The sequence below is a fragment of the Paenibacillus sp. YAE3 genome, assembly GCF_057546105.1.
On sequence record NZ_BAAIYF010000005.1, the window covers coordinates 1 to 57,671 of the forward strand.

Annotated in this window: 49 protein-coding genes (1 of these 49 running past the window's edge); 20 read left to right on the forward strand and 29 right to left on the reverse strand. The window is 53.9% G+C overall.

Going from position 1 to position 57,671, the window contains the following annotated elements; all coding sequences use genetic code 11:
* Positions 1 to 110: 110 nt before the first annotated feature.
* Positions 111 to 293: a MerR family DNA-binding transcriptional regulator gene (locus AC27KL_RS11025; RefSeq protein ID WP_487169686.1), complete on the reverse strand. Its 183-nt coding sequence runs from the start codon at positions 291 to 293 to the stop codon at positions 111 to 113.
* 280 nt (positions 294 to 573) lie between these two features.
* Between AC27KL_RS11025 and AC27KL_RS11030 the strand changes: the two genes are divergently transcribed.
* The 8 genes from AC27KL_RS11030 to AC27KL_RS11065 all read left to right on the forward strand — a co-directional run bounded on the left by AC27KL_RS11030 (position 574) and on the right by AC27KL_RS11065 (position 6,964).
* Positions 574 to 1,170: a TetR/AcrR family transcriptional regulator gene (locus tag AC27KL_RS11030; protein ID WP_487169687.1), complete on the forward strand. Its 597-nt coding sequence runs from the start codon at positions 574 to 576 to the stop codon at positions 1,168 to 1,170.
* A 22-nt stretch (positions 1,171 to 1,192) separates the two neighbouring features.
* Positions 1,193 to 1,654 carry a DUF2269 family protein gene (locus AC27KL_RS11035; RefSeq protein ID WP_487169688.1) on the forward strand — a complete coding sequence of 154 codons (462 nt, stop codon included), beginning with the start codon at positions 1,193 to 1,195 and terminating at the stop codon, positions 1,652 to 1,654.
* Positions 1,655 to 1,690: 36 nt separating this feature from the next.
* On the forward strand, positions 1,691 to 2,125 hold the full coding sequence (locus AC27KL_RS11040; protein WP_487169689.1) for a DoxX family protein: 435 nt from the start codon (positions 1,691 to 1,693) through the stop codon (positions 2,123 to 2,125).
* A 93-nt stretch (positions 2,126 to 2,218) separates the two neighbouring features.
* The gene (locus AC27KL_RS11045) at positions 2,219 to 2,806 is read left to right on the forward strand and encodes a TetR/AcrR family transcriptional regulator (RefSeq protein WP_487169690.1); all 588 of its coding nucleotides are present in this window, start codon (positions 2,219 to 2,221) and stop codon (positions 2,804 to 2,806) included.
* A 67-nt stretch (positions 2,807 to 2,873) separates the two neighbouring features.
* Positions 2,874 to 3,752, forward strand: a complete 879-nt coding sequence (locus AC27KL_RS11050) for an alpha/beta fold hydrolase (protein ID WP_487169691.1) — start codon at positions 2,874 to 2,876, stop codon at positions 3,750 to 3,752.
* Between the two features lie 347 nt (positions 3,753 to 4,099).
* A complete protein-coding gene (locus AC27KL_RS11055) occupies positions 4,100 to 4,798 on the forward strand; it encodes a response regulator transcription factor (RefSeq protein WP_036715464.1) in 699 nt (232 codons plus the stop codon).
* On the forward strand, positions 4,795 to 6,183 hold the full coding sequence (locus tag AC27KL_RS11060) for a sensor histidine kinase (protein ID WP_487169692.1): 1,389 nt from the start codon (positions 4,795 to 4,797) through the stop codon (positions 6,181 to 6,183). The genes AC27KL_RS11055 and AC27KL_RS11060 overlap by 4 nt, the downstream gene beginning before the upstream one ends.
* A gap of 55 nt (positions 6,184 to 6,238) precedes the next feature.
* Positions 6,239 to 6,964, forward strand: a complete 726-nt coding sequence (locus AC27KL_RS11065) for a hypothetical protein (RefSeq protein WP_487169693.1) — start codon at positions 6,239 to 6,241, stop codon at positions 6,962 to 6,964.
* A gap of 120 nt (positions 6,965 to 7,084) precedes the next feature.
* On the opposite strand, the gene AC27KL_RS11070 is transcribed toward AC27KL_RS11065, so the two are convergent.
* The 10 genes from AC27KL_RS11070 to AC27KL_RS11115 all read right to left on the reverse strand — a co-directional run bounded on the left by AC27KL_RS11070 (position 7,085) and on the right by AC27KL_RS11115 (position 22,533).
* On the reverse strand, positions 7,085 to 8,446 hold the full coding sequence (locus AC27KL_RS11070) for an ABC transporter substrate-binding protein (RefSeq protein WP_487169694.1): 1,362 nt from the start codon (positions 8,444 to 8,446) through the stop codon (positions 7,085 to 7,087).
* 50 nt (positions 8,447 to 8,496) lie between these two features.
* Positions 8,497 to 9,855 carry an ABC transporter substrate-binding protein gene (locus AC27KL_RS11075; RefSeq protein WP_487169695.1) on the reverse strand — a complete coding sequence of 453 codons (1,359 nt, stop codon included), beginning with the start codon at positions 9,853 to 9,855 and terminating at the stop codon, positions 8,497 to 8,499.
* A 176-nt stretch (positions 9,856 to 10,031) separates the two neighbouring features.
* Positions 10,032 to 11,009 carry a carbohydrate ABC transporter permease gene (locus AC27KL_RS11080; RefSeq protein WP_339320950.1) on the reverse strand — a complete coding sequence of 326 codons (978 nt, stop codon included), beginning with the start codon at positions 11,007 to 11,009 and terminating at the stop codon, positions 10,032 to 10,034.
* Between the two features lie 30 nt (positions 11,010 to 11,039).
* Complete coding sequence (locus AC27KL_RS11085) at positions 11,040 to 11,903, reverse strand: carbohydrate ABC transporter permease (RefSeq protein WP_487169696.1); 864 nt, start codon at positions 11,901 to 11,903, stop codon at positions 11,040 to 11,042.
* Positions 11,900 to 14,356, reverse strand: a complete 2,457-nt coding sequence (locus AC27KL_RS11090; protein WP_487169931.1) for a DUF5696 domain-containing protein — start codon at positions 14,354 to 14,356, stop codon at positions 11,900 to 11,902. Before AC27KL_RS11090 ends, AC27KL_RS11085 begins: the two co-directional genes overlap by 4 nt.
* Positions 14,356 to 16,509, reverse strand: a complete 2,154-nt coding sequence (locus AC27KL_RS11095) for a YIP1 family protein (protein ID WP_487169697.1) — start codon at positions 16,507 to 16,509, stop codon at positions 14,356 to 14,358. Before AC27KL_RS11095 ends, AC27KL_RS11090 begins: the two co-directional genes overlap by 1 nt.
* Before the next feature lie 18 nt (positions 16,510 to 16,527).
* Complete coding sequence (locus AC27KL_RS11100; RefSeq protein ID WP_339320953.1) at positions 16,528 to 17,436, reverse strand: carbohydrate ABC transporter permease; 909 nt, start codon at positions 17,434 to 17,436, stop codon at positions 16,528 to 16,530.
* Position 17,437: 1 nt separating this feature from the next.
* Complete coding sequence (locus AC27KL_RS11105; protein ID WP_487169932.1) at positions 17,438 to 18,349, reverse strand: carbohydrate ABC transporter permease; 912 nt, start codon at positions 18,347 to 18,349, stop codon at positions 17,438 to 17,440.
* A 67-nt stretch (positions 18,350 to 18,416) separates the two neighbouring features.
* A complete protein-coding gene (locus AC27KL_RS11110) occupies positions 18,417 to 21,401 on the reverse strand; it encodes an extracellular solute-binding protein (protein ID WP_487169698.1) in 2,985 nt (994 codons plus the stop codon).
* Positions 21,402 to 21,414: 13 nt separating this feature from the next.
* Positions 21,415 to 22,533: an ABC transporter ATP-binding protein gene (locus AC27KL_RS11115; protein ID WP_487169699.1), complete on the reverse strand. Its 1,119-nt coding sequence runs from the start codon at positions 22,531 to 22,533 to the stop codon at positions 21,415 to 21,417.
* A gap of 405 nt (positions 22,534 to 22,938) precedes the next feature.
* Between AC27KL_RS11115 and AC27KL_RS11120 the strand changes: the two genes are divergently transcribed.
* The 3 genes from AC27KL_RS11120 to AC27KL_RS11130 all read left to right on the forward strand — a co-directional run bounded on the left by AC27KL_RS11120 (position 22,939) and on the right by AC27KL_RS11130 (position 25,369).
* Positions 22,939 to 23,673 carry an MORN repeat-containing protein gene (locus AC27KL_RS11120; RefSeq protein WP_487169700.1) on the forward strand — a complete coding sequence of 245 codons (735 nt, stop codon included), beginning with the start codon at positions 22,939 to 22,941 and terminating at the stop codon, positions 23,671 to 23,673.
* Between the two features lie 220 nt (positions 23,674 to 23,893).
* Positions 23,894 to 24,244: a DUF2512 family protein gene (locus AC27KL_RS11125; RefSeq protein ID WP_339320958.1), complete on the forward strand. Its 351-nt coding sequence runs from the start codon at positions 23,894 to 23,896 to the stop codon at positions 24,242 to 24,244.
* 270 nt (positions 24,245 to 24,514) lie between these two features.
* The gene (locus AC27KL_RS11130; protein ID WP_339320959.1) at positions 24,515 to 25,369 is read left to right on the forward strand and encodes a manganese catalase family protein; all 855 of its coding nucleotides are present in this window, start codon (positions 24,515 to 24,517) and stop codon (positions 25,367 to 25,369) included.
* A gap of 170 nt (positions 25,370 to 25,539) precedes the next feature.
* Here the strand turns inward: AC27KL_RS11130 and AC27KL_RS11135 are convergent, their stop codons facing one another.
* The 7 genes from AC27KL_RS11135 to AC27KL_RS11165 form a co-directional block, all read right to left on the reverse strand.
* Complete coding sequence (locus AC27KL_RS11135) at positions 25,540 to 26,244, reverse strand: DUF4274 domain-containing protein (protein WP_487169701.1); 705 nt, start codon at positions 26,242 to 26,244, stop codon at positions 25,540 to 25,542.
* Between the two features lie 100 nt (positions 26,245 to 26,344).
* Entirely contained in the window at positions 26,345 to 28,009 is a 1,665-nt protein-coding gene (locus tag AC27KL_RS11140; RefSeq protein WP_487169702.1) for a DUF6138 family protein, read from the reverse strand.
* Positions 28,010 to 28,204: 195 nt separating this feature from the next.
* Positions 28,205 to 29,266, reverse strand: coding sequence for a suppressor of fused domain protein (locus tag AC27KL_RS11145; RefSeq protein ID WP_487169703.1), 1,062 nt, complete (start codon positions 29,264 to 29,266; stop codon positions 28,205 to 28,207).
* A gap of 55 nt (positions 29,267 to 29,321) precedes the next feature.
* Positions 29,322 to 30,569 (reverse strand): MFS transporter, encoded by a 1,248-nt coding sequence (locus AC27KL_RS11150; protein WP_487169704.1) that lies wholly within the window; start codon positions 30,567 to 30,569, stop codon positions 29,322 to 29,324.
* Positions 30,570 to 31,489: 920 nt separating this feature from the next.
* Complete coding sequence (locus AC27KL_RS11155) at positions 31,490 to 32,128, reverse strand: RNA ligase family protein (RefSeq protein ID WP_339320964.1); 639 nt, start codon at positions 32,126 to 32,128, stop codon at positions 31,490 to 31,492.
* A gap of 62 nt (positions 32,129 to 32,190) precedes the next feature.
* Positions 32,191 to 33,150 carry an AAA family ATPase gene (locus tag AC27KL_RS11160; RefSeq protein WP_487169705.1) on the reverse strand — a complete coding sequence of 320 codons (960 nt, stop codon included), beginning with the start codon at positions 33,148 to 33,150 and terminating at the stop codon, positions 32,191 to 32,193.
* Between the two features lie 235 nt (positions 33,151 to 33,385).
* Positions 33,386 to 35,929 (reverse strand): LamG-like jellyroll fold domain-containing protein, encoded by a 2,544-nt coding sequence (locus tag AC27KL_RS11165; RefSeq protein ID WP_487169706.1) that lies wholly within the window; start codon positions 35,927 to 35,929, stop codon positions 33,386 to 33,388.
* A gap of 485 nt (positions 35,930 to 36,414) precedes the next feature.
* On the opposite strand from AC27KL_RS11165, the gene AC27KL_RS11170 reads away from it, so the two are divergent.
* Both AC27KL_RS11170 and AC27KL_RS11175 read left to right on the forward strand, forming a co-directional pair.
* Positions 36,415 to 36,753 carry a PadR family transcriptional regulator gene (locus AC27KL_RS11170; protein WP_487169707.1) on the forward strand — a complete coding sequence of 113 codons (339 nt, stop codon included), beginning with the start codon at positions 36,415 to 36,417 and terminating at the stop codon, positions 36,751 to 36,753.
* 7 nt (positions 36,754 to 36,760) lie between these two features.
* Positions 36,761 to 37,306, forward strand: a complete 546-nt coding sequence (locus AC27KL_RS11175; protein ID WP_487169708.1) for a DUF2812 domain-containing protein — start codon at positions 36,761 to 36,763, stop codon at positions 37,304 to 37,306.
* A 155-nt stretch (positions 37,307 to 37,461) separates the two neighbouring features.
* On the opposite strand, the gene AC27KL_RS11180 is transcribed toward AC27KL_RS11175, so the two are convergent.
* Positions 37,462 to 39,030 carry a catalase gene (locus AC27KL_RS11180; protein WP_487169933.1) on the reverse strand — a complete coding sequence of 523 codons (1,569 nt, stop codon included), beginning with the start codon at positions 39,028 to 39,030 and terminating at the stop codon, positions 37,462 to 37,464.
* Positions 39,031 to 39,332: 302 nt separating this feature from the next.
* On the opposite strand from AC27KL_RS11180, the gene AC27KL_RS11185 reads away from it, so the two are divergent.
* From AC27KL_RS11185 to AC27KL_RS11200, 4 genes are all read left to right on the forward strand, one after another.
* The gene (locus tag AC27KL_RS11185) at positions 39,333 to 39,782 is read left to right on the forward strand and encodes a MarR family winged helix-turn-helix transcriptional regulator (protein ID WP_487169709.1); all 450 of its coding nucleotides are present in this window, start codon (positions 39,333 to 39,335) and stop codon (positions 39,780 to 39,782) included.
* Positions 39,783 to 39,846: 64 nt separating this feature from the next.
* Positions 39,847 to 40,335, forward strand: coding sequence for a VOC family protein (locus AC27KL_RS11190; RefSeq protein WP_487169710.1), 489 nt, complete (start codon positions 39,847 to 39,849; stop codon positions 40,333 to 40,335).
* A gap of 1 nt (position 40,336) precedes the next feature.
* On the forward strand, positions 40,337 to 40,723 hold the full coding sequence (locus AC27KL_RS11195; protein ID WP_487169711.1) for a VOC family protein: 387 nt from the start codon (positions 40,337 to 40,339) through the stop codon (positions 40,721 to 40,723).
* A 381-nt stretch (positions 40,724 to 41,104) separates the two neighbouring features.
* Entirely contained in the window at positions 41,105 to 46,114 is a 5,010-nt protein-coding gene (locus AC27KL_RS11200) for a rhamnogalacturonan lyase family protein (RefSeq protein WP_487169712.1), read from the forward strand.
* A gap of 91 nt (positions 46,115 to 46,205) precedes the next feature.
* Here the strand turns inward: AC27KL_RS11200 and AC27KL_RS11205 are convergent, their stop codons facing one another.
* The 5 genes from AC27KL_RS11205 to dapA form a co-directional block, all read right to left on the reverse strand.
* Positions 46,206 to 46,673: a DinB family protein gene (locus AC27KL_RS11205; protein ID WP_487169713.1), complete on the reverse strand. Its 468-nt coding sequence runs from the start codon at positions 46,671 to 46,673 to the stop codon at positions 46,206 to 46,208.
* 269 nt (positions 46,674 to 46,942) lie between these two features.
* Positions 46,943 to 47,767, reverse strand: a complete 825-nt coding sequence (locus tag AC27KL_RS11210) for a phosphoenolpyruvate hydrolase family protein (RefSeq protein WP_487169714.1) — start codon at positions 47,765 to 47,767, stop codon at positions 46,943 to 46,945.
* A gap of 31 nt (positions 47,768 to 47,798) precedes the next feature.
* Positions 47,799 to 49,025, reverse strand: coding sequence for a Tm-1-like ATP-binding domain-containing protein (locus AC27KL_RS11215; protein WP_487169715.1), 1,227 nt, complete (start codon positions 49,023 to 49,025; stop codon positions 47,799 to 47,801).
* A gap of 134 nt (positions 49,026 to 49,159) precedes the next feature.
* Positions 49,160 to 50,350, reverse strand: a complete 1,191-nt coding sequence (locus AC27KL_RS11220; RefSeq protein WP_487169716.1) for a phosphoenolpyruvate hydrolase family protein — start codon at positions 50,348 to 50,350, stop codon at positions 49,160 to 49,162.
* Between the two features lie 86 nt (positions 50,351 to 50,436).
* Positions 50,437 to 51,321, reverse strand: coding sequence for a 4-hydroxy-tetrahydrodipicolinate synthase (dapA, locus tag AC27KL_RS11225; protein WP_487169717.1), 885 nt, complete (start codon positions 51,319 to 51,321; stop codon positions 50,437 to 50,439).
* Positions 51,322 to 51,430: 109 nt separating this feature from the next.
* Here dapA and AC27KL_RS11230 point away from each other — a divergent pair, with 109 nt between their 5' ends.
* Positions 51,431 to 52,309 carry a LysR family transcriptional regulator gene (locus AC27KL_RS11230; RefSeq protein WP_487169718.1) on the forward strand — a complete coding sequence of 293 codons (879 nt, stop codon included), beginning with the start codon at positions 51,431 to 51,433 and terminating at the stop codon, positions 52,307 to 52,309.
* Positions 52,310 to 52,362: 53 nt separating this feature from the next.
* On the opposite strand, the gene AC27KL_RS11235 is transcribed toward AC27KL_RS11230, so the two are convergent.
* The 3 genes from AC27KL_RS11235 to AC27KL_RS11245 all read right to left on the reverse strand — a co-directional run bounded on the left by AC27KL_RS11235 (position 52,363) and on the right by AC27KL_RS11245 (position 55,283).
* Positions 52,363 to 53,541, reverse strand: coding sequence for an MFS transporter (locus AC27KL_RS11235; RefSeq protein ID WP_487169719.1), 1,179 nt, complete (start codon positions 53,539 to 53,541; stop codon positions 52,363 to 52,365).
* Positions 53,542 to 53,775: 234 nt separating this feature from the next.
* Positions 53,776 to 54,363: a TetR/AcrR family transcriptional regulator gene (locus AC27KL_RS11240; RefSeq protein WP_487169720.1), complete on the reverse strand. Its 588-nt coding sequence runs from the start codon at positions 54,361 to 54,363 to the stop codon at positions 53,776 to 53,778.
* Positions 54,364 to 54,524: 161 nt separating this feature from the next.
* Complete coding sequence (locus tag AC27KL_RS11245) at positions 54,525 to 55,283, reverse strand: SDR family NAD(P)-dependent oxidoreductase (protein ID WP_487169721.1); 759 nt, start codon at positions 55,281 to 55,283, stop codon at positions 54,525 to 54,527.
* A gap of 232 nt (positions 55,284 to 55,515) precedes the next feature.
* Here AC27KL_RS11245 and AC27KL_RS11250 point away from each other — a divergent pair, with 232 nt between their 5' ends.
* Positions 55,516 to 56,178: a TetR/AcrR family transcriptional regulator gene (locus AC27KL_RS11250; RefSeq protein ID WP_246536610.1), complete on the forward strand. Its 663-nt coding sequence runs from the start codon at positions 55,516 to 55,518 to the stop codon at positions 56,176 to 56,178.
* Between the two features lie 157 nt (positions 56,179 to 56,335).
* Here the strand turns inward: AC27KL_RS11250 and AC27KL_RS11255 are convergent, their stop codons facing one another.
* A complete protein-coding gene (locus AC27KL_RS11255; protein ID WP_487169722.1) occupies positions 56,336 to 56,551 on the reverse strand; it encodes a hypothetical protein in 216 nt (71 codons plus the stop codon).
* Positions 56,552 to 56,784: 233 nt separating this feature from the next.
* Between AC27KL_RS11255 and AC27KL_RS11260 the strand changes: the two genes are divergently transcribed.
* Positions 56,785 to 57,180, forward strand: coding sequence for a VOC family protein (locus tag AC27KL_RS11260; RefSeq protein ID WP_487169723.1), 396 nt, complete (start codon positions 56,785 to 56,787; stop codon positions 57,178 to 57,180).
* A gap of 323 nt (positions 57,181 to 57,503) precedes the next feature.
* Here AC27KL_RS11260 and AC27KL_RS11265 read toward each other — a convergent pair whose 3' ends face one another.
* Positions 57,504 to 57,671, reverse strand: partial view of an amino acid permease gene (locus AC27KL_RS11265; protein ID WP_487169724.1) — the 3' end only. Its footprint extends 1,191 nt past the window's final position; the window shows 168 of its 1,359 coding nt (coding positions 1,192-1,359); its start codon lies off the right edge, out of view — the gene reads right to left on this strand; it ends in the stop codon at positions 57,504 to 57,506.

Sequence of the window (57,671 nt, forward strand, 5' to 3'; positions counted from 1 at the left end):
TGACTTCCTCCATCCTTGAGGTTTTTGGGTTTGGTCACTTGAAAACTTCTCCAAGTTGGGGTGAAGTCCCTTTTTTATGTCCGAAAATCCTTACGGCTCAAGGCCTCAGATTACTGCAAAACGCTCAAATAAATCACGACTTTAAGGAGCGTCATTGAATCTTCCGAAAATAACCGCCTCCCGGCCGCATCGCGCTCGATTAATGGCAATAGTCCTTTTTTCTCGTAATAGCGGATCGTGGATTCCGGAATATCGAATTTGGCTGCAGCTTCGCTAATGGAATAATACTTCATTTGGAGTCCTCCAAATTTTTATCTTGATTCTGTCGACAGGAATAGGATACGACTTAAACCATGGTTTAAGTCAACACAAAATTATGTTCGGCCAACAGACGGTTTATCCCCATGCACGCAAAAAATATCGCTTTAGTCGCGACCTCGCCGCAGACAGCTATCGAAGAAAAAGTAGAGATTGGCAAAAAAACATTTACAAACCAACGGTCGGTTTTTATAATAAGCATAAATCGAAAATCAGAGACGCAAAAAACGATTACCATTCACGGAGGGAAAGACGTTGAAACAAGAAGAGCGCAGACAGCAAACCACCAAACTTCTGCTGGATACGGTCAAAGAGCTGATCCGGGAAAAAGGATGCCATGCGATGACCATGAAGGATATCATGGATCGATCGGGCTTGTCCAAAGGGGCGATCTTCCACTATGTGAAAAGCAAGGATGAAATTTTTGCATGGGTGCTCCAGGAGCGTCTGGAAGAAACGAATACGCAATTTATGAACGAAGTGGAACTAGGCCGCCGGTCTTTCGAGGAGCCCATGCGGAAAATCGCGGAAAGCATCCTGCAATACGAAAACGCCCAGGACGTGACGAACAAAGTGCTGCTCTACTTGCTCGGCAAGGAGGATCAGCCCGTCATCGCGGAAGTACTCCAACAATACTATGAGAGATCCATGGAATTATCCAAGCAGTGGATCGTGACCGGCCAAAGGTACGGCGTCATTCCGGCATCGGTCGATGCGGACAAAACGGCGGATATGTTCGTCCTTCTTACGCTCGGCTTGCGGGTGCGCTCCTCCATCCCGTTGACGGCCGCTTCTTTCAAAGGACTTGATTTCACATCCATGATTTCGGATATGTTGCAGTCTCGAAAATAAAAAAACGAAAGGTGGAACCATCATGAATCTATGGTTAACGCTTCACCTGCTCGGAGTTGTATTATTCGCGGGAAACATCATTACGGCGGCTTTTTGGAAGGTTCGGGCGGATTTGACGAAAAACCCTGCAGCCATCCATCAGGCCGTGCAAAACGTCATGCTTGCCGATTATATCTTTACGATTCCGGGTCTGTTCCTCGTGATCCTTTCCGGCAGCATCATGGCGGCCCGCGCGGGATTGTCCCTGGCAGGATTTAACTGGCTCACGTTATCTCTCGCCTTGTTTGCCCTGACCGGCGTCATCTGGGCGGCGATCCTCATTCCCCTGCAGCGCAAAATGATAAGAATCAGCGCCGGGTGCATCGAAAAAGGAGAGATTTCCCAAGCGTACCGGAAAGCGTCCCGTTCCTGGGCCGTATTCGGCATTGCCGCTACGCTGCTTCCGATCGTCATTTTATACCTCATGGTCATGAAAGGGTTCTAAGTTGGGATTAACCACATTCCTAAGGAGGTTGTACGAATGCTGCCTTTTTACGTACTGGTTGCGGCTTTTCTGTTGTTCAAGGGTCTCGGCCTGATCGGATTGGCCTATTTTGAAGGCTGGCATGCTTCCCTTCAGGCGGCGGTGGCCGTCATGCTGCTCCTCACGGCTTCCGCGCATTGGGGGACCCGCAGGCCGGACCTGATCCGCATGGTTCCGCAGGTATTTCCCAGACCGGATTGGATCGTGACGGCCACCGGACTGCTGGAAATCGCCGGAGCCGTCGGCATCTTGATCCCTGCCGTCTCCAAAGCGGCTTCGATCGGATTGGCGGTGCTGTTTATGGCCATGTTCCCCGCCAACGTGCACGCGGCCAAGGAAAAATTAACGATCGGCGGGCGGCCCGTACCCAAACTGTTACTCCGAACCGCGCTGCAGCTTGTTTTTATTGCGGCGGTCCTTCTGGCCGGATAAAAGTCCGGCCCTTCGGCCGGGATGGCCTTGTTTTGGATGCTTGAAAACAACGGCCCATTTTTATATACTCTAAAAGCGAATGGAGGTTCATTTATGGTCCAAGTATTGAAGGAAGAACTGCGACAGGCGATCGTGAGGCATGCGCAAGACGAGTTTGCGCAGCATGGATATGCAAATGCGTCGATCAAAAGAATCGCGGCGAATGCCGGCATTTCGGTCGGTAACTTGTATCGGTATTTTCCGGGGAAGGAGGCGTTGTTCGAAACGGTCGTATCCCCGGTTCAGCATGAACTGGAGACGCTGATCTACAATCACGAAAAATACGCTTATGATGAACATACCGGCATTTTTGAACTTGTCGTCCAGGCGCTGACGGCGATCATCGGGGAGTACCGGGTGCCGCTCCTTATTTTGATCGATGGCTCTAAGGGGACCCGGTTCGAAAACGCCGCCGCGGATTTTCACCAGGCGATGGCAGAGAACGTCGCGGATCATCTGGCAGCCTATAACCGCGAGCAGGGTCAGGCAGCGTTCGATCTGCAAACGGCATGGCCGATCGCGGTCTCTTTTATGCAGGGATACTTCGAAATCATCCGCCGCCACCGGGATCCGGAAGACTGCAAACAAATGGTTCGCCAATATGTCGCTTTTTGGTATCAAGGCCTGCGGGCGTTTCTGTGAAAAGGGCGCACGCGTTTTTTTTGGATTTAATAATGAATCACAATTCGCTTTTAGGAGGTTCTGTTTTATGGAAAGATCCATCCATCGATACGCAACCCGAGACGGTTTCAACTTGGAATACAGCCTCGTCGGATCGGGTGAACCGATCCTCATTTTGCACGGAGGCCATTCGAACTGCAGCGAAGAACTGGGGTATGCCCAGCTTGCGGCGCATGGATTCCGGATCATTACGCCCTCCCGCCCGGGTTATGGCCGCACTTCGGCGGGGCTTGGCCGATCGCTCATGACGGCATGCGATGCTTACATTCGACTGCTGGATGAGCTCCAAGTGCCCCAAGCGCATATTCTGGCCATGTCCGCTGGAGGGCCGAGCGGAATATGTTTGGCGTCACGATACCCAAGCCGCATCAAAAGCCTTATCCTGCAATCCGCCGTCTCCCATTGCTGGCTGTCTCCCGGCGATCAGGCATACCGGTTGGCACGGTTCATGTTCCGGCCCTCCGCCGAAAAATATGTGTGGGCGACGTTACGGTGCTTGAATAAATTTGCGCCCGGCGTTCTGCTGAACAGCATGATCCCCTCCTTCAGCAAGCTGCCGAAAGAAAAGGTGCTGCCGCTTATTAGCAGCGAGGATCGGAGGCAGTTCAAAAACATGATCGACCGTCAACGGTCGGGACACGGCTTTCTGATCGATTTGGAACAAACGAGGCAAGACCTGATTTCAGAGCTGGCCTCGATCCGGTGTCCCGCCCTGATCATGCACAGCATTCACGATGCATCCGTCCCGCTGGAACACGCCCGGCTCGCTTATCGGACCATCCCAAACGCCCGGCTATGCGAGCTTGATTCATGGGGCCACCTGATTTGGCTCGGAGCCGGTACGGATGTGATGTGCGGGCAGCTGCTTTCATTTCTGGATGACGTGATCGAACGCGAGCGACGCTAAACCGAACAACGCCCCCGGCCCAATACATAAGCTGTCGAAAAAAACTTTCGGCAGCCTTATTTTTTAAGCGTTTGTTGATCATTTGCCTATTTCACTAAACACTCGTTCAAGTTAATATAACAAATCGCTACCACTTCGTTTAGTTTTATTGTAAAATATAACCACACATGAATGAAAACGTTTACTAACACATATATACGAAGGATTAGATATATCTTTTAAAGGACATGTTCCATCGATTCATCCCCTGCTTTTAGCATATGACGCCCTCTTGGCGGTCCGGGTTTACCCTTTTTCGAGTATGTTTGATTCCGCTCAAATGAAAAAGAGTTCTAGGAGGTTACAGGATGAACATCTTGATTGTAGAAGACGAAGCTTCCGTCCGGGACATCTTGCAATCGTATTTTCTCAATGAAGGCTGGAACGTGCACATTACGGGCGACGGCCGGGAAGCCTTAAAGCGTATCCAGCTTTTGAAGCTGGACTTGGTCGTACTGGACCTGATGATTCAAGGGCTCCCCGGCGAGGAAGTGTGCCGAAGCATTCGGCAGGTATCGAACATTCCGCTCATCATGATTACGTCGAAAGCCCGCGAAGCCGATATGATCAACGGCCTGAACCTGGGGGCGGACGACTACATCACGAAGCCGTTCCGCATGAAAGAAGTGATTGCCAGAATCTATGCCTTGCAGCGAAGAATCACCCAGCTGAACAAAAGCGGACCTAACGTGCTCTATTTTAACCGCCGCCGGCTGATGGTCAATTTCGAATTCGAGGACGTGTATATCGACGGAAAACCCGCGAACCTGACCGCGACCGAATTCCGCACGCTGAGCATCCTTGTCAAAAAACCCGGGAAGGTATTCAGCAGGCATGATTTGTCCTACGAGGTGCAGGGTTACCGTTTTATTGGCGACGGGCGCGTCATGGACGTACATATCCGCAATATCCGCAGAAAAATCGAAGAGGATCCCAAAAACCCGCAGTACATCGTCACCAAAATCGGCTCCGGATACAAATTTACTTTCCAGCCGGACGAAACATGAAAAAAACGGCATCCTGGACGATAACCACCCGTGCATGGCTGTTTTTGGCGATCCTCTCCCTGACGGCGGCCGCTTCCATCGGCTCCTATATGGTCCTGACGCAAATTTGGAGCAAGCAGCTTGCTTCGTTTAAACAAAAATACGCCGCCGAGCAAAGCCACCATCTGCTTTATACGCTGCGCGAACGGATGAAAAGCGGCGCGAATCGCAGCGAAAGCATCAAAATACTCGAAGATGCGTCGCGCCATTTCGCGGTCCCGATTCGATATGTCGGCGAAGACCACCAAACGATGATCCTGGATTTGCTGGACCCGGCATGGCTGTCGCGTCCCAGCCTTTTTTCCATAGAGGCTCCGCTCGTCTTGGACGGAGAAATCGACGGTTATCTCACCTCCTATTACGATACGGCCGAAGGCGCCTATTCGCCTGCCATCCGGCAGCTGGAAGAGCAGCTTGAGCGGAGGGGCCGGACGGTGCTCATCTTGTTTGTTAGCGCCGCTTTCGCGGTGTCTCTCTTGGCCTCTTGGCGCTGGAGCCGAAACATATCCGCATCTTCCGACGCGGCCGAGACGATCGTAACGAGCAACCAGCTATCGCCGATTCCCGTCCGCGGCACGAAGGAGATCCGGGTTCTGACGACGACGATCAACCATCTCATCGACCGGTTCGAACGCCATGAATCGTGGCGCAATCAGCTGATGCAGGATCTCACGCATGAGCTCAGAACGCCGCTGACAGCCGTTATGTCGCAGCTGGACGCGATCATTGACGGCATTTACCCGCTTACGGCCGATCAAATTCAGCGCATCCTTGTTGACATTGAACGGCTGTACCGTCTCGTGGAAGACATGGAGAAGCTGTCGGAAGCCGAAGGCGCGCAATTCGAACTGAATAAGCAGGAGGTCAATTTGTCGCGGATCGTGCAAGGCATTTACGAAGGTTTTTTATTCCTGACCCGGGAAAAAAACATCCGCTTCGATTACGTGCCGTCCAAAACGCCGTGCTACCTGCAAGCCGACCCGGACCGGATCGCGCAAATTCTGTCCAACGTCATGTACAATGCCATCAAATATACGCCAAGCGGCGGGAAAATCGAGGTGGGCGTCGTTCATGAAGAGGACTCGATCCTCGTCTCCTGCAAAGATACGGGCATGGGCATTCCCGAAGAGGAGCTCGGCCGGATTTTCGACCGCTTTTACCGGGCGGATAAATCCCGATCCAGGGACAGCGGCGGCCTAGGGGTCGGTTTGAGCATTGCCAAAGCGCTTGTCGAGGCCCATCAAGGCAACATTTGGGCAGAGAGCCAAATCGGCAAAGGTTCGGTCTTCTGGATCAGGCTGCCGGTGCAGCAATCGTTTCAGCTCGATTCGTCCAAGCCGGCCTGAACCGCAGGCTGACATTCCGCTTAAATTTTTCGTCCCCAACCCAAAGGAGGTCGCTATGCCGATCCTGGAAGCTTGCCGAACGTTCAGAAGGCATCCCTATATTGTCCTGCAGCCCTTCCTGATCGACGCCATTTTGCTGATCGTTCTATACGGCTCTCAAGCGTCGCAGATCCAATCCCAATGGAGTTCCCGGGTCATGCTGGGCATGGGAATTCCATCCGTTTTTCAGCTGTTTTCCCTGCCGTTCACCTGGTTTATGCTGGTCGCGGCCCTGTTATGGTCATTCGCGCAGGGAGGATACATCCGTACGCTCGCTGCGGCATGCCGAGGTTCGAAACTTCCGGTTTCGCAGATGATGCGCGCGAACTTGCGTTACGGACTTCCCTTTCTGCTGCTGCAGGCCGCGATTATGCTTGCGGCATCGGCAGCTTCCACCCTGCTGATCGTCATGTTTGGGGCGATCGGTTCGGGGGCCGCCCTGCTGTTTTTGATCGTCTTTCGGATTTTGTTCGTATATTTGGAATTTACGATCGTCACCGATCGCGTTCCTTTCGACGCCGCCTTCCGCCGGGCTTTTCGGACCCTAAAGCAGCATGGGCCGGCCTCCGTCGGGATGGGCGTTGCGATTTTGGCCGTTTCGGGTCTGGCAAGCCTGGCCGCCAACCTGTTCACGAAGCCGATACCGCTTATGCTGATCCTCATCGTGTACGATGCGGTCATGACCGTGCTTCTGCTGGCGCTGATGCTCACCTATCGCGAAGCCCGGAGATATGAAGGATAAGCGTCGCAGCCGTTTTTGTGGCGGTAAAACAGAAAGTCCCGCTTCCGTTTTCCGGATGCGGGACTTTCTGCGGTTGCTTTTTTTCGGCCGGCCCTTTGAATTTTTAAAGATTCATGCGGCTCATGATTTCCCTTTCGAGGATTTTGCCTCCTGAATCGCCTTTTCCGCTTTTTCCGTCTGCGTTCTCAGAAACTTCTGAATGTCCATGTCCGACTGCAAAAACTCCTTGACCGCGTCATCCAGCTTCACGTACGAATCCCAAGGGCTGCTTTTGGCCGGCGGCGGCGCAAAAGGATATTGGAAAAACGCGTTAATGTTTTTGCCTTCGTACCTTATATTGTCCTGAGCGAATTGCTCATTGATCGTTTTGTCCCCCGTGATGACGGATGGCGTTCCCGCCCGGGCAAGCGTTGCCTGATATTCCGGCGAAATGCTTTCAAGGATCCATTGAAATGCCGCTTCCTTGTGCTTGCTGAACGCATTGATCGCGAAAATCTGCGTATTCGGCGTCGGCGCCGTATTTTCCTGGCCGGGAAACGTGGGTACGGGAACGATGTCCATGTCCTGCTGGAACTCCTTCGCTTCTTCGTCGTTCCCCCCGAACCATGTGAGATATCCGTGCCAATCCACATGCATCGCGACCGTTTTATCGCTGAATCCGCTGACGTTTTCATCGTACATGCCTGGTATGCTGTATATTTTTTTCATCAATTCCATATACTTCGTGAATTCCGGGTGTTTAGATAACAGCACTTCGCCTGTATCGGGATCGGTTAAAGTGACGGATAGCTGCTTCAGGGGGAACGTATAGCTTCCAAATTCCAATCCCCTGTAATGCACCCCGTTCCGTTCGGCAGTCATTTTTTTCGCCATCTCGATCGCTTCATCCCATGTCATATGATCCGAAGGATATTCAACCCCGAACAGATCAAAAATTTCCTTGTTGTAATGAAGGCCGATGACGCCCATCTCCTGCGGAATGCCGACCAACCGGCCCTGTTGGTCCCGCGACCGCACTTGGGCCAGTATCGCCGGATCGATTTGGCTCAGATCGACTCCGTATTCTTTCACCATGTCATCCAGCGGATAAACCATCTCCAGTTCTTGAAGCGGTTCTTGGCCCGTAAACGCAAGCACGATATCCGGAACGATCTGCGAAGCGTTAAGTTCCTGCATATTTTCTACGGTACCGTTCCAATCGACATGCCTCACCTGGATATGAGGCAGCTTTTCCTTCATATAATTGCCAATGCGGGAATTAAAGTAATCTTCGCCCCAAGGCGTGGCTACAAGCAGTTCAACCGGATCCTCAGGAAACGTCTTCACGGGCGCCTCCTCCTTGGGCTCCGACTGCTCTTCCGTCTGCGTCTGCGGCTTCGGCTCGGGCACGGCTTCCTGCGCCGTACCGCCGGTGCAAGCCGTGATCCATAACAACAACAGCAAACCGAGCGCTCCGTGAATCCAAGATCGCTTATTGCCCACTCGTATTCCCCCTCATCCGCGATTATTTTGGGAAAGACAATGACCGCGCATCAATTCTGCTGCTTTTTCTCCTTCACGATGGTGGCGTAATCCTCATCCATCTTCCTCAGGAACGTTTGAACGTCGTTGCCCGAAGTCAGGAACGGTTTCACCTGCGAGCCGACGTAGTTGGTTCCGTAGAGCAAAATGTCCGGCCCGTATGGGCTGTACAGCGCCGGTTTGGCCTGCTGCAGCGAATAGATGCCTTTGATGTTGAATTCCCGGCCATTCAGCGTATCGGCGGCGAACTGCTCCAATATGCCCTGATCCGAAGAAACCGAAGGGATGCCCGCGCGGGTCATGCGGATTTGCTGCTCATCCGTCAGCAGGAATTCCAAGAGATCCATCGCTTCGTCAATATGTTTGCTGTGCTTGTTGATGGCGATCGTCAGCGGCAGCGTGGACGGTCCGACGCCCGGCAGATCCGGCCAGCTCGGGAAGCTTACGACGTCATAATCCAGCTCCTCCGGATAATAAGGGATCGTGTTGGCGATCAGTCCAAGGCTCATGGCCACGTCGCCCTTTTTGAAGTCGTATTCGATGTCGGGCTCCCAGTTCCCCGGAATGCTTGCGATCCGCTTCGTTAAGTTCAGAAATTTCGCGAATGCCGGGTTTTTCGAAAATTGGGGTTCTCCCGTCTTCGGATCGGTGCCGTTCGCGGACAGCTGCGTCATCGCCTGGGACAATGAATTGGTCGCCAGTCCCCGGTATTTCACGCCGTCCCTTTCCCCGGTAACTTTGCCGGCAAGGTCGATCACCTCGTCCCAGGTCATCCCGTCGACCGGATAGTCCACGCCGAATTTATCGAAAACGGCTTTGTTGTAATGCAGCGCCACCGTCACGTCCTCGATCGGCACGCCAAGCAGCCTTCCTTGGCCTTCCGGATCCCGGGCCCGAAGCGCATCCATGATTCCCGGCCTGATTTTGTTGAAGTCGAAGTTCCGTTCTTTCAGCATGTCGTCGAGCGGCAGCAGCATGTCTCTTTCCTTCAAAATGTCGAAGCCGTCCGTCGTCAGAATCAAATCCGGCATCACATTTTGGGCGAACAGTTCGTCAAAGGACGCCGCATCCGCGAATTTGCCCGTCGGCTCAATGTCGATATTGGGGAATTTCTCCTTCGTCCCCGCAAGGATGCGGCTTTCGACCTGCTCCTTGCTCCAAGGCGCCATGAAAATCAGTTTGATCGGCTCATGATTTTCTTTTTTCTCTTCCGGCTTTTGCTCCGCCGGTTGACTGGGGGCTTGCTTTGCATCGGGCGGGGCCTGCTCCTTCGCCGCCGTGTCGGTCCCCGAACCTCCGGAGCCGCATCCCGTAATAATGAGCGCAAATGCTGCAAGTATCAAGAAAAAAACATTCATCCGCTTTTTCATGACCGATTCATCCCTTCAACATGGATTCACTGTATACCTTTTGGCATTTCATGAACTGATTGAATCGCATTGGGTCTTTGAAACCTCCAGTTTGACCGGCAGCCCCCCTTTCTAGATTCCGTTCATTCGGCGAAGCCCAGTCCTCCATGCTTTCCTTAGGCATCCGCATAGGCCCGTTATTCGACAAGCCCCGTACGCTCGACGCTTTCGACGAAATAACGCTGCGCAAAAAAGAAGATGAGAAGCGGCGGCAAAAGCGCAAGGAAGCTGGCCGACATTTTGATCGCTTCCACCAGCACCAGCGCGGTTTCTTCGTTCCCGAGCATGCTCGTAATGCTTGCATCCACCCGGGACATCTGGGTCGAAAGCGGCACCAGCGGAGATTGGCCGAGGAACATCCGCGGATAATAGGTGTCGTTCCACGTCCATACGAAGGAAAACAGGGAAACCACAAGGATCGCGGGTTTGGCCAGCGGAAACATCACCTTCCAATAAAATTTGAAGCTGCTGGCGCCGTCGATTTTTCCCGCTTCCTCCAGCTCTTTCGGCTGCGTCGTATAAAACTGCCTGAAAATGATGACAAATAACGCGCCTTTGATCCCGAAACCGAACAAAGAAGGCAGTACCAGCGAAAACAGATGCCCTTGCAGCCCCAGCTTCGTGTACATGATGATCATGGGCAGCACGATGACCTGCGGCGGAATGATAAACGTGACGACGAGCAGCACCGTCAGCAGCTTTTTGAAAGGGAACTGCATCCGGGCGAGCGCGTAACCCATCAATCCGCACGCGATGACATGAAATAAGGCAACGACCGTGGAAATGCCGACGCTAACCAATAAGGACTCCACGTAATGAAGCGCCTGCCAAGCCGTTTTTAAGTGGCCTAAATAAACTTCGTGGGGCACCCAGGTCACCGTCGGATCGTTCAGGTCCTTCTCGTTCATCACCATCTTCACGAGCATTTTCAAAATGGGGTTCAAATAAATGTAAGAGGTCACGATCAGGATCCAGTAAATAAACAGCTTGAACAACAACCCCCGGTTCACTTCCCGGCCGAGGATGACGTATCGGACCGTGTTCAGCTTGTCGCGGGCGATCCTTTTTTTAAGCGCAGACGTTTTGGACTTGATCGTGTTGATTTTTCCAATCATTTCGGCCCCTCCTCTCTTGCGGGATCTGCATTACCGGTAGCGGCGGCTGCGGTTCATTCTCAAAAACAGGAGCATGATCAGGCTCAGGAAGCAAGCTATAACGACGAAATAGATCCAGGCCAAAGCGCTGTTGTAGCCGTAGTTCCCCGTATTGATCAGCTCGATGATCGGGTTGTACGGGAACGTGAACATGTCGACCACCGTATAAATCAGGTTCAGCAAAATGAACGGCGACATGGCCGGCAGCGTAATTTTCCAGAACACCTCCCATGGGGAAGCGCCGTCGATCCGCGCCGATTCGTAGCTCGATTTCGAGATGGTCTGCCTTCCCGCCAGGAAAATCAGAATCTGCACCCCGGAGTACCATAACACCAGCACGAACCGGTTCAGCACGTCCATGACCGGCTTCGTCCAGGAGCTGTCCCCCAAAAAATCGAGCAGGTATTCCCCGATCGAAAACCGCTCCAAAAAGCCCAGCGTTCCTTCACCCTGATTCACGAATTCCGTCAACACATATCCCGAGGTAAAAATGATCGGCAGGAAGAACACGACCCGAAACAAAATCCGTCCCGGAAAATTCTGATTGAGCATGATGGCGATAAATAATGAAAAGACGATGATGACGGGCACCATGATGACGATTTCCTGAAAAAACGGGATAAGGTTATCGTAAAGGGCAGAACTCCCGAACAAAATTTCTTGATAATATTTAAACCCTTGAAAATCGTATTTGAGGCCCGTCGGCAGCACCGTCACTTTATGCAGGCTCATATACAGGGAGAAAACTAGCGGAAAGGCCATGAACAACAGGAAGCCGAGGACCCAGGGAGCAACGAACATCAGCGCTTCCAAATGCCGTGAAGTACGAGATTTGATTTTGAACTTGCCCATCATGATCTCCCCCCATGAACGACGGCAAAATCGCGGGCTTCGACCTCATAACCGCTCCCGTGATATGGCGATTCGTTGTAGTTCACGACGATTCGTTTCCCGTTTTCGTACGTCGTCTCGTACACGCCTGCGGCAAGGGAACGATGGCCGACGATCATCCGGTCCTGCACGTCTCCAAGCGCTTCGTTGAACCGGCCGTACTGCTTGGCGATTTCTTCCGACCAGTCCTTATAATGCGTGCTGTAATAGTTGTAAAGCGAACGCGTCCCGATCAGGTCCTGCGAAGCCGCATAAGTCAGCATGAAACTCGGGATGGAGCCGTATTCCAGGTTTTTCAGCAAATATGTCGTGTAGTTGTCGGCGGTATTGGCAAACGTCGATGAATACGGGATCAGCCCGTGCAGCGCGATTTGCATAAAAGGCACCGTCTCGTCGACGAACAGATCGAAGGAATTTTCGATCGGCAGGCCGTCCAGGGCATCAACGTATTTCCAGGCATACGCATTGGCGCCCTCCGCCCTGACGGAGCCCAGCGTTTGAACCGCTTGATCGAACAGCTGCTGCTGGATTCCTTTCATTTCTTCCCGCGTCGCTTTGTGACGTTCATTAAAATCGCTGTTCAACAGCGAACCCAGCCCTTCGCCAAACGTTAATCCGTCGGCCCCGAGCGGTTTGAATTTGTCCAAGTCCCTCCGCAGCATCTTTTCCATAAAACGGGGGCTCACGAGCGTCTTCGACGTTTCGTTTCTTCCTCCATACTTGATGACGACCGATCCCAGGTCCTGCAGCCCGTCCCGGCTGGAACGGAACCCATCGCGACCCGTGTTATTGAACGTGTATGAGGAGGCGTCCAGCGTCACGTCGTGGCCTTTGACATGGGCATATTCGATGAAATGACGCATTCCTTCATTGCCTCCGATGCCTTTGTCGACCGGGAAATGCCCTCCGAAATCGCTGATGCCGCCTTTTTGCCAGCCGGCGTAGGTGACGGCCATTTTTTTGACTCCGATCGCCGTCAGCTCGTTGACGATTTCTTCGGCTTCCGATGTCGTTGTCAGAGCCTCGTAAGAATCCCACAGGAACCCTTTTTTGGAATCGGCCCCTAGCAAATAAATCGGCAAACGGATGGAACCGTCATCCGGCGTCGCCCGTTTCAGTCCGTCTTCTTCCATCAAAACCTGGCGGTAACGCGCTGCCATCCCGACGTAATCGGGGGAGCCTGCGTCCAGGAAATAATACCGGATCGACCGGTCGCCATGTGCGCGTTCCTTGTTGAAGGTCTGGAATCCGTTTTGCTTGCGTTTATCGGTCGGCTGAAAAAAACGCTGCCTGTACGTAAACTCGGCCGTCGCCCAGTTGTACTGGTTCATCGATTTGGACGGGGCCGCAAGCACGTTGGCGTATTCCGCCCCGCCATGAATGACGGCCAACAACCCCTGACCGCCGGCCTTGATGCCGAATACGGGCATGCGAACGGGCTGACGAATGGAAAGGGATTGGTTGTTGTTGCTGAAGGCGTAATCCTCCCCGTACACCCCTTCGAAATAAAAATTGTTGTTCGGCGGCCGGTCCTTCCGAAACTGGATCAGCGTCCCCGGACCATCCGGTATCAGGAGGTAGCCATCCTCCCGGTCCGACGTATAAGCGCCGAGGAAGGGATATAAGCGAAGCGCCGCAATGCGCGCGTTTTTATCCTTTTTTTTCGTGCGTGACTCGTATTCGGCCATCTCCTCGCTGCTTTTCCCGTCCTTAAAGCCTTCTTCGATGATTTTCGTTTCGACGCTGTCATCCTTCAGGCTCACTTCGATCGGAATGGCGAACCCGATGTCGGGCATGTCGAACGTAAGCTGGAAACCCGAATCCGTGATCTCGAACCGTTCGATCGCCGCTTTCTGATCCTTGACGTTCGTTTCCTTGATTTGGTCTTTCCGCACGTTAAACTCGACGTATTTGATGAACACCGGCGATTGCATATGCTTTTTCCAGGTGTTCGTGTTATCCTTGTCGTTCCAGCCGTAAGCATCCGGAAAAGACCTCCACACTTGGCCGCTGCGTTTGTCCTTGACGAGGAAATGCCCCGTTTTCGGGTCGACGTACAGCCCAAGATAAGCATTTTCGCTTGCGAGCCGAAAGGCATCGTCGTCCGGAAACAGGGAGCGGTAGCTGTTGCCGGCCGTTTGGCTGCTGCGGCCCGTCGAGGTTTTGTTGCCGGACGCCCCCCCTGCGTTTGCATCTTTCGTTTGGGAAGGTTCGACTATCGTCCCCGTACCGGATCCCCGGGCGCTTTCGGCGCTGTTTTCCCGCTTCGCATCCTGCTCCGAATCCGTTTTGCCCGCATCCGCCCCGTTCGGCGTCTTCGTCTCCGCGGCGATGGTGTACGTGACGATGCTTGCGCTTGTCATGGCCGCTAGGAGCGTCAGAACGAAAAGCCGTTTCCACTTCGCCGGCATCCGCATCACATCGACACCTCCTGATATATGGTATAGAAGAAGTTCTGCAGCTCGGAAGACAGCCCGGCGATGATCGAGATCAACACCCAGGCGATGATCATCGCAAACGCGGTCAACAGGATGTTCCCTACCGTCTCGCCGACGCCGTAATTTTGAAGCGACTGGATCTTCCAGAAAAACAAACATCCGCACCAGATGAGCATCCCGGTCTGGAAAAAGCCGTAGATCGACGATTCGCTGAGCGTCATGATGTTGGACACGGCGGCCAGCGGCAGCCCGAGAATGACGATCGGGAACAGCGCATAGGAGCTGCCGACAAACACGTCCTTAAAGCGCGCCTCCCCCTGCCTGATGCTGCCGATCAAATAATTGCAGACGACCCAGGTCAGCCAAGTCACCGCTCCGGTCATCAGGAAGGTGCCGCTGCGTTCGTTGCTGGGAACGGGCATGAAGGTGAAACTCGTGTAATATTCCTTCGCCAGAAGCACCAGCGTTACGAACAAAAGCAGAAGGAAAGCGCTCAGGTAACCTCCTTTTTGCCTGTACCTGAGATCCGTGAACCCGTCGATCGGGTGCCTTAAAATGGTAAATGCATGCCTCAGCTGGACCAGCAGCTTGTTTTTGCCCAATATCCCCCGCAATCTTTGGCTTCCCTGCGTTAAAAAACGCATTCTTTTCTTGCTGCGGTAAAAGATCCAGATCAGGATGGCCGCAGCGAAAACGGTATTGGCCATGACGGAGAAATGGCGCTGGAACCACTGCAGGCGCAGCTGCCAATACGAGTCGGAATATCCGCCGACGTCCCCCGACAGCTTGAACAGGCGAAGCGCTTCTTTGTAATCTTCCTTGTAATACGCTGCTTCCGCGAGTCCCTGGTAAGCCGGCGAATACAACGCGTTTAACCTCAGCACCTCCCGCCAGACGGGTTCGCTTTCGGCATATTTTCCTTCCTGGGATAAGCTCGTCGCCTTATGCAGCAGCATCCCGAACTCCGTGGGCTTCAGTACGTGGATCAGGTTTTGGGAATCGTCCAGCACGAACAGTTCGTTGTTGGAATTGGTATCCACCGCGACCGGGCTTTGGCTGATGCCGAGCTGCGGTGACCCGATCGTCACCGGTCCCGTCCAGAAAAACAGCAGTTCCCCGTTCGGGCCGTATTGCGTCACCGCATTGGACACTTTATCGATCGCGACCAAATTTCCGTTGCGGTCCACCGTGATGTCGGTCAAACCGGACTTCTGCACCTCCTGCTTCGAATCGGTTTGCTGCGTTTCCGCCGCCTGGCTCCGGTTCCTGAACTTGGGCTCGATCCCGAACTTTTTGTCCTTCCATTGGTTTTCGCCGCGGATATTCAGCTTCTTAACCTGCTCCTTATCTGTCGCGGACACCGTATAAATGAACCCCTGTTCGTCGATGTGAATATTGCGTATGGTCGAAGGCAGCGTCCGGACCTGGCGGCTGAGCTGCTCTTCCGTGTAAAACAGCTTGCGTACGATGTCCATCAGCGATACTTCGGTCATGTTCGTGCCGTAAAAGCCGTAAAATCGGCCTTCGGGATCCAATTGGATGATCCCTTGATAACTGCCGTTGCTGATGACGTACATGAAACCCCGGGCATCGACGACAAGGTTCGTCGGTTCGTAGTGAAAGGATTCGTCGATGAAACGCGACTCGGGACGCCCGTACTCGGCAAGCAGTTCGCCGCTCGCGGAAAGCTTCAAAATCCGTTTGTTTCCCGTATCGGCGACGTAGATCGTCCCGTCCGAAGCGACGAAAACGCCTTGAGGCGACTTCATGCCTTTTGCGGTAATTTCGCGCAGAAATTCTCCGTCCCGGTTCAGGTGGACGATCCGGTTATTGTCCGTATCCGCGATATAGATTTCGTCCTTGCGGTCGATGAACAGGTCCTGCGGCCGTTTGAGCGGCGAATATTCCAGGCGCTCCGCGCCGTTTTGAATCTTCTTTTTATAAATGTTGTCCCCCACGACGGTGGATGGGTAATAGGCTGCCTGGCTGGGGATCCTCCGGTCGTAACCGTCCTTGCTGAAAGTCATGTAGGGCGGTTCCGCCGCGGCCGATTCCGGTAATAAGGCGGCGGTCAAAATACAGAGAATCGTCAACATATAGATCAGCCGTCGTCCGGCCCTTCGCTTTTCCATGATTGAACCTCCGTTACCCTACTTGATGCCCGAATGGGCCATCGTCTGAATGACTTTCCGCTGCGACAGCAGGAAGATGATCAGATTCGGCATAAAAATGATTAAAGACGCTGCGGCCGCAACCCCTTGCCGCGCCACCGTATTCGCCAGGTTTGATGTAAGCGATTCCACGTAAAACGGCAGCGTCTTCATCGCGTCGTCCTGCATAAACAGCGCGGATGTCTCCGAATTGCTCCAAGCGGTTTGGAACGACAAAATCGTTATCGTCGCCATCGCCGGCGTGACGATCGGAAGGATGATCCGGACGAGAAGCTGCCACTCGGTGGCTCCGTCAAGCTTCGCCGCTTCGAGCAGCTCATCCGGCACCTGATCCATAAACTGCTTCAGCAAAAACACGCCGACGGGCAGGGCCAGGATCGGCAGCACATGCCCCCAATAGGTATTCATGATGCCCAAGGACTTCACGACGATATAACGCGGAATCCCCATCGTCTCCACGGAGATCATTATTGACAGGAGAATGACGCCGAACACGATTTTGCGCCCGGGAAACGGATGTTTTGCCAGCGGATAGGCGCACAAGGCGCCCAGAATGACCATGCCGACCGTGGATAATAAAGTGACGACGATGCTGTTGAAAATGAACCGGGTCACCGGCAGAAACGTGTCCTGCGTCGCCTGGAGCAGGTCGGTAAAGTTCTGCAGCGTCGGCTGGCGCACGAAAAACGTCGGCGGAAACAGGAACAGCTCGTGCAGCGGCTTGAACGCATGATTAAAAATAAAAACGAGAGGCAAAAGCATGAATACGGCAAGCAGCGTCAGCAATAAAAGCAAAAAGATTTGCGTTTTGTCCATGCTCCGGAAATCGCTCCGGTACAGGGACCAGGTCCGGGCCATGGACTGCCGCATTTTGTTCAGTACCGCCATGTTATTCATCCTCCTTCGGCCCGAGCAGCATCCACAGGAACCGGCTGAGCAGAATCGTAAGAATGAGCAGAACGATCGAGATGGCGCTCGCATAACCAAGCTCGAGCCGCGTGAACCCGAAATCCTCGATATGGTTCATGAAAAGCTGTCCCGAATAATCCGGCGTCGGGTTCATCCCGGACAGCTGCGTTCCGATGCCGCCGGATTTTAACGTCCCGACGATCGCCATGACTGCGGCGAACAGCATCTGCGGTTTCATCATCGGAATCGTAATATACCAGATTTCCTGCAACCGGCTGGAAATGCCGTCGATCCTTCCCGCTTCGTACAGCGTCCGGTCGACGTTCAGAATGCCGGCCAGGATGGCCAGGAACCCGAGGCCCATGCTGGACCAGATCGAGACGACGATCATGATTCCGAGCAAATAGTCCTTATCGATCGTTAAAAGCACGGGCTGGTCGATCAAACCCCATTTCAGAAGAAAGCTGTTGATATATCCGGTGCGGTCTCCCGTAAACATGACCTGCCATACGACGACCATGGCGATCCCTCCCGTCAGGGATGGCGCATACATCGCAAGCGCGTACCAAACGCGGAGGGTGCCCGGAAGCTGGGCGATCAGCCAGGCCAGGACGAAGGCCAGGACGTATCCGATCGGGCCTACGAACAATGCAAACTTGAAGGAGTTCGGTATGACATGCTGCAGGAAAATGACGTCCTGCGAAAATAAGTTTTGGTAGTTCATCCACCCGGCCCATTTCGGGAATTCGATCGAGTTGAAATACGTAAAGCTGAGGGCAACCCCCGTAAAAACAGGAATGATAATAAACAAACTGAACACGACGAGGAAAGGCGCGATAAAGAGATAAGAAAGGCGGAATTTCCATATTTCTCTCATCTTGTCCTGCAGCATCCGGCCGAGACTGCCCTTCAGCTTCGGGCTCCGCGCAGCTGCCGGCTGCCGTACGACCCGGGTCGCTTCATTCGACAAGCTGATCCACTCCTTCCCAAGGTTGATCCATCCGCGGAAGATCCAGCGACTTCAGTGGTTCGCCGTTCGGCCCCGCAATCCCGAATTCCTGCTGCTTCCGCGCGAGCTCGCGGTTGATTTCCTTGATCGCTTTTTCCAGCGAAATGCGAGGATTCTCCGCGTCGACGACCGTCCGGTTCCAGGCGAACCCGATCTCGCGATCCGTCATATACCCGCCCGGCACTTGAGGGACTTCCTTGGTCCACTTCCACTGCTCCAAAATGACGTTCAAATCCTGCGGTTTCCACGGCATCTGCGCGAAAGCCTGCACGTTGGCCGTGTTCCAGCGGAACGTTTCCCCGTAATATTGCTCGAGATTGAGCCCAAACTCCGTCTGGATTTCGGTGGACATATACCACTGGAGAAACTTCCAAGCTTTCTGCTGCTTTTCCGGAGCACTGCTCTTGAACAGCATCGCATTGGTCGGATTGGCGCCTCCCGACCAGCGTACCACGCTTCCGTCCTCCCGCTTCGTCCCCGGAATCGGGGCGATCGCCCAATCGTTGGCGATTTCCGGCGCGGCCACGAGCAGCTGGATGTACATATTGAAATCGGAAATGCCGATCGGAATGTCCCCTCGCCTAAACTGGTTGTAAAAGCTCTGCACGACGCGCTCCAGCCCTTGGACGTTGTAGAAATCGGTCCACATTTTGTACGACTTGAACGCATCGGGCGTATCCAGCCCCGTTTTCAACCCGTTCGCCGTATACAGATCGACGTTGTTCTGGAACAGGATCGGCGTATAATCCGCGGGATCCATGTAGAAGTTGTAATGGTTCTGCAGCAGCGTCGGCAAAATCGCGTAGACGTCGTCCCACGTTTGCGGCACCTTCAAGTCCAACTGATCCAAAATGTCTTTGCGGTAAAACAAAACTTTGAACCGGACCGTTTCCGGCACTCCGTAATAACCGCCGTCATAATACAGCGGCTGCAGCATCCCCGGATTATACGAAGAGAAAAACTCGTCCGCGCCGGGCAGCTTGCTTAAATCAAGCGCCGCGTTGCGCAGCGCCATGTCGAACGGAACGTTGGCCGGAACTCCCAAAGCCACGTCGGGCATCATGCCGGATGCATTCGCCAAGGTCAGCATTTGCGGATTTTGGATCATGTTGATATGCACCTTGATCCCCGTCTCCGGCGTAAACCTGTCATTGACCAGACGCTGCAGCTCATCCACGTAGTCCCGTCCCCAGACCATCCAGACTTCGAGAACGTCGTCGTCTTGGGCTTTCGTCGTCGAACCTTTTCCGAACGAATAAAACAAGGATTGGAGCATACCGCCCGTTTTTTGCCAAAAATTAGACGTCATGCCGGGCAGCTTCGCGTCCAGAGGAGCGACGAACAGCTGATCCAGCTGCAAAGGGCTATCCGCCAGGAGGGAACGGTTCGATTCGAGCGATTCCTGCACCGATGCGATGCGCTCCTTGGCGTAAGGAATCTGGTTGGGTTTATTCAGGATGCTTTTGAGATCGGCCGCCCCGTTTTTCAACATTTGCGTCACGTTATCGGTTTTCGGATTGATGCTTTTCATTTGGTTTTGCAGGGAAACGAATTGTTCGCGGATCCGTTCCAGCCGTTCGATTAACCCCGGAATATCCTTTTCGACATTCCAAACCCTGTATTTGTCTTCCCGGTTGCCGGTGGCCATCCGAAGCTCCAGCAAAATGGACCGCAGCTCTTTGGACATATGGTCCATTTCGATCATCATGGGCATGTAGGGCTCATAATGGGCTTCCATGGCCAGCGTATGCGTGCCCTTTGTTAGGTGAAAAACGAACGGAGCCCCGTCCGAATCCGCTAACGTTATCCCCTTCCAACCGGAATCATAGGGAAAACGAACGGTTTTCATTTCCTGAAAGGGAATTTTGCCGTCAATGTATAAACTGCGGAATACCGCCATGTTTTTCATGCTGTTCTGATTGGCCCGCACGGCCAGCTTATACAGCCCGGTCTCCGGCACGTCGATCGTCCAGGCGACCGATTGTCCGCCCTCCATCCACCTTGAACCTCCCAACGTGTTGTAGGCGATGGAGCCGATCGATTTGGGATGCGACGCGGGATCGCGGTCATACACGTTTTGAATGGAGGTCGAATTTTTCTGGTCGTAAAGTTCCGCCTCGACGACGATAGGAGCTCCCGACCGAACCCCATCCGCAGGATACGACGCTTTCGCTTTTGCATACGAAGGCAGTTCCTCGGCCGGCTTGATCGTGATCCCGTGCAGCGCGACGGGCTGCTGCAGCACTTGCAGGCGGATCGTGTTTTTCCCCTGTTTCAAATGCCACTGGAGGGGAAGGGCGTACGCTCCGTTCGATTCCCGAAACGCCGTCTTTTTCCACCCGGACACTTCTTCCACTTGGGCGCGCAGCTGGTTTCCGGACTCGTCGTACCGCTCTCTGCCGACTTCGCGGTAGTAACGTTCCAGCACGATCGATCTGGCTTCGTTGAACGGGTACTCGCCGTTGACAAAGACCGATAGCAGAACCGGTTGGCGGTTGCCTCCGTCGCTCACGGGCAGCGGGTAATAGTCGGCCCAAATCTCATACAGCCCTTCCCGGGCCACATCGGCTTCGTATTCCACCCAACCGCGTTGGTTCGGCCAGACAAGCGCATCGGATTTTCCTTCGAAGGTTTCGACACGCAGGTCGGCGTCATCGGATTTGGCGGTGAATGCCGAAGCGGGCAGCGTTTGCTCGGATGACCCCTTCGATACGCCCGCTTTTTGCCAGGCTTGGAGCCGTTCCAGATAATAGGGTTCGATCATCTCCACTTCGGCCGGCATGGCAAGGTCGGACGTTTTCTTGCTTTGCTGCGATTCGGCAAATGCGGAAGGCGGATGGCTGTATGGCTGCGGCTTGATGAGGCTGACCACCGCTGCCAGCAATAAAACGGCGATGATGGAGCGTTTTCTCCACCTGTGCTTGTTGAGCTTCACGTCTGCAACCCCCTTATTTCGTCAGGAGCATTTCCGTATCTTTGTGGAAAAACAATGCCTTATCCATATTGATCGCCGCGGTAACCAAACTCCCGTCATCGCAGCGGATGCCTTCGTTCGCGCGGATGACCAGCCTGCGATCCTGTTTGATGTCAATATGGTAATAACGGTCGGAGCCGACGAATTCGTTGAACTGCAGGACGCCGGTAACCAGGGATTTCGAGGAAGCTTCGATCCGGTGCGGTTCAAAACTGATATGCTCCGGGCGTATCCCCAGGATAATCTCCCGGTCGATCATATGGAGCGACCGCAATGTGCTCGCTTGCGCGGGAGGTACGGTCAAATCAAAGCGGTTCGTATAAAATTGCAGCTCCCCATCCCGCTCCTGGAGCTTGCCTTTGATGAAATTCATCGGGGGATTCCCGATAAAGTTGGCCACGAACATATTCACGGGTTTGTTATAGATCATTTCGGGCGAGTCCACCTGCTGAATGATCCCCCGGTTCATGACGACGACCCGATCCCCCATCGTCATCGCCTCGATCTGGTCATGGGTGACGTAGATCGTCGTTACTTCGATTTTGCGGTGCAAATTGATGATCTCCGACCGCATCTGCACGCGCAGCTTCGCATCCAAATTCGAGAGTGGCTCATCCATGAGAAACACCTGCGGCGTCCGCACGATGGCCCGGCCTAACGCCACCCGCTGACGCTGTCCTCCGGACAGTTCCCTCGGCTTCCGGTTCAAAAAATTTTCGATTTCAAGCACGCGGGCCGCCCGTTTGACGGCAAGGTCGATTTCATGTTTGGGCAGCTTACGCAAGCGAAGGCCGAAGGCGATGTTTTCATACACGCTCATATTCGGATACAGCGCATAGTTTTGGAAAACCATGGAAATGTCCCTGTCCTTTGGGGGAATATCGTTGACCAGCTTGTCGCCGATATAAATTTCGCCGTCGGACACGTCTTCCAGGCCTGCCAGCATGCGCAGCGTCGTGGACTTTCCGCACCCCGACGGGCCTACCAGGACGATGAATTCCGTATCCTCCACGGTCAAATTGAAATCGCTTACAGCAATCTCTTTGTATTTTCCATACCGCTTGTAAACCTGATTGAATAGAATGTTGGCCACTGGCGATCCCTCCCGATTACTGCCCATTATAAAGGGGAGGCTGTTAATTTGGTGTTAATAAAGGTTTAAGCGATTTTATTTTGGAACATAAAAAGGGGCCGTTTTCGGCTCCCCAATAAAGGCTTATTCTATTTGTGAAATGCTGATCGGCAACGATGCTAAAAGGCCGAAATCGGGCTGAACATAAGCCTTTCATTTCAGGTGCTGCAATGTCTGTCCGGCGGTCCCGCCTTTTGCCTGGACGTTTATCATAGAATTAAAAATTCCGATCAGCAGGCAACTTCTTCCGTCCGGATTTCGTATATAATGGGAGTCGACCGAAAACGTTCCCTGCGGCCATCGCCGTCAAACGTTTCCAGGTCTCTCGGCATACATCATTTTCATACTCGAAAGGATGCTTTAATCATGAACAAATGGACGGCTTTATCCCTATCTTTGGCACTGTGTGCATCTTTGACCACCGCTTCCCTCGCTGCAGGCTCCGTCCCGGCGAAGGCCGCGGCAGCCAAAGAATGGGTCAAATTACCGAATCAAGCCACCTATTACGGAGAAGTCAAAAACGGGACTCCGGATGGGCTCGGAACGATTCAATGGGGCGAAGGCAAGCAGTATTCCGGCGCATTCGTCAACGGCAAACGGGAAGGCACGGGAAAATACATCAACGAATATGTCGACGAAAATGGCGAGAAACATAAAGTCGTGTACTCGGGCTCGTGGAAGCAGGACAAAATGAGCGGCAAAGGGACGCTTACCCACAAAGTAACCCAGGAAGGCGGCGCGGTCCGATGGAACGAAGTCCAAACCGGCACGTTCAGCGGCGGCGTTCTCCAAACCGGCTACAACGTCATCCATGCGCTGGCGGATCCGGATTACAGCTTCACGTACAAAACTCCAAAAGAAACCTTGAACATCCTTGGATCCAACAGCAACATGAAAGCATCATTCAAAAAAGGACAGGTATTCAGCGCCGATTACCGCAGCGGCTCCCTTCACCACTACTACATCGTTTTCCCGGCCGACAATCAATCGGAGCAGCGGAAATACGATGCGGCCCTGAAGTATTTCCAAAGCCATGTCTCCAAATTCAATCCGATCCTTGACGAATTCGAGCGGTTGTCCAAGCAGCTGCCGCTGAAATAATCGAAGCGGGATAACCTTTATAAACGCTAAAAAAGCTGTGCCTATCATAGGCACGGCTTTTTGCATTACGGACGGGGCGGCATGCCCCCGGATGCAAACCGTTCGGGCCATCCGTCCCTCTATAGCGGAGTGCCACAAACCGACAACGCTGTTTCAAGTCGATTCAACGGGTTATAAATGTATCAGTTGGGTAACCTAATTTTCAAAAGGAGTGATATTGATGGAAAAGCTGTTGGTGAAACTGGTGGTTCACGGCGTCATGATTACGGCTCTGATTTACCTGATGTCGAACGCGACCCTCATGTCGGCGCTGCTGGCCGCTCTTGGCATAGGCATCGTTGCTTACCTGCTGGGAGATCTCCTGATTCTTCCAAGAACCAGCAACATCGTCGCAACCATCGCGGATGCAGTATTGGTTTTTGCCATGCTGTGGATCATCGCCGATGCGGCCGATTGGACGCTGAACCTCACGGAAATATTGGTGATCACCGTTTTGGCAGGAGTTTTTGAGTACTTCTTCCATATGTGGCTGCTGCGGGACCATACCCCGGTTCGCAGACAGCGGGTCTAACCTGTGACGAAGGCTAACGGAGCCCAAAGACGGTCAATACAACAATAGCGAAAGGACTCTCTGGCTTTGTGCTAAAGGGTCTTTTCGCTTCTTGTTTTATTTTTCGCAATGGGTTGGCCTAAGTTTTTTTGTAGAGACTGGCTCGTCTCAGATTTTTTTCAGATGAGGACGAAGGAAAGGATTACCTGCCCCTTTAGCTGAATGAAACCGGCCGCATTGAATGAAACTGAAGGCATGCATACAACCATTTTAGGAAAGCGGGGCATCGCCATGTATTTCTACAAAGAAGATTTGATCAACCTGATCGTACCGGATAAACCGGATCCTGCTGCCGCTAAGGTCCTGCAAGAAACGCTCGGCGGCCGTTTCGGCGAGATGCGGACCATGATGCAGTTCTTTTTCCAGAGCAACAACTTCCGGGGAAAAGACACCCAGTACCGGGATTTGATCCGGGGCGTGTTTTTGGAGGAAATCAGCCATGTCGAGCTTGTGCAGCATACGATCAACCAGCTGCTAACAGGAGCCGGAGCTCCCGGACCGGGCAATGCCGGCATCGACGAAGCGCCGCTGGACGAAGCGATCAAACATGCGAACCCGCACCATTTCATCATGGGGGCTCAAAGCTCGCTGCCGGTCGATGCGGCGGGAAATCCATGGATGGGCAATTATGTATACGACCATGGCAACCTGGTAGCGAATCTGCTCGACAATCTCGTGCTGGAATCGACGGGCGTGCTGCAAAAATCAAGGATCTATGAAATGAGCTCGAACAAAACATTCCGGGAAACGCTGGCTTTCCTGATCGTCCGCGACAATGCCCATCAAAACGCATTCGCCAAAGCGCTCGAAACGCTTGGAGTGGAGTGGGGCAAGCTCTTCCCGGTCCCGAATTACGATATCCATAAATATCCGGAATGCAAAAAATATGTGGATATGGGCTTCCATAACGCCCAATTCAATTTCCGGCTGGACGCAACGAGGATCGGCGAAATTTTCAGCGGCCAAACTCCGAGCCGAAACGGCGGGAGTCTCCAAGTCGTTCAGCCGCCCGAAGGCTTTCCGGTTCCGAATTTGCCGGAGCTTCCTAACGAGCACAGCCCCGGAATTCGCGATCTGAACGCCTAAGCCGGTTCGGGGAACAGGAGATCGGAATCGCTGAACGTATCGGATTTGAAACGGATGAAGCAAACTGCTGCCGTATTCATCTGAAGCAAAAGAAAGCCGTGCCATTATAGGCACAGCTTTTTTTTCGTCCTGCTCCATCGAAGCAAAAGGGAACCCTTCCAGCAGTCCTTTTATGTTTGAGCGGATGCCCCTTTTTTCTGCAGCCCTTCGGCAAGCCGCCGCCAAAGCCGGTATTCCTCGTTGTGCGACCATTCCTCTTCGTCCATGTCGAGCCAATAATCGGCTTCCATCAGTTCGTACATATCCAGCAGCGTAATCTCGGCACAAGCCGGATTTTCGTAAGCCGCAATCATCGGCTCCGGACCGTCATCCCAGTTGTAGCCGTCCACGACGGCATGGATCAATTCCGGCGAAGACAGCTCCCGGATCCGGCGGCACATGTCGTCGATCGACTCTTCATACAAAATGCCGTCCACGATCTCCTGTTCCCGCGGATCCAAAGTTAGCCGCACCGCCCCTTTGGTGCCCAGGAGCAGGTCCGCCATCGTTTTGTTCCTTCTTGCCTCATTCCACGCCGTCCCCAAAATGCCGTGCGGAGAATCCAGACTCGCTCCGAATTCAAGCAGCAGCTTGACGGTCTCCGCCTGCTTAAATTTCACCGCTTTTTTTAGGGCGGTATCGCCCAGCTTGTCTTCCGCCTCCAAGTCCACGCCTTTTTCCAGCAAAAGCCGGATTCCCTCGACGGGCATCCGGTTCGTGATGAAGAGCATCAGCGGGGTTCTTCCGCGGGCGTCCCGTTCGTTCGGATCAAGCAGATTCACGGCGCTGCGGATGGCGTCAAGTTCCTTCGTTTTGCTGATTTCCGTCCAGTCCATTTCCTCGTTCCTCTTTTCGTTTTCTTCCGTATGGATGCAATCCTGTTCCAGGCAGGAAACGTTTGAAATCCCTCTGCAGGCCCCTCTTCCGCGAGCGCTTTTAGGCCATCCACTCCGATATCCGCAAAAGCTTGTCCTTTAGCGGCGGCGAAGCTTTTTTGGCAGTCTGCGCGAGTTTGACCGGGCTTCCAAATATTCGGTACAACACCGCTTCGCGCTGATAGCCTTTTATGGTTTCAAGCTCGGCCAACAGCGCGTCCGCCTGCTCCGGGCTGGCGATCGGGGCGGATTTGACCGGCTTTGCGGATTCGCTTCCCCCGAGCAGGATCGATACCCATACCGGCATCGTTTCGACCGAGAGCCCATGGGCTTCGATAAAAGCGTCCGCATAACCGTCCTGCATGGATTGATGCTCGGCGTCGACAAGCTTCATATATTGTTGCACCAACTCAAAATAGGCATCGCTGCATAATCCAAGCCCGAACACCGCATAAGTGCCCGGCATGACGGACTTCTCCCCCGGCTCCACGTCCCGGTACCAAGCGAACTCCTCCATCGCCAGCCCGGCGTATTCCGCCAGCCGCGGATATAGCGCAGGATAATGAAGCGCATTTCCGAAAAATTGGTGCAGCCGGGACTTGGCCAGTTTGGGAAGCGGCAGGAAATGTTTTTCCTTGCTTTTGAGCCCGAATCGATATCCTTTCGGAAAACCATTCTTCAACAGGTCGATGAGATATTCCAGCGCTTCGGCATAGGCTTCTTCCTCTTCGGACAAGATACGGATTTCGATCGTCTGCAGCACGTCGTTGGCTTTTCCTTGGAACCGCCCGCTCCGGCGCATGCTCTCGAATCGTCCGCTGCCATGCGCCAAAAACGCTGCCGCCTGCTCCGACCCGAGCTGCACGGCAAGTTCGAGATACTGCTGCCGGGTATCCGGATCCAAGGTTCCGATCTCCTGAGCGGCATACAAAAAAAACTCCAATTCGTCGGGAGCAGGCTCCCCGCGCCCGTCCGCCTCCTGCAAAACCCACGTCATGCCAAAGTCGCCGGTCCGCTGAAAATAACGAGGCAAAAAACGTTCCTGCGCCCACTCTTTGAACGCCGACACGCATTCGGCTTCCCATCCGGCCGCCCGCCCGCGGTTTTCCCGCAATTTGTCCCTGAGGCGCCGGATCAGCGGCTCGACGTTTTCCCGCTTCTGCTCGAACAGATCCGGGTTCAGAAGCAGGCGCGCAAAAAAGAATTCATCCTCCTTCGCCGGACGCACCGGGAGATCGGACAGGATTTTCGTTTGGATGAACGCATCCAGACGCTGCCGGAGCCGAAGACGCTTCGCCTCGTTCACCAACACCTGCGAAAGCCGCAGCACATGGTCGTCCCGGTCAAATTCCAACACCAGCTCCAGACGATAATCAAAAAACTGAGGATCATAAGGGCCATCCAAAAAAATACGGTTCATCCGCTCAATGAAAGCAGGGAAAACCTCGTCCGCAAGAACCTCGTCCGTCAGCTCTTGAACGTAAGAGCCGGCCTCGGATTTATACGCGTCGTCGCTCCATTCGAACGGTTCAAAGACATCGACATGGATGCGTCCGTATCCGCCGCCACCCTTCGGTTTTCTCCAGGCGACCCTCAGGTAATCCTTCATGCCGGCCTGCAGGCTCCTTGGTTTGGGAAGCTCTCCGATTCTCCGGTTTTCCCGTTCATAAATTTCCGTTATTTGATGCCATACATCCTGCAAAAAAGCTTCGGCTGCCTGGTTCAACGTCAATAACCCTCCTTTGCGATGACCGCGGTTTCTGGCTAGGCGAGCGATCCCGGCGTTCAGAAGACCGCGACTTCAAATCGGGCGGAGATCGCGACGCTCCGTTAGCTTCGTAGAAAAAGGCCGTCGGATCATCCCCCGTCATCGGTTTGCCTTCCCCGGAACACGCTTATTTTCCGCTTGCCGGGGATTTCGTCACCCGATCGTCTCCACGACGTTCCCGTCCTGATCCTTAATGTGCGTTTTTACGATTTGAATCGCGATGTTTTTTAACGCCGGAAGCTCGATCGTATTTTCTTTAGGAAGCAAATTCAGGCTAAGCTCCGTCACGGTTTGCTCGTTCAAGGAAATGCGGAGCTCCCCGTCTTCGAACGCGGCGGCCGCTTGTTCCCCCGGTTCAAGCACAACCCTGACTTCGGGCCCCACCAAGGTTAAGCTTTTCCCTTTCAAAATCCGGCCGCGCAGCAGCTTGCCGACGATGCCGGCCTGCTTGGCGCCGAGGCCGAGAACCGCCGGAGCCGTCCTGAACAGCCCTTTTTTCCCTGGAGTCCAGGACAACTGGTCGACGTAAAGGAACCCTGTATTGGATCCATCTTCCTCCATGCCTTTCTCCACCGCTTCCGTGACGGCAGGCATCTTGAGGAGCGACTCGCGCCCCAAATCGGTGATGTACTGCGGCATGTACGGAAGTCCGGCGGCAAGCACCCCCAGCGTGTTCCAGGTTTGCATGGACTCGAGCTCATCTTTCGTGATGCCTACCATCTGAATGAATTCCACACGGCCGTTCGGCGTCTCAATGGCGGGAAGCTCCGGATCATGGACAAAAGCGAGCGCCGTGAGCTGCGTGTCGGAACCGAGGCAAATCGGACCGTTTGCGTCCAAATAATCCCCGGATCGGAATACGTTGCCGCTATTAAATACGTATCGTCCCATGTTTTGCAGCAGGTTCAAGGCCCAGGTCGGTGGTTCTTCCTCTTCCGGGCTCCGCGCAAGGCGAAACGTTAATTCGAACCCGTATCCGCTGATTTCCGCGTCTTCGGTTTCTTTTTCGTACAGCTCCGAAAATCCGTATGTGACGATATGCCAATGAGGAACGGGCTTCTCGTTTTTATAGGCGCTAATGCCGTCCAAAGGATCCTGTCCGCCGAACATGAACGGAAGAAGCGTTCCATAATGTTTTGGCTCCTGCTCCCCGTAAAGGTTCGTCAATTGCTGTGCGATGGCATCCCAGCCGGATGTATTGTTTTCTTCGCTCATAGGTGGTACCCTCCATGTTCTTTTTGTTATCGTGCCGTTTTCTTTTTAGTTTCGTTTATTGTTCGAGTGCGCGTTCCTTGCGAATACGGTCTCCCCGATGGTGCATCAGCATCAGCAGGACGGAAGCGGCGAATGCCGCTGACACGATCCAAATCGGAATGCGCGGATCCAGCTCGTAAGCCCAGCCTCCGATAATGCCTGCAGGCGAAGTCAGCAGCAGGATCAGCACCGACAGCATGGAAAATACTTTGGCCCGTTTCTCGTCGTCGATCGCATTTTGTACGGCCGCTTCCAAATAAGGAGAGCTGATCATCAATCCGACGGCTGCGAATACGGTGCTTAATCCAATCCATGCCAGGTTGGAAGTCGGCAGAATGACCAGCATGACATTAGATAAGACGGATAACGCAAAACCCGCCATCATGGCCCGGTTTGCGGCCTGTTCCGGGATTTTGGGCATAAGAAGCCACAACGTCAGCAGCATGATGACCGACGACACCGCCGGAAACAGGGATATCAGCCCGCTGTCGACATGCAAATAATCGGCCAAATACAGCGATAGATACGTCGTTTTCATCGTCGCTTGGAAGTTAAACAAAATATAAATGCCAAAAATGAGCAAAAGCGGTTTGCTGGCAAAAATATCGCGGATCGCCCCGCCGTAATCGATCAGGCTTTCTTTCAGGCCGAGCTCCCGCGTTTCCCGCATCTTGCGCAAGCCGATTTCCGTTTCGCGTGTCGTCAGGTGGCGGCCGACGAACTGAAAGGTCATCATCAGAAACGCCAGCACGTACATGATCCTTACGCCGGGCACAAGCCCAAACCGGTCGACGAGCAAGCCGCCAAGCGGGGCAAACAGTCCGCCGATGACGCTTATAATCTGCAGCAGCGTAAACACGTAGGTTCGGTCGGAAGGTTTCGTATCCTCCACGACCAGACAATAAAACGCGACATGGGGGACGCGCTGAAAGCCGTTGATGATCGCCGCGGCCAGGAAAAACCACACATTTTGCGATACGGCCCATAAAATGGTCGCCAGGCTCCAGCTCAGCAGATCGAAATACAAAATCGCGGATTTCCGCCCCATCCGGTCGGTTAAATACCCGCTGATGAAAGAAGAAAACACTTGGACGACGAGACCGATGGTGGTAATCCAGCCGATTTTCGTCTCGGAAACGCCAAGGTTATGCATATAAAGCGTTGCATATGTACCAAACATGCTGTAAGGAATAAGAAAAAAGGGCTCGAACGCAAGGCATCCCCTGCTGTTCCCCTGCAAGCGGCTGAACCGTCGGCGCGACATACATTTCCTCCGAATCTTTGATGGTATCCATTCCTTTGATATGCTGATCAGGGCAATTTTCTTCGGGGCTTCTTCGGCTGCGGCGGTCTCCATGCCACCAGAATGCCCGCTTCTCCCAAAATCCTGTTGATCTCTGCGAAGGGACCGTCCCCTGTTAGTTGTGCAGCCAGAAGGCGGTTGCTTTCCCGCTTGCAAGCAGTGCTCTCAACTTTTTCAAGGACACTTCCATGATGTCATGGTCTCCTTCATGATTCCTTTCTCGAGATATTCATAATAACCCGCACTTGTGATCCGAATGCCCGTCGATTCGAAAAAAGCACATCAGATCTCAAGGGCTTCCAGCGGACCTATATGGTCCGTGTGATAAAAAGCCGCCCCCGTACACATGAGGCTATCTCCTTTCCAAGAGAGATGCGATTCTTTGAATTTCCTATGTATGTTGCAGCTTCAATCGAAAGAAACGTTTCGATACTTTTGTGCACTTGGGTAAATGTCACATTTGTTGTTGGGTACCCTGTACGGCTATAAAGCTATGAAACTAAAAAATCAGGAAATCGGAATCCCTATTGCCCATTGGAAGATGAATAGAAGGAAGGGGGTTCCATAGCCTGATTATGTATTAGTATATAACCTTTGCGCTGCTGCATCAATTTTCCGGACGTGAAACGGCTTTAAACAATGCTTTTGAACTAGAATGTTTAGTAGATTTCTCCTAACATTCGATTTTCCCTGTACATGATGATGATAACCGAATAAACGTCTTTAGGCACGGAATTTTTAGGATTGCTCCCATCGTATGTATAGTACTGCCGGGTGTTTCTTCAACTCGGAAAATCTGTCGGATGAATTACATGATCAACACGCCTTTCTTTTCTTGAATTGCGAACCGCTTATCCCGTTGCTTGACCTAGCTGCTATTTTTACGGCGATGGGGCCAACCGATTGGGTTCGACCGGCTTGCTTAACCAATGCTCGTCGGTTTGCACGTGGTTTTTGCGGACGAATTTGGCCGCGCTTTGCTGAAAATCCTCGTATCGGAACGCGGACGCCAGCCTTACGACGTACCCTTCCTGCTCTCCGCCGCAGCGGGACAGCTTCGTGTAACAAGCTTTAGCCGCTTCTTCGCTCCATATCCCCCTGTACAATACCGGAACGGTCGACAGCCCAAGACGCGCCGCCCAGCTTTCCGTTTCGTCCCAGGAAAGGCATACGTTGCGCTCGTTCCATACCGAAAACAGCATGAAATACGACGGCAATGATACATATTCAATCGAATGCTTGGCATAGACGTTTTCTCCGCATAACCGGTAGCCCTCCGGTATCAAATACCGGATCCCGCCATGCAGCGTCTTGACCAAATGCCGCGACGGATGATCCTTGCTGTCAAGGGATCTGGCATGGATGCCATCGGGGTACATCGTCGTGTTTTCCCCATCCATTTTTTCGGTAATGACCACTTCGCGGCCCGCAAAATGATCGGTGTTCCGCAAAATTTTGTCGTCGTCGGTATAGCTTCTCGACCACGGCAGATGCATCGTGCGCGGGTATTTTATTTTCATTTCGTTCACCTCCCGTGATGTGATAACGCCAAGCGGATGCGCTTCAAGATCGCGGCGCACGCTTATTTGGCAAACGTGTCGGCTTCGGCGAAAAAATAAAGCTCTGCCAGCACGTCCTCGCCGAGCAGGTGGTAAATCCTCGACGCTCCGGCATCGCCGCCATGCAAAATATCCATATGGAAGCTGACCAGATGGACGACATGCAGGACGAATCCTTCGTCATATCCGAGCTCCTGCAGCACATGCGCGGCGATGCTTGCCGAGACATGCTCGTGCCCGTAATACGAGTAATAGCCTCGGGATGCTTTCCATGCTTTGCTGAACGGCTTGCCTATGTCATGAAACAATGCAGCCAGCTGCATGGCGAGTAAATGCTCACCTTCGTAGCAGGCGTTCAAGTATTCCAGCACGGCATACGTGTGCTCCGACAACGTCTTGGAATGATGGGGATTTTCCTGGTCGAAGCCAAGCATCGTCCGAAAGTGCGGATATGCCGATAAATAAGCAAAAAGCGTGTCATGGTCCGGCCGTCGTGCAAGCAGCTGCTCCAGCGTCCCGCGCCGAAGTCCCGTTGCCGAGGGAAAATGCACCAAATGCAGTTTCTCGAAACCTTCGCCGGCGGCGGGGAATTCGAAACTTTTGGCGTATTTCTCCAATATCCGCTCGCCAACCCGGCGTTTCCTTGCCTGATCGCGCTGCGCGGCCACTTCATACGGCGTCGTCAGCACATGGCATTCCACCGGCACGTCCCTGAATCGTTTCAAAAATTTCAGCCTGCGGTCGCGGCTCACGTTCGTGGCGTCAAAAATGACGTTTCGTCCGGATTCGAGCGCCTTCCCGATCTCCGAAAAAGCTTCATCAAAGACCAAGTATGCGTTTTTTTGAATCGTATCGCTGCCGAACAACCTTTCGCGGATGGCGTCCGTCGCAACCACTGCGGCGCGCTGGCGTTTGCTCAATTCTTTCGCGTAATGGCTTTTTCCGCTGCCCGGGAGGCCGACCAGCATATGAATCGTGCTCATCGTTATCACCCCCTTTCGCGCACCTTTTTCCGGTGCTTTCTTTTATACGCGGTCATCGGCGGTTTTGTTTCATGCGGATTCCGATCTTTTCACATGCGCGCTGCCGAAAGACCGGGCCTAAAGCCGTTATCTCCCCCGAAAAAGCAAGCGGGGCGAAGCAGTATTTCACCTCTGCTTACGCCCCGGTTATGAAAGCCCTTTTGAATCTTATTGAACCGTTTTTCCGTTGTTCACATTACAACTTCAGCAGCTCGCCAGCCTGTACAGGCGTCAGCGCCCCGTCATAAATGCGAAGGTCGTCGATCAGCCCTTTGAACGGCGCATCCCACCAGTTGACTCCCAGGCTGAACACCGCATCCCCTCCGCTAAATACGTCAGGGAAGTTTGCCCCTTTAAATTTCTGAACCCCGTTCACGTAAAGCGTTAACGTGCCGCGGTCCACGGAAAATGCCAGATGGGTCCATTCCCCGGCCGGAACCGTCATTCCAGCCGGTCCGTCGTACCAGCTCGCGCTGCCGGACCATACCATCGTGTTGTCCTTCACCGGACCGCGCGGCACCAGGCTTACCCAATGCTCGCTGTCTTTGGCGCCGAAGAAGGTCGGGGTATAGGTCGTCAGCTCCTCCGGTTTCACCCAGAGGGAGACGGAATACGTATTGCTTGCAATGAGCCCTTTCGGCAGCCGTATTCCGGACTTGCCGTCAAATCGCGCCGCTTGACCGTTTTTGCCTTCGGCAAACGTAATGCTGCCCCCGGTCTTGTCGATCCGGTCCCCGGAAACGGTGCCCGCTTCAAAACGTCCGGCTTCTTCGGACAGGTTTCCGTCAAACCCGTAACGCGCGCTAAGCTCCGCCTTGACGTACGGAAGGACGGTAACGTCAAAACGCTTCGTCAGCTTCTCTTTCCCGCGCGTGATCGTTGCGGTTAGAACCGCCGAAACCGCGGAGCCCTCTTCCGGACGGTGCACTTCCCCTTTGGAGGACACGACGGACGGGTCGGAGCTCTCCCAGGAAATAGCCGTATGCCGCGTACCTTCGGCAGGCAGGGCCAAATCGGAAACGACCTTCGACGTATCCCCGAGGTTCAAATCTTGATAAACGGCCTGGATGATTTGTTTGTCGGTTTGGTCTTCCAGCTTGCTTCCCCATACGGCTATGCCTTCGCTTGAGGACGCCGTAAACGTCATGACCCGGCGTTCGGACACCGGATCCCATTCCCCGACGAATACGCCCGTATAGGTCTTGCCGCCAATCGTAAGCTCGGCCGCGTTATGCCCCGTCTTTTTCCATGTGCCGGTTGCGTCGCCGGAGACGGTATTGTTTTTCTCCAGCTTGATATATTGCGCCCGCTCAATCGCTGGGTTCGTTTCTTTGCCGTGGTTGATGAATTTGTATTCGCCGATCAGTTCCTGACGGTCAACCTTCTCCAAGGATTCGCCCGTATAACGGTATGGAGCGACGACCGGCCAGCCGTCCGCATTCATGAAAATCTGATGCACCCGCAGCTCATGCGCCTCGCCCATGTTCGGGAAACGGGTATGGAATACCAGAAAGCGCTTGCCGGTTTTTTCGTCGATCATGACGGAGTTGTGTCCGGGAGAAACGTACCCCACGCCGATGCCCGTCCCCGGATCGCCTATGTCGCGCTGGAACAGGTAGTTCCCCATCAGTTTGTTCCCGTAAAGCGCGTTGTCGGTATCGCCCGGCAGAACGGCGCTTTGTCCGCCGGCATCCACATAAGGTCCGTCCGGATTTTTCGAACGGAATACGCGCATGTTGTACCCGCCGTCGGCACCCAGCCATCCGTAGGTCATATACAGGTAATAGTATCCGGTCTCCTTGTCGTAAATGACGTAAGGCCCTTCGCCGGATTTGCCGAATCCGCCGGCGATTTTCGTTCCGAAATACCGGTCGACGAGGCGTCCGTCACTCGTTTTGCCGTCTTTTCCCGGATACATCGCTTTGCCGGTTTTCTCGTCGATCTCAAGCACGAAAATGCCGCCGGACCACGAGCCGTAACTCATCCAAAGCTTGCCGTCCTTGTCGCGGAACAGGTTCGGATCGATCGCGTTCGGATAGGTGCCGTTGGCGTAAGAACCGTCCGGGTTAAACCAGTGTTCGCTGGCTCCGGACAACGTACCGCCTTCGATCAGCTTTTGGATGTTCGTATTCGTCCATTTTTTGTTGACCTGGCTGTCTTTGTCCTTGGCATCGTCCCGGGTGAATCCGGAGTAGACGAGGGTGCCTGCATCTTTATACGGGCCTTCGATGTTTTGCGACACTGCAAAACCGATCGCGGACCGGATATACGTCGAGGACGTGCAGTAATAGATCATGTAAGCCCCTTTGGAGCCGTCGGCGTTGATGTAGTTTTCATTCCAGAACACTTCGGGCGCCCAGACCGCAAATCCCCCTTTGCTGTCCGAATCGTTCTCGCCCGCCCAAGCAAATGACTCCGCGAGATTTTTGGACAGATCCCCGTACAGCGCATTCCCCGGCGTCGCATAGCCGTTCGTAAAGCGGGTCCAGTTCTGCAAATCCTTCGATTTGGCCGCCTCGATATGCGAACCGAATACATAATAGGTGTCTCCGTCCTTCACGATCGATGGGTCGTGCACGGATACGTTCGTAAACACGGGTTTGCTTCCTCCCTGGTTTTCCGGTTTCCCCGCTTTGCCGCTGCCGGCGGCAGCTCCTGCCCCATTTTGTCCAAACGCCGGCCCCGTTAACGATGCAAACAGCATCAACGCGGCGAGCGCCGATACGCTTTTTCTTTTCATTTATGCCTCTCCTCTCTTGTCCTTCCGTAACTGAACGATTCCTTTCTGCACCGCATTTCCTTTATGTACCCCGGCTGTATCCCCTTTCTTGCATCCCTTTGAATAATGAAACGCTTACAACTAAAGTTGTATTTTATTTGAAACTAATTAAAACATTTTAGATAATAGTATATTAAATCAATTTAAAATTCAATACTGTAGCAAATATATTTTTACGACCTTTGGTTAAAAATCAAGCTACTATAAGCCGAAAAAGAATAAAATTCATGATCGCCTTGGCATTATATTTTTGCACGCCGAAAGTGACGTTCGTTTTTCATTTAACAAATAACTAAAACAAAAAAATGGAAGATGCCGCATCACCCCGTTTAAGGAGGACCAACACATCACATACCGCAGATTTTATATTGACATTCGATATAACCGATCTTAATATATCGTTAGATGATATATCGAAACTCATTATATTTCGGAGGAAAACACCGTTGAAATCACCTCAACAGATGCTGCCGCTGACCGAAGCTTTTTATTATATATTGATTGCCTTGTACAAAGAGCCCGCGCATGGTTACGGGATCATGCAGGATACGGAAAAAATGAGCGGCGGCAGAGTGAAAATCGGCGCGGGAACGCTGTACACAGCGCTGAATACGTTGCTGAAAAAAGGACTGATCGATCATTATCCTATGCCTGAAGGCTCGGACCCCCGGCGTAAAATGTACCAAATTACACCTGACGGAAAAACCGTTGTCGCTGCGGAAATCGTTCGGCTGAAGGAGCTTCTGGCGGCAGGCGAACAGGCAGTAAATGAAACGAAGGAGTGACGAATGCATGGGTGAGCATTTGGAGAAAAGATTCCGCTTCACGACAAGCTGGAACTATGAGAAAGAAGAAGAATGGTTAAATGAATTGTCCGCTCAGGGGCTCCACCTTAAGAAAGCGGGGACATTCCATAGCTTATTCACGCGCAATCCTTCGGTACGGTACACCTACCGTTTGGATTATCAGCCCGGACTCGGGACGGAACGCCTGCAGGAATACAAGGATTTGTATGAAGACGCCGGATGGGAATATGTATCTTCTTACAAAGGCGCGTGGCATTATTTCCGCACGGAATGGGAATCGGGTGACCTCCCGAAGCTGTATACGGATACCGAATCTTTGACCGAGCATTACAAAAAAATTCAGCGCGTCATCGGAATATTGATACTTACGAATGTCATCATTTTCTCAACCAATATGGTCAATGTATTGAACCATTACAGCGGGGTGTGGGGAATCATCCTTCCTGTAGCCTGCATTTACGTGCTTTTATTCGGTTTGTTGGGGTACGGTTATGTGAAAACAGGGAAAAAGATCAAAAAAATAACCTCCTAACGGCGCCGGTAATTTTTTTACATGCTGAAACAGAACAAGCGCTATGGGATCCTTCAAAAAACAAGCTAACCAGACGCAGAGATTCCGGAGAAAGTTTGCGCTGGTTAGCTTTTCGTTTTGCGGTCCTTCTAGTTTTCATTCACATCCAGCTAAAATTAATAAGAATCGCTCTCGTGACCTTTGCGCTCCGCCTCTTGCACCGCTTCATGCGTGCCGGTCGCCCCAAGCGGGCCGTGATCCTTGCTGGCTCCATGCTGCTTGAGACCTTCGGCGACGCGGCGGCCGTAATCCGGATCGCATTTGGTCAAATGCTCGATCATTTTGTTCTGGATGACCGGTCTGCAGGAGGCCAGCCCGTTCACGAGGTTGCTGATCAGCTCGTCCTTTTCGAAGTCGCTGAACGCCCGGTACGTTTCTCCCGCCTGCTTGTAATCGTTCGTCCGGTCGATGGTCTCGCGCACCAGCTTGCCTTCCACATGCGGCGTGTATTCGGCGCTGGTTCGTGATGCTTCCTGCAGCCCGTTTAACGATGAAGGCTCGTAATTGATATGCGGGTTTTGGCCGGGAGCCAGGTCCACGTGATACGTCATCTGCCCGTCGCGCTGGTTGGTAGCCACCCGCTTTTTCGGCGCGTTGATCGGCAGCTGCAAATAGTTTGCACCGACGCGGTAACGTTGGGTGTCCGAATAAGATAACGTGCGGCCTTGGAGCATTTTATCATCGGAAAAATCCAGCCCGTCCACGAGAACGCCGGTTCCGAACGCCGCTTGCTCGACCTCCGCAAAATAATTCTCCGGATTTTTGTTCAGCACCATCCGTCCGACCGGAAGCCACGGAATTTGCTCTTTCGGCCACAGCTTCGTATCGTCCAGCGGATCAAAATCCAATTCCGGGTGCTCATCGTCGCTCAAAATCTGCACGAACAGCTCCCATTCCGGATAGTCGCCGCGCTCGATCGCTTCGTACAAATCCTGCGTGGCATGGTTGAAGTTTTTCGCCTGAATCGCTTCGGCTTCCTTCTGGGTCAAATTTTTGATGCCCTGCTTCGGCTCCCAATGGTATTTGACGAGCACCGCTTCCCCTTTGTCGTTCACCCATTTGTAGGTGTTCACGCCGGAGCCCTGCATTTGCCGGTAATTCGCCGGGATTCCCCACGGGGAGTAGACAAACGTCACCATATGCATCGTTTCCGGCGAGTTCGAGCAAAAATCGAAAAAACGCTCGTTATCCTGAATGTTCGTCACCGGATCGGGTTTGAAGGCGTGGATCATATCGGGGAATTTGATGGCGTCTCGGATGAAAAAGATTTTCAAATTGTTGCCCACCAGGTCCCAGTTCCCGTCTTCCGTATAAAATTTGACCGCAAACCCCCGCGGGTCGCGCAGCGTTTCCGGGGAATGCCCGCCGTGAATCACCGTGGAAAACCGGACAAAAACGGGGGTTCTTTTGCCTTCGCCCTGAAACAATTTGGCCCGGGTATATTTCGAAACCGGCTCGTCGCCCACTTTCCCGTAGGATTCGAAATACCCGTGCGCACCCGCGCCGCGGGCATGCACCACCCGTTCCGGCACACGTTCCCGGTCGAAATGGGTGATTTTTTCGATGAATTGGTAATTTTCCAGCGTTGCAGGCCCGCGGTTGCCCACGGTCCGGATGCTTTGATTGTTGGTAACCGGATGGCCCTGTCGCGTAGTCAACGTCATGTCGTCTTCTCCGGTGCCCATCCGCCGATCCAGCGCATCGCCCGCGCCCGTGACCGAAGTTCCGTGTTCTGATGGTTTTTGTTCGTTCGCCATTAGGTCGTCGCCCTCCATAAAAGCAAAATTTTGCCTTGTATACTCTCGTCTAAGGTAGATTTGCCCAAGGGATTTCTTTTTATACGGATCGAAAGCCGTCTCCCCTTTCTTCTTCAAGCTTCAGAAGTCTGCGGCTCGGTTCGGACAGCCATTGAAAGATGCCCATTGACAAAGGGGATCTGGATCGTCATGATCTAGTTAGAATTCTAACTAGTTTGAGGTGCATGAACGTGAAGGAGCGAAACTCCGATTGGAAATGGCAGGACGGTCCCATTGGACGATTGATGAAGATGGGGTACATTACGCTTCGCAAGGATGTCGAGGAAATGCTGAAACCCTTGGGGCTGACGCATACGCAATGGAGCGCGCTTCGCATCATCCGGCAATTCCCGGGCATCACTTCCTCCCAAATCGAGCCGATCCTGATGATCGAACGTCCCAGCGTGACGAGCCTGATGAACGGTCTGGAGAAAAAAGGGCTTATCGTGCGCAAGGATCACCCGGAAGACGGCCGGTTCAAGCTGATCTACCTGACCGACGAAGGCGTGCGGACGGCCGATGAAACGGAGCGGTTTGCCGCGGACGTCGAAAACAAGGTCAAGGCTGGCCTTACGCCCGAGGAGTTCGACTCGTTGAAGAAGCTGTTGGTCAAAATGGTCGGAATATTCGAGAAGCGGTAAAATCCGCTTTTTTCGACCATGTAGTTAGAATTCTAATTAGTTTGTTAAAAGGAGAGAATTTGTAATGGATGAATTGGATCAACATGGAGAACAACCGCGCTTTCATTGGCTTGGATTCCATCATGTCGCCTTGGTAACCCCGGATTTGGATGCAACGATCCGCTTTTATGAGGACATTCTCGGCATGAAAGCGGGCAACATTTACCCGGCGATGAAACAGCGCGGCAGGCATTGCTTTATCAAGCCGGGCGACACCGATGCATGGGGGCTTCACTTTTTTGAATATCCCGATGCCGAAATAACCTCAAGCGCCGATGCGATCCGCCGTCTGATGGACGATCCCGGTTCCGCGGACTTGTACCGATTCGTGCCGGGAGCGCTGCAGCATATCGCGTTTGCGTTGGCTTCCGAGCAAGAGGCCATGGCTCTGCGCCATACACTGCAGCAGCAAGGCATCGTTATGACGGATATTTACGAGCAAGGAGCCCTCCGCAATTTTATATTCGTCGATCAGAACGGCGTACAAATCGAAGCCGCGTGGGAGGTAGAATAACATGCGTTTAAACCATTTGAATCTATGCGTCCGCGACCTGTCCGAAGCCAAAGATCTATTTCAAAACCTGTTTGATTTCGAAGTAGAGCAGCAAAAAGGAGACGCCATTCTGGTCATGAACGACCGCTGCGGCTTCACCCTCGTCTTAAGCAACCCGCAAGCATTTGGGGGCGAAGCTCCCGTCTACCCGGAAGGTTATCACGTGGGGTTTATCGTGGATACGCCGGAAGAAGTCGACCGGTTATGCGACAGGCTGACCGCCGCCAGCATGCATGACGGAACCCGGCCGCGCAATATTCGGGGCGGATACTCGCTATATTTTACCGTCTTGGGCGGGATCCTGTTCGAGGTGACTTGCTTTGAGCGAAAGCAGATTACGGCGCAATAGGCTCCCTTCTCGGATGTTCACCGAGGCATTCCTCCGGGTTCGCCCGGACGAAAAGACCGCATAACGTCGGCACGCCGGCTGATGCGGTCTTTTTTGCGCCTTTCCGACGGAACGATGCCGCAAAAATATTAAAAATTGAAATGTCTGATTTTTAATGAAAAAGGACGGATTTTTGCATGGGCACGGCGCTTCGAACATCCTATCATTTGATTGGGCATTCGTTTTTGCCAATTTTTGCATAGGGGGGGTGTTAACTTCTAGAAAAAATGTCCGGATCGGTTTCCTTGTAGTGGCATCATCGATGCGCACCGTTTTGCAAGCGCTTTCTGTTGATTGAACGCACTTGAACAGATTCCATCAGAAAGAGGGTATGACCGTAATATGCGAACTTTGTTTTTCAAGCGTCCTTTTTTGACGCTCCTAAGCACCGCCTTGATCCTCATCCCTATGCTTCCTTCGGGCGCCGGGCGCGCCCATGCGGAAGAACCAAGCCCGCAGCATGTGCCGGAAGCGACCGTCACCGATTCCGTCTACGGTCCCTCCTCCCCTTCCCCGCTTGCCGGCGATGGCGAGTGGCGCTTTGACTTCGGTCTCGGGGCTGTCGCGGACGGATACATACAAGTTCAGGCATCCACGGCTTACTCCACGGAGCTGAAATACGGCTTTGCAGACCCGGCCAAAGTCACCGGCGCCGACAGGGGAACCCCGGATCCGGTCCGATCCGATTTTGTCATGCCGCAGGACACGTCGTTTATGGTCGACCTGCCGAACGGAGATTACACGGTGTCGCTGATCGCCGGGGACGAAGCGGAACCGACCGACATCGCGATCAAAGCCGAACGGATGCAAAAGGTCCAGCCCGCCTCCAAGCCGGCCGGCCAATATTTGGAGATGGATTTTGACGTGGCACTGGTCGACGGCCAGCTGAAGCTGGAGTTTTCCGGGTCAGCTCCGAAAATCAACGCCCTCGTGATCCGCAAGTTGCCTGACCGGCAGCCGGGCGGCGTGCCGACCGCATACATCGCTAGCGATTCCACGGCTCAAACCTATGATCCGTATTGGGATCCTCAAGCGGGATGGGGGCAAATGATCGACCGTTATTTCACGGGGGATGTCCGCTTTGATAACCGGGCCATCGGCGGCCGCAGCTCCAAAACGTTTATTACCGAGGGGCGGCTTGACGAAATTTTGCGGAGCATCGTCCCCGGAGACTATTTACTGATCCAATTCGGGCACAACGACGCGACGATCAGCCGCCCGGACCGTTACGCGTCTCCGGAGGATTACAAGGGGTATTTAAAAACCTACGTGCTTGGCACGAGGGAACGCGGCGCAACGCCGATCCTGATCACGCCGGTCGGCCGCAGGGATTTTAACGCCGATACGGGCAAATTCAACGTCAGCTTTCCGGAATACGTGCAGGCGATGAAGGAAGTCGCGCAAGAGCTCGACGTCAAGCTGGTCGATCTCAGCTCGCTCAGCGTCGCCTATTACGATTCCATTGGTCCGGAGGCCGCCAAATCGGTGTTCCTGTTCGCCGACCCGGGCGTGTACCAGGCGTTCCCGAACGGCGTGACGGACAATACCCACTTTCAGAAATACGGCGCCATCCAAATTGCCCGGCTTATTGCAGGGGGCGTGAAGGAGCTGGGTTTGCCTCTGTCCGGGTACGTCAAGGAGACCGACATGCCGGAAACCGTTCCCGCCAAACCGGAAGGGCTTACGGCCGGGAGCATCAGCAATGCCGGGGCAGTGCTCAAATGGAATCCGGTGGACGCGGCGGAAATGTATAAAGTCTACCGCAAACTCGCATCCGAGCCGGAAACGTCCTACGCCATGATCGGCACGACCACGGTTCCGTCGATGACGATCGGCGGCATGGCGGAAGGCGCGGCATACACCGTCCGCGTAACGGCCGTCAACGGACGCGGCGAATCGCCGGCCTCCGACGAAGTGCGGATCGGGACGAAATCGGCCGAATACCGGTTTGATTTCGGACCTGCCGGCTCCCCGGTCGCTGAAGGTTATACCGAGGTCAACCGCAACGTTTTGTATACTCCGGAACGCGGATACGGATTGACTTCAAGCGCCGGCATGGCCGACCGCGACCGCGGCAGCGTGACGGATGCCCTCCGGAGGGATTTTGTCATTTATTTCGGCGGCAGCTACGAATTCAAAGTCGATCTCCCGAACGGCTCCTACGCCGTCAAAACCTATACCGGGGATTGGATCGGCTCGACGAAAACGAACGTGAACATCGAGGGCAAAGACTACGGAACGGTCTCCTCCGGGAAAGAAAACATCGCCGAAAAAGTGTTCAACCAAATCGCGGTGACCGACGGCCAGATGAATTTCATTTTCAGCGGCCAAACCGCCCATTTGAACGGGCTGGAGATTACCCCGATCCTGCTTGCGCCCGCGTCGTTGACGGCCGACGAAGTCGATCTGGCAAACGATCCGGTGACGGTAAAGCTGTCTTGGCAGGCCTCGGAAGATGCAGCCAAATATCGCATTTACCGGCAGACGGAGGGTTCCGCGTCTCCCGCGCTGATCGGCGAAACGTCCGATACGGCCTTTGCCGACGCGACGGCCGATGTCGGCCAGACGTATGTTTACACAGTCACTTCCGTTGACGGCGCGGGCTTCGAATCGGTTCCGTCCGCCGGGCTAAAGGTCGCGACGATCGACCCGGGCGTGCCGACGGCAGCCCCGCCGAAAGGGCTGAAAGTCGAAGCCATTCATAAAAACGACGTCACGCTTGTCTGGACGAAAGCCGACGGCGCCCGGTTGTATAACGTATACCGCGCCGATCAAGAAAACGGGGAATACACGTTTGTCGGCCAGACCAAAACGAACGCCTACACGGACCCAACCGTCCTGACCACCATTCCTTATTATTATAAGGTGGCCTCGGTCAACGCGGGGGGCATCTCGCCGATGTCGGAACCGTTGAAGACCGAAGCGGTCACGACGCTCCATCGGGATATGGAATATCTGGACCGCGCCCCCGTTGCCGTGCGCACCGGCAAGGGCAATTACATCGGCTGGCGGATGCTTGGGCTGGATCCGGACGGCATCGCCTTTAACGTCTACCGGGACGGCGTGAAGCTGAACAAACAGCCGATCAAAGACCGCACGAATATGATCGATGCCAAAGGCAAAGCGGACTCGGTTTACAAGCTGACGACGGTCATCCAAGGCAAGGAACAGGCTGCGAGTGCCGAATTCGGCGTATGGCAGCAGCAATACCTTTCGGTTCCGCTGCAAAAGCCCGCCGACGCTTATACGAAAGACGGCCAGCCTTACACGTATGCGGCCGGCGACGCCAGCGTCGGCGACCTCGACGGGGACGGCGCCTACGAAATCGTAATGTTGTGGTCGCCGTCCAATGCGAAGGACAATTCGCAGAGCGGTTATACCGGCATCGTTTACATGGATGCATATAAACTGGACGGCACGCGGCTGTGGAGAATCAATCTCGGGCCGAACATCCGCGCGGGAGCGCATTATTCCCCGTTTCTCGTCTATGATCTGGACGGGGACGGGAAAGCCGAAGTGGCGCTGAAAACCGCCGACGGCACGGTGGACGGCCTGGGCAAGGTCATCGGAGATCCGAAAGCGGATCACCGGAACAGCTCCGGATACGTGCTGCTCGGCGACGAATTCCTCACGGTGTTTGAAGGGCCGACGGGCAAAGCGCTTTCGACGATCCCGTACGATCCGCCCCGGGGAGACGTCGGGTCTTGGGGCGACGCGTACGGAAACCGCGTCGACCGCTTCTTGGCCGGCGTCGCCTATTTGGACGGCGAGCATCCAAGCGTCATTTTCAGCCGCGGTTATTATACGCGCACCGTCCTGGCCGCCTACCGCTTCCAGGACGGCAAACTGACGCAGCAATGGCGGTTCGACACAAACGACAAAGGCTACGAAAGCTATGTCGGGCAAGGCAATCATAATCTGTCGATCGGAGACGTCGACCAAGACGGCAAGGATGAGGTGCTCTTCGGCGCCCTTGCAATCGACGATAACGGGAAACCGCTGTACAGCACCCAGCTTGGACATGGCGACGCGATGCACTTCGGCGATCTCGATCCAGAACGTCCGGGACTTGAAGTGTTCGGCGTACATGAACATAAAGACGCGACGTACGGGATGGAAATGCATGATGCCGCTACCGGAGAAATCCTTTGGGGCGTGTATACCGGCCTGGACACGGGCAGGGGTCTGACGGCGGATATCGATCCCCATTATCCGGGCGAGGAAGCTTGGGCTTCCACCATCACGAAAGAACAGCATGTTCCGATTTCGGGGCTCTACAGCGCCAAAGGAGAACTCATCGGCGAAACCCTTCCTTCTTCCACGAATTTCGCGATCTGGTGGGACGGGGACCTGCTGCGCGAGCTGCTGAACCATCAATGGAATAGCGAGCTCGGGGCCGGTCCGGGAACGATCGACAAATGGGATTACGAAAACAAAAAAACGGTCAATCTCCTGACGGCGGACGGCACGCTCTCCAACAATTTCACGAAAGGCAATCCGATGATCCAGGCCGACCTGTTCGGCGATTGGCGCGAAGAAGCCGTATGGCGCTCCGCCGACAGCACCGAGCTTCGAATCTATACGACGGTCGATCCGACGGAACACCGTCTGCGCACGTTGATGCACGATCCGGTGTACCGGCTTGGCGTGGCCTGGCAGAACGTCGGCTACAACCAGCCGCCCCATCCAAGCTTTTACCTCGGAGCGGGCATGAAGGAGCCTGCGGCGCCGCTGATTCGCTACGTCGGCGGGCCGGAAGATCCTGCGAAGGCGGAAGGCGTGCCCGGCAAGCCGGTCCTGTCCGATGATAACGGTCATGATACCGGCCTTCTGGACGGCGATTACACGATCGTCATGAACATGTGGTGGGGCAACAACGGCACGGAATATAAGCTGTACGAAAACGGAAAGCTGATCGATTCGCAAAAGCTGACGGACGATTCCCCTGCCGCCCAGGCGGCGTCAACGCCGGTTTCGGGACGTGCGGACGGCATCTACCAATATACCTGCGAGCTCACGAACGCCTTCGGAACGACCGTTTGCGAACCGCATACGGTAACCGTCAAGCATGCCGCCCCGGGCAAGCCGGTGCTGTCGGATGACAATTGGGACGGCGACGGCAGCTATCAGCTGACGATGAATCTTTGGTGGGGAACCAACGGGAACGTTTACCGCCTATACGAAAACGGCGTCCTCATCGACACCCAGACGCTGACGGCCGCCACGCCGCGGGCGCAGACCGCCGTCACCAGGGTCGAAGGGCGGACTCCGGGCGTGTACGAATACCAGGTCGAGCTGGAAAACGGCAGCGGAGTCACCAAAAGCGATATTCTAAAAGTGACCGTCAAATAGAAGGTGAAGCGGTTTTTCATAAAACAAGGGACTCGATCAAAAAACAGCGCTGCAGCTGGATGTCCGGCTGCAGCCTCTTTTAAATCATTTATTATTTTTTTGGAGGTTGTATCATCATAAACGGCAGCTTTTCAACTCCAACCATCCTTGCATACGTAAACAATTGACCTTTATGGTGGATTTCGTGGTCCTTTGCTGTTTCCAGCCATAATCTTCCGGTACCGATATAACCGTTAAACTCGAGTTCTTTTTCCAACTGTTCATCCTGGATCGAATTCAAATCTCTACGGGTCACTTCCGTCAATTCCCGGACGATGTTTCCGATTTCTTCCATCGTTTCGCATGGATTGATTTTTGCCGGTGGAGTAAACGTGCCGTTTTTGACCGTTTTTACGAACATGTCCGTTGCAGTGACGATATGTGTGATTAAAGAACCCATTGATATGGCATTCTCCCAAGGTTTAAAGCCGATGTGTTCATCGGGAACCAATGCAACCATTTCTTGAAGCACCAAACGATGCCGGAGCCATTCCTCAATATACTTCTCTACCCATGTCATGATCCATTTGCCTCCCTACATTTTCGTTGTTGCAACTCGGTCATTGCATATCTCTTTTTCGACGCTGTCTCCCGTAATCCTTGCGGTCTCTCCGCAAAACGGCGACAACCCGCCATCATGTACGTACGAACTTTGCGGGCTTGTAGACGCCGCGTGAAATCAAATAAGCCTCGGCCGCTCCATCCTCTTGGAATCGATTCCTTGGGGCATGGCAACGGCTAAGGCTTGATGAGTTGTATGTTTTCTGCGGGGATTTCAGTCCGGGCGTCTTATTTCAAAATGCTCTTGAACGCTTCGGTCTGCTGCTTGATGCCCACCTCCGTCGCAAAACGTTCGATGCTCGACGCTCCGAAAAATCCCTCGACGCCTTTTGTCCGGGACAGCACGTATTCCGCGTCTTCCGGTTCGGCAATCGGGCCGCCATGGCACAGGACCATGATGTCCGGATTAACCGCCTTGCCCGCGTCGCAAATCGCCTGGATTTTTTCGACGCAATCGTCCAAAGTAAGCGCCGTTTTCGCGCCGATGGTTCCTTTCGTCGTCAATCCCATATGCGCAACCAAAATATCCGCTCCGGCCTCGGCCATTTTTTTCGCTTGTTCCTCGTCAAACACGTATGGCGTGGTCAGCAGATCCAGTTCATGCGCTTTGCGGATCATGTCGACCTCCAGGTCGTACCCCATACCGGTTTCCTCAAGGTTGGCCCGGAACACGCCGTCGATCAGACCGACCGTCGGGAAGTTTTGCACGCCTGCAAAACCTTGTTCTTTCAGCTGTTTCAAGAAAATATCCATGATCCGGAACGGATCGGTTCCGCAGACGCCCGCCAGCACCGGCGTTTCTTTGACGACCGGCAGCACTTCATTCCCCATGTCCACGACGATTTGGTTCGCATCCCCGTAAGCCATCAGTCCGGCAAGTGAACCCCGTCCCGCCATGCGGTAGCGGCCGGAGTTATAAATGATGATGAGATCCACGCCGCCTGCTTCGGCGCTTTTCGCCGAAATGCCCGTTCCCGCTCCTGCGCCCAACAGCACGTTGCCTGCAGCAACCTCCGCTTTTAATTTTTTCAAAATTTCAGTTCTGGTTTTCATCGTATGTTTCCTCCTCCATATCGCGTTTGTTTCAGGTGGTTGTCCGGTTCGCTTTTTTCATCAGTTCGATCAATTTCTTCGCCGCCGCCACGGCAAAAGCTTTGTCGTTGATGTCGGTGTCGAGCTCGATCAGCTCTACCGTTTGGCGGTCAATCCGCTGTCTTAACGTGTCAAACAGCAATTCGTCCTCTTGCGTTCCATGGAACGGCTGCCCTTCCACGTCAAGCATGGACACGCCCTTCAGCGGAAGCATGAGCGCCGTCGGCCCCTGCGCCCGGTTTAATTTCTCCGCGATCACTTCGCCAAGCTTCCGGTTTTCCTCCACGGTCGTCCGCATTAAGGTTACCGATGGATTATGTTTGTACAAATTGCGGTTTTTGAACGCAGCCGGCACGGTATCGTACGGCCCGAAGTTGACCATGTCGAGCGCGCCAGTCGATACGACCTGGGGCACTTGGCAGCGGCCTGCCGCTTCAAGGCGATGCGGTCCGGCGGCAAGCACCCCGCCGACAAGCTCGTCGCACCATTCGGTCGTGGTCAGGTCCAGGACGCCGTCGATGAAGCCGCCTTCGATCAGGCTTTCCATCGTTTTGCCGCCGGTACCCGTCGCGTGGAAAACAAGCACTTCGTAGCCCTGCTGCTCCAAATATTCTCTGGCATAATTAACGCATGGGGTCGTCACCCCGAACATCGTCGCCGCGACCAGCTGCTTTTTATCCCGCGGCGGAGCCGATTCGAACTGCACCATGCCCGCGATGGCATGCGCCGCGTTCGCAAAGATCATGGTCGAAAAAGAGTTCAGCCCGGACACGTCCACGATCGACGGAAACATGACGATGTCGCTGGTGCCCACATACGGCTCGGTGTGGCCGGAGGCGACGGTCGAAACCATCAGCTTCGGAACGCCGATCGGCAACTCCCTCATGCCTGCGGTAACGATGGACGTGCCGCCGGTGCCGCCGAACGACAGGATGCCGTCGAATTTCCCTTCCGCATAAAGCTGCGGAACTATCCGTTCCATTCCCCTGGCGAGCGTCTCCGTCCCGGCGGACCGGTCCTTCCTTGCGGCAATCTCCCGGATGTCCGCTCCAGCCGCCTGCGCCACTTCGATGTTGGACACGTCGGGCGTAAACATCGGCTCGAATACGCCGCAGTGGATCGTAAACGTTGTTAAGCCAAGGTTTTCAATGACCGATTTCACGTACAAAAACTCTTCGCCTTTCGAATCGAACGTTCCGGCAATCGCAATCGTTTTCATGAAAACAACCTCCTTCACTTGAGCCTCAGGCGGCTACCCGGATCGGGCTGCCGTTCATACCCTTACAAGTTAAGGATACAGCGCTTTCATCAAAAAAGGATCGTATCCATGTACGATCTTTATGTATATTTGTCTTATGTTTGTCGGCGGTAGGCTTGAGGAGTCATGCCCGTATATTTTTTGAACGTTTTGCTGAAATGGACGTAGTCCGGATATCCTACCGTTTCGGCGATCCGCGAAAGCGGCAGCCTGGTATGCTTGATCACTTCCTGCGCCTTATGGATGCGGTATTTCGCGATGTATTCCGGAAAGCTGCAGCCGACATCCTTATTGAACAAAGCGCTCAAATGGGTCCGCGATACGTGAATCCGTTCCGCCAGCTCGGTGAGCGAAATATTGTTCATGTAATGCTCCGCGACGTATTCTTTGACAAAAGCGACATAGTCGTACGGTTCGCCCGCATGCGACAGCCTGTCCATCAGCTGCTTGTCCTGCTCCAGCTGCCCGGTCAGCTTAAAGCGGTGCGTCGTTTCCACGATCGCTTCTTCCGTCGGAATCCGCTCGAAGCTGGACCCGCCGACATACCCCATCGCCGACGTATTGTCGTACATATATTGAACATCGATGGGAGCATGAACGGGACCGCCGTAGACGAGCTTGACCGGCCGCTTTCCCGAAGCGTCGCAAACGGCGAAAATTTGCCGGGCGAGCTCGGCCCCCTTTTCCAGGGACAGCACTCTTTTCGTGCCCATCCTCCCGCCTCCGGTGACCCCCAAATGAGCGCAGATGCAATCGGCGCCAGCCTTCAGCATCAGCGATGCCTGCTCCGCGTCAAAAACGAAAGCCATCGTAAAAAGCCGCAGCTCGTGCGCCAACCTGACGGCTTCCACCTCCTGCAGATACGTCATGCCCTCTTCCTCCAGCGCTTCGCGGAACTTCCCGTCGATCAAGCCTACGGTCGGGTAGTTGATGATGCCCGCAAAGCCGCTCTCCTTAATCCGTTTCAAAAAAGCTTCCGTTTCCATCGTCGGGTCCGTCGCGCACAGGCCGAAAATGACCGGCGTTTCTCCCACTACGGATAAAATTTCCCGCGACCCGAATTCCATGACCATGTCGTTGCTGCTCGCAAAAGGCAAAAAGCCGGCGACGGAGCCGAGCCCCATCTGTCTGAAACGCCCCGAATTCAGCGCCAAAATGAGATCCGCTCCGCCTTTGACGGCGTATTTGGCCGAGATGCCTGCCCCTGCCGCCACGCCGATGATATACTCATCCGCCTGGATTTGCTTGTATAACCGCTGCAATATTTCCTCTCTTTGTGCCGCCAATTCCAAATCCCCTTCGTTCGCATCGCCCGCCGGCCTTGTTTTTTTCCTGCGGTGTCTTATCTATATATTATAAGGGAATGTTCGGATTATAGGTAATGCAGCCATGGCTCGAGTTCGTTTTTCAGCTGCTCGGAAATCGGCATCAGCGGCAGCCGGAGGCGATCCGTGGCGATTTGGCCCAAGCTTGCCAACAACCACTTGAGCGGAGCGGGGTTCGGTTCCCGGAAAAGGCCTTGGACCAAAGGGATCAGGGCGTCGAAGGTTTGTTTGGCCGCAAGGATCTCCCCCTTTTGCACCAGGTTATATACATCGATGAAACGCTGCGTGTTTACGTTCGCGGAGGCCAATATTCCCCCGCCTGCCCCGAGTGCCAGTTTGGCGAAATAATGCAGGTCGTCCCCGCAAAGGACCGGGCCGGCGTTATGCCTCGTCAGTTCCCCGATCAGCTCCAGGCTGTCGGAACTGTCCTTGATGCCGATGACCCCGTCCAACTCCATGATGGCTCTGGCCGTATCCATGCTGAGGCGGATCCCCGTACGGGAAGGAATTTCGTAGGCAATGACCGGCACCCCGACCCGGGCCACGGTCCGAAAATGCTCCAGGATCCCTTCCTGCGACGGTTTGCTGTAATAAGGAACGACAACGAGTACCGCATCGGCGCCCATGTTCGCCGCGCTTTCGGTTCGTTCGACGGTCGATGCCGTATCGTTGGTTCCGGTTCCGATGACGACGGGCACCGCCCTTTTTTTATTTTTCAAAAGCGACTGCGTCGCTTCCGCCAGCTGCCGCACCTCTTCCCACCGGACCGTCGGGGCTTCCCCCGTCGTTCCGTTCACGATCAGTCCCGCAAGATCCTGCTCTGCCAGCTGCCCGGCATAGTTTTGGTAAGAAGCCAAATCGAGCTCCCCGCCTTGCGTAAACGGCGTAACGACGGGCACGAAAACGCCCCGCAAATCTTCTCTTTTCAACATCAGAATGACCTCCTATCGGTTTGTCATCCAATTTACCATAGGAATTACCATCGGTGTTATCTATAATAATCGATGAGTATTATCAATATTATTGATGGAGTTGAAATGGATGGATCTCACTTACCTGAACACGTTTCGCGAGGTCGCCCTCCGCCAAAGCTTTACCCGGGCGGCCGAGGAACTTGGATACGCGCAGTCCAGCGTCACGACGCAAATTCAAAAACTGGAGAAAGCCTACGGCGTCCAGCTTTTCGAGCGCTTCGGCAAAGGGTTGCGCCTCACTTCCGCGGGGGAAGAACTGCTGCGGTTCACGGTCCAAATGCTGGATCTCCACCAACAATCCAAAGAAAGGCTGGGCAATCAAAGCGGGGGCACCCTCTCCATCGGCACCATCGATTCGCTGGCCGCCTATTTCCTCCCCCCTTTCCTGCAGGAAATCCGGGTGCGCTACGAAGGGCTGTCCGTCCGGCTGCAGACCGGCCGCGAGACGCATATTCTCAAGCAAGTCAAAGAAGGCGAACTGGATCTCGGCCTGATCCTGGACGGCGAGCCTTCCGATCCGTCATTGGCATGGCAAACGATCCGCGACGAACCCCTCGTGCTGCTGGCAAGCCCGGGGCATCCCCTTTGTAGGATGAAGCAAATCGAGTTGGAGCATGTGGCGGGCGCCGAGTGGATCATGCCTGAGGAGAGCTGCAATTACCGGATCATGCTCGAAAACATTTTAAAGAAAAACGGCATCCCCTATGCGATCGGCCTTGAACTCGGCAATCCCGAGGCCATCAAACGGTGCGTGATGAGCGGCTCAGGCATATCGCTCCTGCCGAGGATGGCTGCCGCAGCCGAAATCGGCCGCGGGGAACTGGTCAGCCTCCCGTTTGCGCATCCCGATCTCCGGTTAACTTTGCTGCTGGCCTTGCATCCCAAAAAGTGGATTTCGAGCCCGCTTCGCGGTTTCATCGAACGGATCGGGAATGCGGTTAATTAAAAACAGGCCGGGGCTTTCATGCCCGGCCTGCCGATTTTGATTCCATGGATGCCTTATGCGCAGGTTTGCCCGCTTTTTTGCATCCGGGTGTTCGGTTCGCGTTCCTTCAAGAGATACGGCACAAGGGACAAGAGCCCGAGAATCCCCAATACGACCCCTACCCAGAGCGGAGAAGACAGGCCGAAACCTTGGTCAATGGCGAGCCCGCCGAACGTCGATCCGACCACGATGCCGAAGTTGACGATGGAAACGTGGACCGTGCTCACCAGGGAGCCGCTGTTGGACGTCCGCGATACCCGCGTCACCATGGCAGGGTTCATGGGCACTCCGGCAAGGCCAATGACGATCACGGCTGTCATCGCGACGGCCGGATTGCCCGCAAACAAGCCGAAGATGATCAGCGCCGCGGCAAGGACCGTAAGTCCGATCGTCAGGATCGGCATCATGAAGCGGTCAGCAAGCCGCCCCGTGATCAGGTTGCCGACCACCGTCGCCACGCCATAAATGCCGAGAAGAAGCGGAACGAGCTTCGCATCGAAACCGGTCACGTCGGTCAGGATCGGCGAAAAATAACTGAAAGCGGCAAAAGTGGCGCCGATAATCAGCATGCTCGTCAAATAAGCGGCCCACAGGTGCCGGTTTTTAAAGGCGGCCATTTCGCCGCGGAGGCTCACTGACCCGACCGCAGGCGATGCCGGAATGAGACGCTGCGCCATGATTCCGGACAGCAATACGAGTATGGCGACCGCCCAAAAGCTGGAGCGCCAGCCGAAATATTGATCGAACAGCATTGCGATCGGCAGGCCCACGGCCGTGGCGACCATCAAGCCGCCGAGCACGATCGAAGCCGCGCGGCCGCTGGATTCCGGCCGGACAAGCGTCAAAGCAATTTCGATGGCAACCCCGAAGCAGGCCGAAGAGGCAATGCCCGTGATGATCCTTGCCGCCATCATCAGCTCATAGTTCGGAGCCAATGCGCCCAAGGTCTGGCCGGCAAGAAAAATGAACGCCAGGCTCATGAATGCGGTTTTTCGCGGAAGCTTGAGAAGCCCGATCGTCAGCAGCGGTCCCCCGACGATCATCCCGGCGGCATAAGCGGAAATCAGATAACCGATCGCCGCGATCGATACCCCGAAATCCGAAGCAAGCGAGGGCATAATCCCCGCGACCATAAATTCGGACGTCGTCATGGAAAAAATCATCAGTCCCAGTACGTAAATAGCCAATGGCATAAACATCACTCCCGGATTTTCAATATTGTAATGAACAGTACAAAACTAAGGCTAAAAAAGCGTCCCTTCGTTCAAAAGGGATGTTCTGCAAAATCAGAAGACAATTTTGTACATATCAGTACAAAATTAATCAAAAAAAGGTTCCTCGGGCAGCAGCCTATCCGCCTCTTGCCCGCTCCATCGCAGCCGCGGCCGGCGTTCGCGCTTCCCAAACCCGGAAAGCGCATGCCGTGCCTAAACTAGCGACGATAACGTTCCTTCAATGATGCGTTCCGCCAAGCTTCGGTTCAACGTCGCGGGATAAATGACGCCAAGACCGTATAGGCTGCTGAGAAACATGTCAGCCAGTTCCGAAGCTTTACGGTTCTGCGTAATTTCCCCCGCCTCCTGACCTTGGATGATCGCTTTTTCGATCGCGTTCTCCAGCAGGTCGACGTGTTTTTTGAAAATGCGTTCGACGGCCGGATCGGTTTTGGCCCGCTCCGCAGCGGCATTAATCAAAAGGCATCCCCTGTTGTTGGCCCTGGAATCGCCCCGAATTTGCCACTCCAATAATGCCCTCAAGCGATCTTTTACCGGAACCTCCCTCTCCAGAATTTCCATCTGCTCCTGGATTCCCAGCTCATGATATCTCCGAAGGGCCTGTTCATACAGCTCGTGTTTGCTGCCGAATGCATTGTACAGGCTTCCCCGGCCGAGGCCGGTTTTATTGCACAGCGCTTCGGTCGAGCATGCTTCATAGCCGTTGTCCCAGAACACTTCCATCGCGGCGTCGATCACGGCGTTATCCTTAAACTCGCGCGGTCTTCCGCTTTTGCTCATCTGGCCTAAACTCCTTTCGGAAAATATTGGTGGTATTAGCATACTTATTTTGTACTGATCTGTCAAATATTATTGGGGTGTCCCTCCGGTTTGATTCCCCCACCAAACGCAAAACAGGCCCGTGCGAAACATCCTCGCACAGGCCCTCAAAACGGTTGTTATTACAGCGTCAATCCGCCATCGACCGGAACGATCGAGCCGGTCATGTAGCTGTTTTTCGGCGAAGCGAGGAACGTAACTACTTCCGCCAGCTCCTCCGGATTGGCGTAACGTCCGATTCGCATGTTCGGCAGTTCCTCAGGAACGTATCCGGATTCCTGCATCATGGACGGAACGGCTTGGGTCAAGGACGTATCCACGCCGCCGGGGCAGATCGCGTTTACGCGGATTCCTTTTTTCACGTATTCAAGCGCCGCGGATTTCGTAAGCGCAACGACGGCATGCTTGCTTGCCGAATACACCGCAAGGCTGTGCTCGCTCCGCAGTCCCGCGGTCGAAGCGGTGTTGATGATGACGCCGTGTCCCTGCTTTTCCATCACTTTCAGCATATATTTCATGCCGAGGAAAACCCCTTTGACATTGACGGAGAAAATCCGGTCAAACTCGGAGTCCTCGATATCCGCAAACAAGGAGAATTTTTGCAGGACGCCGGCATTGTTAAAAAAGACGTCGACGCGTCCGTAGGTTTCCACGGCTTTGTTCACATAGTTTTGGACGTCCTCGCTGTTTGCGACGTTAGCCTGCACGAAGATGCCTTCTCCGCCTTGCTCTTTCACGAGCTTCAACGTTTCTTCGCCCGTTTCCCGGTTAAAGTCGACAAGCACGACCTTGGCGCCGCCTGCGGCGAATTTCAAACTTGTCGCGCGGCCTATTCCGCTTCCCGCACCGGTAATGACAACAACTTGATGGTTTTCAGACATAAGGATCGACTCCTTTAGGATTTAGAATATAGAATAAAATCAAGTGATGATAGTTAAAGTATCTATGTGATAGTGTAACTATCATTACACCGATCATTATACGCCTGTCGCAGGCGAATGACAACCGTTTCATCCTGCAGGCGGCGCGGACTTTTCCCGCTTGATCCGGTTGACAGCCCTCCGGCCATTTGTTATGATCACGAAACAAAAAAACGAACCGTTTGGAAGGAACGTGGACAATTTGAATTCAAAAACCAGATGGGACCGGGAACGTACGGAAGCCAAGCAGCAGCGGGTAGCGCTCATGCTGGAAGCAGCCCAAAAGGTGTTCAACCGGAAAGGCCTCGACAAAGCGACGATGCAGGATGTCGCAACGGAAGCCCATATGGGGGTCGCGACGGTGTTCCGTCACTTTCCGAAAAAAGACAAACTGATCGTCGCCGTTGCAATCAAAATCATCGAATCGCAGACCGAAACGTTCGAGGAAATCCTCCGTCGGCCCGGCACTTGCTATGAGCGCCTGGAGCAAATGCTCGACGTATTCATCGGGTTTATCGGCGAAGAACATAGCGAAAACACCAAATTGATTGAAGCGTTCGAAAGCTACGCCGCCCAATCCCGCGAGCCGCTCGAGGATTTACCTGCGTACCACGCCGCCGTCGGCCGCATTCAAACGTCGTTGTCCCAAATTCTAAAAGACGGCATCAACGACGGTTCCCTCCGGGCCGACGTGCCTTTGGAGGAGACGATTGCGACCGTTACGAACGCGTTTGGCCAGTTTGCCAAAAAATTGTCGCTGCAGAGCAGCATTCCGATGCTCGAATCGAATATCGAACCGGTAAAGCAGCTCGAAATCCTGAAAGCCATGATTCTCGATTATTTAAAAGCGACTTAAACGCAACGCGTTGCGATAAAATAAAAAAGAGCTTCAGACGAGGTCTGAAGCTCTTTTTTGCCGTTTTCCCCCGTTGACCGGGCCGAAAAACATCAAACGCACGGAACGATTCGAGTGTACGCCCCTTTTCATGCGTTGTCATGCTTTTGCTTTCGGTTCATGATTTGCGGATCTCAAAAAATTGGCATTCCCCGCGGGAATGGTATGTCACGTCGCTGACATCCGACTGGGTAATGACGGTGCTTTCGGTAAATCGGATGATATACGTCAAGGAGTCGATCAAATGGTCGTCGCGGAATACGCGGATCGGCAGCCTCTTTTCTTCGGCCTCCCGAAAATCCGCTTCCGTCAACAGCTCGCGGACTGTCGCCATAACACGGCAGCCTCCTTTTTTTATGTTTTGGATCAAGGCATCCGGGTTTCAGTGGGTTATCGATCCTGCAGGGGCTGCTGTTCTATCGCGTGAATTCCCGCTTTAGAGGCTGCTTGTCCCTCCGGGGTCCAATCCGGTAGAATGTAGCCTAAAAAAATATCAGTCCAGCTTGCCCGGCAATGCCAGGATCGTCCCGTAAGTGATTGTAACATACTTTAAAGGAGCGAAAAACGATGGAACCGAAAGTAACGCCGTTTTTAATGTTTGAAGGGCAGGCCAAAGAGGCGATGAATTTTTACGTTTCGGTATTCAGCCCGGCCGAAATCCTGCGCGTGACGCGTTACGGGCCCAACGAATCGGGGACGGAAGGGTCGGTCATGCAGGCGGCCTTTTCCGTTAAAGGACAAACCATCCTGTGCATCGACAGCAGCGTCCACCACGCCTTTACGTTTACGCCCGCGATTTCGCTGTTCGTCGACTGCGAGTCCGAAGAGGAAATCGACGAAACCTTCGCCAAGCTATCCGAGGGCGGTGCCGTCCTGATGCCGCTTGCGGCCTATCCGTTTGCCCAAAAATTCGCTTGGGTTCAGGACCGTTTCGGGGTTTCTTGGCAATTGAGCTTAAATTAAGGGGACCTCGTACGCGGAAGCTTGCAGCCCGGAAAAAGAAACGGTTGACCGTTCATCAACGGCCAACCGTTTTTTGCAATCCCAGCATGGAATCGCTTTCAGATTACCGGGTTCAAACCGGCCATGAGCAAAGTCGGGCCCGTTTATTGGATTACATATCTAACTTTAATCTCACATGAAAATTACAGATATAATCATTTTTTTAGTATTTTTGATTTCCAGCCTGATCGCCAAGATGGATCACATCACATTCAAACGAAAAAAAGACCGGCCGTTTCCTCTCCAAGGAACGGTCGGTCTTGCTTTGTGTTGTCCGGGTTGTCCTAACTCGCCTTCCCTTCTGGCCGTTTTCCGCGAAACTTGGCAAAGGACCAAACGATCAGCAGCAGCAGAACGGCAAGACAAATCCCGATGCTTAAACGGTTTTGCCGGTCCACCACAAAAAATACGGCGATGACCGCCAAACATAACGCGGCGATTCCGGTAACATA

Bases quoted from the DNA above. Each gene is read 5' to 3' on its own strand.
- AC27KL_RS11090 (WP_487169931.1), bottom strand. From the start codon at position 14,356: ATGCGGATGCCGGCGAAGTGGAAACGGCTTTTCGTTCTGACGCTCCTA.
- AC27KL_RS11175 (WP_487169708.1), top strand. From the start codon at position 36,761: ATGGGTGAGCATTTGGAGAAAAGATTCCGCTTCACGACAAGCTGGAAC.
- AC27KL_RS11125 (WP_339320958.1), top strand. From the start codon at position 23,894: ATGGAAAAGCTGTTGGTGAAACTGGTGGTTCACGGCGTCATGATTACG.
- AC27KL_RS11095 (WP_487169697.1), bottom strand. From the start codon at position 16,509: ATGGAAAAGCGAAGGGCCGGACGACGGCTGATCTATATGTTGACGATT.
- AC27KL_RS11075 (WP_487169695.1), bottom strand. From the start codon at position 9,855: ATGAAAAAGCGGATGAATGTTTTTTTCTTGATACTTGCAGCATTTGCG.
- AC27KL_RS11200 (WP_487169712.1), top strand. From the start codon at position 41,105: ATGCGAACTTTGTTTTTCAAGCGTCCTTTTTTGACGCTCCTAAGCACC.
- AC27KL_RS11045 (WP_487169690.1), top strand. From the start codon at position 2,219: ATGGTCCAAGTATTGAAGGAAGAACTGCGACAGGCGATCGTGAGGCAT.
- AC27KL_RS11260 (WP_487169723.1), top strand. From the start codon at position 56,785: ATGGAACCGAAAGTAACGCCGTTTTTAATGTTTGAAGGGCAGGCCAAA.
- AC27KL_RS11105 (WP_487169932.1), bottom strand. From the start codon at position 18,349: ATGCTGCAGGACAAGATGAGAGAAATATGGAAATTCCGCCTTTCTTAT.
- AC27KL_RS11100 (WP_339320953.1), bottom strand. From the start codon at position 17,436: ATGGCGGTACTGAACAAAATGCGGCAGTCCATGGCCCGGACCTGGTCC.
- AC27KL_RS11205 (WP_487169713.1), bottom strand. From the start codon at position 46,673: ATGACATGGGTAGAGAAGTATATTGAGGAATGGCTCCGGCATCGTTTG.
- AC27KL_RS11085 (WP_487169696.1), bottom strand. From the start codon at position 11,903: ATGATGGGCAAGTTCAAAATCAAATCTCGTACTTCACGGCATTTGGAA.
- AC27KL_RS11165 (WP_487169706.1), bottom strand. From the start codon at position 35,929: ATGAAAAGAAAAAGCGTATCGGCGCTCGCCGCGTTGATGCTGTTTGCA.
- AC27KL_RS11160 (WP_487169705.1), bottom strand. From the start codon at position 33,150: ATGAGCACGATTCATATGCTGGTCGGCCTCCCGGGCAGCGGAAAAAGC.
- AC27KL_RS11055 (WP_036715464.1), top strand. From the start codon at position 4,100: ATGAACATCTTGATTGTAGAAGACGAAGCTTCCGTCCGGGACATCTTG.
- AC27KL_RS11240 (WP_487169720.1), bottom strand. From the start codon at position 54,363: ATGAGCAAAAGCGGAAGACCGCGCGAGTTTAAGGATAACGCCGTGATC.
- AC27KL_RS11050 (WP_487169691.1), top strand. From the start codon at position 2,874: ATGGAAAGATCCATCCATCGATACGCAACCCGAGACGGTTTCAACTTG.
- AC27KL_RS11190 (WP_487169710.1), top strand. From the start codon at position 39,847: ATGGATGAATTGGATCAACATGGAGAACAACCGCGCTTTCATTGGCTT.
- AC27KL_RS11065 (WP_487169693.1), top strand. From the start codon at position 6,239: ATGCCGATCCTGGAAGCTTGCCGAACGTTCAGAAGGCATCCCTATATT.
- AC27KL_RS11135 (WP_487169701.1), bottom strand. From the start codon at position 26,244: ATGGACTGGACGGAAATCAGCAAAACGAAGGAACTTGACGCCATCCGC.
- AC27KL_RS11155 (WP_339320964.1), bottom strand. From the start codon at position 32,128: ATGAAAATAAAATACCCGCGCACGATGCATCTGCCGTGGTCGAGAAGC.
- AC27KL_RS11235 (WP_487169719.1), bottom strand. From the start codon at position 53,541: ATGCCATTGGCTATTTACGTACTGGGACTGATGATTTTTTCCATGACG.
- AC27KL_RS11230 (WP_487169718.1), top strand. From the start codon at position 51,431: ATGGATCTCACTTACCTGAACACGTTTCGCGAGGTCGCCCTCCGCCAA.
- AC27KL_RS11210 (WP_487169714.1), bottom strand. From the start codon at position 47,767: ATGAAAACCAGAACTGAAATTTTGAAAAAATTAAAAGCGGAGGTTGCT.
- AC27KL_RS11145 (WP_487169703.1), bottom strand. From the start codon at position 29,266: ATGAGCGAAGAAAACAATACATCCGGCTGGGATGCCATCGCACAGCAA.
- AC27KL_RS11180 (WP_487169933.1), bottom strand. From the start codon at position 39,030: ATGGGCACCGGAGAAGACGACATGACGTTGACTACGCGACAGGGCCAT.
- AC27KL_RS11245 (WP_487169721.1), bottom strand. From the start codon at position 55,283: ATGTCTGAAAACCATCAAGTTGTTGTCATTACCGGTGCGGGAAGCGGA.
- AC27KL_RS11195 (WP_487169711.1), top strand. From the start codon at position 40,337: ATGCGTTTAAACCATTTGAATCTATGCGTCCGCGACCTGTCCGAAGCC.
- AC27KL_RS11215 (WP_487169715.1), bottom strand. From the start codon at position 49,025: ATGAAAACGATTGCGATTGCCGGAACGTTCGATTCGAAAGGCGAAGAG.
- AC27KL_RS11150 (WP_487169704.1), bottom strand. From the start codon at position 30,569: ATGTCGCGCCGACGGTTCAGCCGCTTGCAGGGGAACAGCAGGGGATGC.
- AC27KL_RS11040 (WP_487169689.1), top strand. From the start codon at position 1,691: ATGCTGCCTTTTTACGTACTGGTTGCGGCTTTTCTGTTGTTCAAGGGT.
- AC27KL_RS11120 (WP_487169700.1), top strand. From the start codon at position 22,939: ATGAACAAATGGACGGCTTTATCCCTATCTTTGGCACTGTGTGCATCT.
- AC27KL_RS11080 (WP_339320950.1), bottom strand. From the start codon at position 11,009: ATGATTGGAAAAATCAACACGATCAAGTCCAAAACGTCTGCGCTTAAA.
- AC27KL_RS11025 (WP_487169686.1), bottom strand. From the start codon at position 293: ATGAAGTATTATTCCATTAGCGAAGCTGCAGCCAAATTCGATATTCCG.
- dapA (WP_487169717.1), bottom strand. From the start codon at position 51,321: ATGTTGAAAAGAGAAGATTTGCGGGGCGTTTTCGTGCCCGTCGTTACG.
- AC27KL_RS11255 (WP_487169722.1), bottom strand. From the start codon at position 56,551: ATGGCGACAGTCCGCGAGCTGTTGACGGAAGCGGATTTTCGGGAGGCC.
- AC27KL_RS11060 (WP_487169692.1), top strand. From the start codon at position 4,795: ATGAAAAAAACGGCATCCTGGACGATAACCACCCGTGCATGGCTGTTT.
- AC27KL_RS11130 (WP_339320959.1), top strand. From the start codon at position 24,515: ATGTATTTCTACAAAGAAGATTTGATCAACCTGATCGTACCGGATAAA.
- AC27KL_RS11035 (WP_487169688.1), top strand. From the start codon at position 1,193: ATGAATCTATGGTTAACGCTTCACCTGCTCGGAGTTGTATTATTCGCG.